The 56,168-nt window shown below is 31.9% G+C and carries 68 protein-coding genes (1 of these 68 cut by a window edge); 30 read left to right on the top strand and 38 right to left on the bottom strand.

Annotated features, from left to right (window positions below):
• The first annotated feature begins 10 nt into the window (after positions 1-10).
• The 12 genes from Q0770_RS11190 (at position 11) to hisIE (ending at position 11,227) form a co-directional block, all read left to right on the top strand.
• Positions 11-592 carry a hypothetical protein gene (locus tag Q0770_RS11190; protein ID WP_299116963.1) on the top strand — a complete coding sequence of 194 codons (582 nt, stop codon included), beginning with the start codon at positions 11-13 and terminating at the stop codon, positions 590-592.
• Between the two features lie 23 nt (positions 593-615).
• Positions 616-1,155 carry a hypothetical protein gene (locus Q0770_RS11185; protein WP_299116961.1) on the top strand — a complete coding sequence of 180 codons (540 nt, stop codon included), beginning with the start codon at positions 616-618 and terminating at the stop codon, positions 1,153-1,155.
• Positions 1,156-1,158: 3 nt separating this feature from the next.
• Positions 1,159-3,189 carry a VWA domain-containing protein gene (locus Q0770_RS11180; RefSeq protein WP_299116959.1) on the top strand — a complete coding sequence of 677 codons (2,031 nt, stop codon included), beginning with the start codon at positions 1,159-1,161 and terminating at the stop codon, positions 3,187-3,189.
• A gap of 12 nt (positions 3,190-3,201) precedes the next feature.
• A complete protein-coding gene (locus Q0770_RS11175; RefSeq protein WP_299116957.1) occupies positions 3,202-4,014 on the top strand; it encodes a prohibitin family protein in 813 nt (270 codons plus the stop codon).
• A gap of 225 nt (positions 4,015-4,239) precedes the next feature.
• The gene (gene hisG / locus Q0770_RS11170; protein WP_299116955.1) at positions 4,240-5,097 is read left to right on the top strand and encodes an ATP phosphoribosyltransferase; all 858 of its coding nucleotides are present in this window, start codon (positions 4,240-4,242) and stop codon (positions 5,095-5,097) included.
• Positions 5,097-6,383 (top strand): histidinol dehydrogenase, encoded by a 1,287-nt coding sequence (hisD, locus tag Q0770_RS11165; protein WP_299116953.1) that lies wholly within the window; start codon positions 5,097-5,099, stop codon positions 6,381-6,383. The genes hisG and hisD overlap by 1 nt, the downstream gene beginning before the upstream one ends.
• Positions 6,380-7,414 carry a histidinol-phosphate transaminase gene (gene hisC, locus Q0770_RS11160; protein ID WP_299116951.1) on the top strand — a complete coding sequence of 345 codons (1,035 nt, stop codon included), beginning with the start codon at positions 6,380-6,382 and terminating at the stop codon, positions 7,412-7,414. Before hisD ends, hisC begins: the two co-directional genes overlap by 4 nt.
• The gene (hisB, locus tag Q0770_RS11155) at positions 7,414-8,547 is read left to right on the top strand and encodes a bifunctional histidinol-phosphatase/imidazoleglycerol-phosphate dehydratase HisB (RefSeq protein WP_299116949.1); all 1,134 of its coding nucleotides are present in this window, start codon (positions 7,414-7,416) and stop codon (positions 8,545-8,547) included. The genes hisC and hisB overlap by 1 nt, the downstream gene beginning before the upstream one ends.
• Positions 8,547-9,128 carry an imidazole glycerol phosphate synthase subunit HisH gene (gene hisH / locus Q0770_RS11150; RefSeq protein WP_299116947.1) on the top strand — a complete coding sequence of 194 codons (582 nt, stop codon included), beginning with the start codon at positions 8,547-8,549 and terminating at the stop codon, positions 9,126-9,128. The genes hisB and hisH overlap by 1 nt, the downstream gene beginning before the upstream one ends.
• Position 9,129: 1 nt before the next feature.
• Positions 9,130-9,873: a 1-(5-phosphoribosyl)-5-[(5-phosphoribosylamino)methylideneamino]imidazole-4-carboxamide isomerase gene (gene hisA, locus Q0770_RS11145; protein ID WP_299116945.1), complete on the top strand. Its 744-nt coding sequence runs from the start codon at positions 9,130-9,132 to the stop codon at positions 9,871-9,873.
• A 2-nt stretch (positions 9,874-9,875) separates the two neighbouring features.
• A complete protein-coding gene (hisF, locus tag Q0770_RS11140; protein WP_299116943.1) occupies positions 9,876-10,631 on the top strand; it encodes an imidazole glycerol phosphate synthase subunit HisF in 756 nt (251 codons plus the stop codon).
• Positions 10,628-11,227 (top strand): bifunctional phosphoribosyl-AMP cyclohydrolase/phosphoribosyl-ATP diphosphatase HisIE, encoded by a 600-nt coding sequence (hisIE, locus tag Q0770_RS11135; RefSeq protein ID WP_299116941.1) that lies wholly within the window; start codon positions 10,628-10,630, stop codon positions 11,225-11,227. Before hisF ends, hisIE begins: the two co-directional genes overlap by 4 nt.
• 47 nt (positions 11,228-11,274) lie before the next feature.
• Here the strand turns inward: hisIE and Q0770_RS11130 are convergent, their stop codons facing one another.
• Positions 11,275-11,694: a hypothetical protein gene (locus tag Q0770_RS11130; RefSeq protein WP_299116939.1), complete on the bottom strand. Its 420-nt coding sequence runs from the start codon at positions 11,692-11,694 to the stop codon at positions 11,275-11,277.
• Between the two features lie 85 nt (positions 11,695-11,779).
• On the opposite strand from Q0770_RS11130, the gene Q0770_RS11125 reads away from it, so the two are divergent.
• Positions 11,780-12,568 (top strand): tRNA pseudouridine(38-40) synthase TruA, encoded by a 789-nt coding sequence (locus tag Q0770_RS11125; RefSeq protein WP_299116937.1) that lies wholly within the window; start codon positions 11,780-11,782, stop codon positions 12,566-12,568.
• A 60-nt stretch (positions 12,569-12,628) separates the two neighbouring features.
• On the opposite strand, the gene Q0770_RS11120 is transcribed toward Q0770_RS11125, so the two are convergent.
• Entirely contained in the window at positions 12,629-12,850 is a 222-nt protein-coding gene (locus Q0770_RS11120; protein WP_299116935.1) for a hypothetical protein, read from the bottom strand.
• A gap of 266 nt (positions 12,851-13,116) precedes the next feature.
• Here Q0770_RS11120 and Q0770_RS11115 point away from each other — a divergent pair, with 266 nt between their 5' ends.
• Positions 13,117-13,791, top strand: a complete 675-nt coding sequence (locus tag Q0770_RS11115; protein ID WP_299116933.1) for a DUF2461 domain-containing protein — start codon at positions 13,117-13,119, stop codon at positions 13,789-13,791.
• A gap of 46 nt (positions 13,792-13,837) precedes the next feature.
• On the opposite strand, the gene Q0770_RS11110 is transcribed toward Q0770_RS11115, so the two are convergent.
• The 3 genes from Q0770_RS11110 to Q0770_RS11100 all read right to left on the bottom strand — a co-directional run bounded on the left by Q0770_RS11110 (position 13,838) and on the right by Q0770_RS11100 (position 15,711).
• Positions 13,838-14,587, bottom strand: coding sequence for an SDR family NAD(P)-dependent oxidoreductase (locus tag Q0770_RS11110; protein WP_299116931.1), 750 nt, complete (start codon positions 14,585-14,587; stop codon positions 13,838-13,840).
• Positions 14,588-14,634: 47 nt separating this feature from the next.
• Complete coding sequence (locus Q0770_RS11105; protein WP_299116929.1) at positions 14,635-15,216, bottom strand: TetR/AcrR family transcriptional regulator; 582 nt, start codon at positions 15,214-15,216, stop codon at positions 14,635-14,637.
• A gap of 78 nt (positions 15,217-15,294) precedes the next feature.
• Complete coding sequence (locus Q0770_RS11100; protein ID WP_299116927.1) at positions 15,295-15,711, bottom strand: glyoxalase; 417 nt, start codon at positions 15,709-15,711, stop codon at positions 15,295-15,297.
• 153 nt (positions 15,712-15,864) lie between these two features.
• Between Q0770_RS11100 and Q0770_RS11095 the strand changes: the two genes are divergently transcribed.
• From Q0770_RS11095 to Q0770_RS11085, 3 genes are all read left to right on the top strand, one after another.
• Positions 15,865-16,758 carry a DUF72 domain-containing protein gene (locus Q0770_RS11095; protein ID WP_299116926.1) on the top strand — a complete coding sequence of 298 codons (894 nt, stop codon included), beginning with the start codon at positions 15,865-15,867 and terminating at the stop codon, positions 16,756-16,758.
• Positions 16,759-17,145 carry an acyl-CoA thioesterase gene (locus Q0770_RS11090; protein WP_299116924.1) on the top strand — a complete coding sequence of 129 codons (387 nt, stop codon included), beginning with the start codon at positions 16,759-16,761 and terminating at the stop codon, positions 17,143-17,145. It abuts the gene before it with no gap.
• 531 nt (positions 17,146-17,676) lie between these two features.
• Positions 17,677-18,696, top strand: a complete 1,020-nt coding sequence (locus tag Q0770_RS11085; protein WP_299116922.1) for a T9SS type A sorting domain-containing protein — start codon at positions 17,677-17,679, stop codon at positions 18,694-18,696.
• Here the strand turns inward: Q0770_RS11085 and Q0770_RS11080 are convergent.
• Both Q0770_RS11080 and Q0770_RS11075 read right to left on the bottom strand, forming a co-directional pair.
• Positions 18,689-19,927 (bottom strand): mechanosensitive ion channel family protein, encoded by a 1,239-nt coding sequence (locus Q0770_RS11080; protein WP_299116920.1) that lies wholly within the window; start codon positions 19,925-19,927, stop codon positions 18,689-18,691. The genes Q0770_RS11085 and Q0770_RS11080 overlap by 8 nt on opposite strands.
• A gap of 40 nt (positions 19,928-19,967) precedes the next feature.
• A complete protein-coding gene (locus tag Q0770_RS11075; protein ID WP_299116917.1) occupies positions 19,968-20,252 on the bottom strand; it encodes a DUF3817 domain-containing protein in 285 nt (94 codons plus the stop codon).
• Between the two features lie 144 nt (positions 20,253-20,396).
• Between Q0770_RS11075 and Q0770_RS11070 the strand changes: the two genes are divergently transcribed.
• The 3 genes from Q0770_RS11070 (at position 20,397) to Q0770_RS11060 (ending at position 23,872) form a co-directional block, all read left to right on the top strand.
• Positions 20,397-22,883: a zinc-dependent metalloprotease gene (locus Q0770_RS11070; RefSeq protein WP_299116916.1), complete on the top strand. Its 2,487-nt coding sequence runs from the start codon at positions 20,397-20,399 to the stop codon at positions 22,881-22,883.
• A gap of 9 nt (positions 22,884-22,892) precedes the next feature.
• On the top strand, positions 22,893-23,324 hold the full coding sequence (locus Q0770_RS11065; RefSeq protein ID WP_299116914.1) for a DUF2452 domain-containing protein: 432 nt from the start codon (positions 22,893-22,895) through the stop codon (positions 23,322-23,324).
• Between the two features lie 86 nt (positions 23,325-23,410).
• A complete protein-coding gene (locus Q0770_RS11060; protein ID WP_299116913.1) occupies positions 23,411-23,872 on the top strand; it encodes a cold-shock protein in 462 nt (153 codons plus the stop codon).
• A 163-nt stretch (positions 23,873-24,035) separates the two neighbouring features.
• Here Q0770_RS11060 and Q0770_RS11055 read toward each other — a convergent pair whose 3' ends face one another.
• Positions 24,036-26,324 (bottom strand): DNA topoisomerase 3, encoded by a 2,289-nt coding sequence (locus Q0770_RS11055; protein ID WP_299116911.1) that lies wholly within the window; start codon positions 26,322-26,324, stop codon positions 24,036-24,038.
• Between the two features lie 327 nt (positions 26,325-26,651).
• Between Q0770_RS11055 and Q0770_RS11050 the strand changes: the two genes are divergently transcribed.
• Genes Q0770_RS11050 through Q0770_RS11035 form a run of 4 tightly spaced genes read left to right on the top strand, consistent with a single transcriptional unit; the run spans position 26,652 to position 29,976 of the window.
• Positions 26,652-27,152 carry a hypothetical protein gene (locus Q0770_RS11050; protein WP_299116909.1) on the top strand — a complete coding sequence of 167 codons (501 nt, stop codon included), beginning with the start codon at positions 26,652-26,654 and terminating at the stop codon, positions 27,150-27,152.
• Between the two features lie 44 nt (positions 27,153-27,196).
• A complete protein-coding gene (locus Q0770_RS11045) occupies positions 27,197-27,631 on the top strand; it encodes a hypothetical protein (protein ID WP_299116907.1) in 435 nt (144 codons plus the stop codon).
• A 1-nt stretch (position 27,632) separates the two neighbouring features.
• The gene (locus tag Q0770_RS11040; RefSeq protein ID WP_299116905.1) at positions 27,633-29,453 is read left to right on the top strand and encodes an adenylate/guanylate cyclase domain-containing protein; all 1,821 of its coding nucleotides are present in this window, start codon (positions 27,633-27,635) and stop codon (positions 29,451-29,453) included.
• Between the two features lie 13 nt (positions 29,454-29,466).
• Positions 29,467-29,976: a Pycsar system effector family protein gene (locus Q0770_RS11035; RefSeq protein ID WP_299116903.1), complete on the top strand. Its 510-nt coding sequence runs from the start codon at positions 29,467-29,469 to the stop codon at positions 29,974-29,976.
• Between the two features lie 3 nt (positions 29,977-29,979).
• Here the strand turns inward: Q0770_RS11035 and Q0770_RS11030 are convergent, their stop codons facing one another.
• From Q0770_RS11030 to Q0770_RS11015, 4 genes are all read right to left on the bottom strand, one after another.
• Entirely contained in the window at positions 29,980-30,249 is a 270-nt protein-coding gene (locus Q0770_RS11030; RefSeq protein ID WP_299116902.1) for a hypothetical protein, read from the bottom strand.
• Positions 30,250-30,451: 202 nt separating this feature from the next.
• On the bottom strand, positions 30,452-30,610 hold the full coding sequence (locus tag Q0770_RS11025; RefSeq protein ID WP_299116900.1) for a hypothetical protein: 159 nt from the start codon (positions 30,608-30,610) through the stop codon (positions 30,452-30,454).
• On the bottom strand, positions 30,610-30,942 hold the full coding sequence (locus Q0770_RS11020) for a single-stranded DNA-binding protein (protein WP_299116898.1): 333 nt from the start codon (positions 30,940-30,942) through the stop codon (positions 30,610-30,612). Before Q0770_RS11020 ends, Q0770_RS11025 begins: the two co-directional genes overlap by 1 nt.
• Positions 30,943-31,072: 130 nt before the next feature.
• Positions 31,073-31,429, bottom strand: coding sequence for a hypothetical protein (locus tag Q0770_RS11015; RefSeq protein WP_299116896.1), 357 nt, complete (start codon positions 31,427-31,429; stop codon positions 31,073-31,075).
• A gap of 468 nt (positions 31,430-31,897) precedes the next feature.
• Between Q0770_RS11015 and Q0770_RS11010 the strand changes: the two genes are divergently transcribed.
• From Q0770_RS11010 to Q0770_RS10995, 4 genes are read left to right on the top strand one after another with little or no spacing between them, the layout of a single operon-like run.
• Positions 31,898-32,038: a hypothetical protein gene (locus Q0770_RS11010; RefSeq protein WP_299116894.1), complete on the top strand. Its 141-nt coding sequence runs from the start codon at positions 31,898-31,900 to the stop codon at positions 32,036-32,038.
• A gap of 2 nt (positions 32,039-32,040) precedes the next feature.
• Positions 32,041-32,166: a hypothetical protein gene (locus tag Q0770_RS11005; RefSeq protein ID WP_299116892.1), complete on the top strand. Its 126-nt coding sequence runs from the start codon at positions 32,041-32,043 to the stop codon at positions 32,164-32,166.
• Positions 32,163-32,669: a hypothetical protein gene (locus Q0770_RS11000; protein ID WP_299116890.1), complete on the top strand. Its 507-nt coding sequence runs from the start codon at positions 32,163-32,165 to the stop codon at positions 32,667-32,669. The genes Q0770_RS11005 and Q0770_RS11000 overlap by 4 nt, the downstream gene beginning before the upstream one ends.
• Positions 32,666-33,376, top strand: a complete 711-nt coding sequence (locus Q0770_RS10995; protein ID WP_299116888.1) for a hypothetical protein — start codon at positions 32,666-32,668, stop codon at positions 33,374-33,376. The genes Q0770_RS11000 and Q0770_RS10995 overlap by 4 nt, the downstream gene beginning before the upstream one ends.
• Positions 33,377-33,435: 59 nt before the next feature.
• Here Q0770_RS10995 and Q0770_RS10990 read toward each other — a convergent pair whose 3' ends face one another.
• From Q0770_RS10990 to Q0770_RS10960, 7 genes are all read right to left on the bottom strand, one after another.
• Complete coding sequence (locus tag Q0770_RS10990) at positions 33,436-33,768, bottom strand: hypothetical protein (RefSeq protein ID WP_299116886.1); 333 nt, start codon at positions 33,766-33,768, stop codon at positions 33,436-33,438.
• Between the two features lie 4 nt (positions 33,769-33,772).
• Positions 33,773-34,573 (bottom strand): hypothetical protein, encoded by an 801-nt coding sequence (locus Q0770_RS10985; protein ID WP_299116884.1) that lies wholly within the window; start codon positions 34,571-34,573, stop codon positions 33,773-33,775.
• Positions 34,573-34,935 carry a hypothetical protein gene (locus tag Q0770_RS10980; RefSeq protein ID WP_299116882.1) on the bottom strand — a complete coding sequence of 121 codons (363 nt, stop codon included), beginning with the start codon at positions 34,933-34,935 and terminating at the stop codon, positions 34,573-34,575. Before Q0770_RS10980 ends, Q0770_RS10985 begins: the two co-directional genes overlap by 1 nt.
• Positions 34,935-35,420: a hypothetical protein gene (locus Q0770_RS10975; RefSeq protein WP_299116880.1), complete on the bottom strand. Its 486-nt coding sequence runs from the start codon at positions 35,418-35,420 to the stop codon at positions 34,935-34,937. Before Q0770_RS10975 ends, Q0770_RS10980 begins: the two co-directional genes overlap by 1 nt.
• A 95-nt stretch (positions 35,421-35,515) precedes the next feature.
• Complete coding sequence (locus Q0770_RS10970) at positions 35,516-35,728, bottom strand: hypothetical protein (RefSeq protein ID WP_299116878.1); 213 nt, start codon at positions 35,726-35,728, stop codon at positions 35,516-35,518.
• Positions 35,718-36,332 carry a glycoside hydrolase family 108 protein gene (locus Q0770_RS10965; RefSeq protein WP_299116876.1) on the bottom strand — a complete coding sequence of 205 codons (615 nt, stop codon included), beginning with the start codon at positions 36,330-36,332 and terminating at the stop codon, positions 35,718-35,720. The genes Q0770_RS10970 and Q0770_RS10965 overlap by 11 nt, the downstream gene beginning before the upstream one ends.
• Entirely contained in the window at positions 36,332-36,715 is a 384-nt protein-coding gene (locus Q0770_RS10960) for a hypothetical protein (RefSeq protein WP_299116874.1), read from the bottom strand. The genes Q0770_RS10965 and Q0770_RS10960 overlap by 1 nt, the downstream gene beginning before the upstream one ends.
• Positions 36,716-36,938: 223 nt before the next feature.
• On the opposite strand from Q0770_RS10960, the gene Q0770_RS10955 reads away from it, so the two are divergent.
• Positions 36,939-37,397, top strand: a complete 459-nt coding sequence (locus Q0770_RS10955) for a hypothetical protein (protein WP_299116872.1) — start codon at positions 36,939-36,941, stop codon at positions 37,395-37,397.
• Here Q0770_RS10955 and Q0770_RS10950 read toward each other — a convergent pair.
• The 18 genes from Q0770_RS10950 to Q0770_RS10865 all read right to left on the bottom strand — a co-directional run bounded on the left by Q0770_RS10950 (position 37,384) and on the right by Q0770_RS10865 (position 52,904).
• On the bottom strand, positions 37,384-37,842 hold the full coding sequence (locus tag Q0770_RS10950) for a hypothetical protein (RefSeq protein ID WP_299116870.1): 459 nt from the start codon (positions 37,840-37,842) through the stop codon (positions 37,384-37,386). The genes Q0770_RS10955 and Q0770_RS10950 overlap by 14 nt on opposite strands.
• Positions 37,839-38,042 (bottom strand): hypothetical protein, encoded by a 204-nt coding sequence (locus Q0770_RS10945; RefSeq protein ID WP_299116868.1) that lies wholly within the window; start codon positions 38,040-38,042, stop codon positions 37,839-37,841. The genes Q0770_RS10950 and Q0770_RS10945 overlap by 4 nt, the downstream gene beginning before the upstream one ends.
• 59 nt (positions 38,043-38,101) lie before the next feature.
• Entirely contained in the window at positions 38,102-38,269 is a 168-nt protein-coding gene (locus tag Q0770_RS10940; protein WP_299116866.1) for a hypothetical protein, read from the bottom strand.
• Positions 38,270-38,280: 11 nt separating this feature from the next.
• Positions 38,281-39,078 carry a hypothetical protein gene (locus Q0770_RS10935; RefSeq protein WP_299116864.1) on the bottom strand — a complete coding sequence of 266 codons (798 nt, stop codon included), beginning with the start codon at positions 39,076-39,078 and terminating at the stop codon, positions 38,281-38,283.
• A gap of 18 nt (positions 39,079-39,096) precedes the next feature.
• Positions 39,097-39,360 (bottom strand): hypothetical protein, encoded by a 264-nt coding sequence (locus tag Q0770_RS10930; protein ID WP_299116862.1) that lies wholly within the window; start codon positions 39,358-39,360, stop codon positions 39,097-39,099.
• 80 nt (positions 39,361-39,440) lie between these two features.
• A complete protein-coding gene (locus Q0770_RS10925; protein WP_299116860.1) occupies positions 39,441-40,235 on the bottom strand; it encodes a hypothetical protein in 795 nt (264 codons plus the stop codon).
• 7 nt (positions 40,236-40,242) lie between these two features.
• Entirely contained in the window at positions 40,243-40,383 is a 141-nt protein-coding gene (locus tag Q0770_RS10920) for a hypothetical protein (protein WP_299116858.1), read from the bottom strand.
• Positions 40,384-40,645: 262 nt separating this feature from the next.
• Positions 40,646-42,631 carry a phage/plasmid replication protein gene (locus Q0770_RS10915; RefSeq protein WP_299116856.1) on the bottom strand — a complete coding sequence of 662 codons (1,986 nt, stop codon included), beginning with the start codon at positions 42,629-42,631 and terminating at the stop codon, positions 40,646-40,648.
• Entirely contained in the window at positions 42,624-42,827 is a 204-nt protein-coding gene (locus tag Q0770_RS10910; protein ID WP_299116854.1) for a hypothetical protein, read from the bottom strand. The genes Q0770_RS10915 and Q0770_RS10910 overlap by 8 nt, the downstream gene beginning before the upstream one ends.
• Positions 42,824-43,195, bottom strand: coding sequence for a hypothetical protein (locus Q0770_RS10905; protein WP_299116852.1), 372 nt, complete (start codon positions 43,193-43,195; stop codon positions 42,824-42,826). Before Q0770_RS10905 ends, Q0770_RS10910 begins: the two co-directional genes overlap by 4 nt.
• Positions 43,167-43,718, bottom strand: coding sequence for a hypothetical protein (locus tag Q0770_RS10900; protein WP_299116850.1), 552 nt, complete (start codon positions 43,716-43,718; stop codon positions 43,167-43,169). Before Q0770_RS10900 ends, Q0770_RS10905 begins: the two co-directional genes overlap by 29 nt.
• Before the next feature lie 213 nt (positions 43,719-43,931).
• Entirely contained in the window at positions 43,932-44,849 is a 918-nt protein-coding gene (locus tag Q0770_RS10895; RefSeq protein ID WP_299116848.1) for a DNA adenine methylase, read from the bottom strand.
• Positions 44,850-44,859: 10 nt separating this feature from the next.
• Positions 44,860-46,740, bottom strand: a complete 1,881-nt coding sequence (locus Q0770_RS10890; RefSeq protein ID WP_299116845.1) for a DEAD/DEAH box helicase — start codon at positions 46,738-46,740, stop codon at positions 44,860-44,862.
• Positions 46,741-46,747: 7 nt separating this feature from the next.
• Positions 46,748-48,121: a hypothetical protein gene (locus Q0770_RS10885; protein WP_299116843.1), complete on the bottom strand. Its 1,374-nt coding sequence runs from the start codon at positions 48,119-48,121 to the stop codon at positions 46,748-46,750.
• A gap of 17 nt (positions 48,122-48,138) precedes the next feature.
• On the bottom strand, positions 48,139-48,912 hold the full coding sequence (locus Q0770_RS10880; RefSeq protein ID WP_299116841.1) for a 5'-methylthioadenosine/S-adenosylhomocysteine nucleosidase: 774 nt from the start codon (positions 48,910-48,912) through the stop codon (positions 48,139-48,141).
• Positions 48,913-49,368: 456 nt separating this feature from the next.
• The gene (locus Q0770_RS10875; RefSeq protein ID WP_299116839.1) at positions 49,369-50,016 is read right to left on the bottom strand and encodes a class I SAM-dependent methyltransferase; all 648 of its coding nucleotides are present in this window, start codon (positions 50,014-50,016) and stop codon (positions 49,369-49,371) included.
• Positions 50,017-50,081: 65 nt separating this feature from the next.
• On the bottom strand, positions 50,082-51,707 hold the full coding sequence (locus Q0770_RS10870) for a nuclear transport factor 2 family protein (RefSeq protein WP_299116837.1): 1,626 nt from the start codon (positions 51,705-51,707) through the stop codon (positions 50,082-50,084).
• Positions 51,708-51,857: 150 nt separating this feature from the next.
• Positions 51,858-52,904 carry an AraC family transcriptional regulator gene (locus Q0770_RS10865; protein WP_299116835.1) on the bottom strand — a complete coding sequence of 349 codons (1,047 nt, stop codon included), beginning with the start codon at positions 52,902-52,904 and terminating at the stop codon, positions 51,858-51,860.
• A 97-nt stretch (positions 52,905-53,001) separates the two neighbouring features.
• Here Q0770_RS10865 and Q0770_RS10860 point away from each other — a divergent pair, with 97 nt between their 5' ends.
• Positions 53,002-53,454, top strand: coding sequence for a hypothetical protein (locus Q0770_RS10860; RefSeq protein ID WP_299116833.1), 453 nt, complete (start codon positions 53,002-53,004; stop codon positions 53,452-53,454).
• 12 nt (positions 53,455-53,466) lie between these two features.
• On the opposite strand, the gene Q0770_RS10855 is transcribed toward Q0770_RS10860, so the two are convergent.
• On the bottom strand, positions 53,467-56,168 hold the 3' portion of the coding sequence (locus Q0770_RS10855) for a T9SS type B sorting domain-containing protein (protein WP_299116831.1). The gene runs 1,102 nt beyond the window's last position; 2,702 of the gene's 3,804 nt are visible here — the last part of the coding sequence; its start codon lies beyond the right edge, outside the window — the gene reads right to left on this strand; it ends in the stop codon at positions 53,467-53,469.

Below are 56,168 nucleotides of genomic sequence, written 5' to 3'. Positions count from 1 at the left end.
TTGTATTTATATGAAAAGGACACTATTAATATTACTTTTTACGGTAAGCTCTTTAAGCTTAATAGCTCAAGATAAAACTGATTTAAAATCAGCCTTGACTGGCATTAATGATTGGCATAAAGTTAAAGATGCCTATGCTGCATATATTATTAATTTTCCTAATCAGCCAGAAAAAGGATTAACCGATGTACCTACGGAAAAAGGCACCGTCAAAATGCATACATACACTCTGCAAAGTAGTAATGATGCTAATCTAGTATATATGTCGTCCTATACAAAGTATCCAAATTCATTTTTTCCAAATAAACTAGAATCTTCTGAAAAGCAAAATGAGGTTCTTGATAACAGCGTGGATGGTGCAGTAACCAATACTAATGGTTCCTTAGTATCAGAAAAGAAAATAGTCTTTAATGGATATAGAGGAAGAATGATTAAGATAGCTCTTGAGGGTGATTATATAATACAAATGAAAGTAGTTTTAGTCGGTATTAAATTATACCTAGCACAAGTTATTTATCAGAAAGAAGATGAAGGGAATAAAAATGCAAACCGTTTTTTTGATTCTTTTGAGTTGATAAATGTTAAGCAATAGTGACTTTCTTTAAATTAATAAGTATGAAAAAAAGTATTCTAATATTAGCTATTGGATTAATCACATTCAATATGAGTTTTGCTCAAGATTGGGATAGATATAAATCTGAAGATTTGGCATTTATTGCAAACTTCCCTAGTGAACCAGAGCGCTCTCAGCAAAAGATTAATACTGCATTAGGCGACTTAGATATGCATATGGTCATGTATTCACCAACAGTTTTGGCGGATTATAATGCTGTGTATTCTGTAATTAGATCTGATTATCCAGAAGAGCAATTTAAAGATGTAGATTCTGATTATACGGATAGTATTTTGGACGGTGCTGTAGAAGGTGCGGTAAGTAATGTAAAAGGTACGTTGCTTTATGATAAAAGAATAGTTCTTAATGGTTATCCGGGAAGAGAGATAAAGATTGAAATCTCTGTGGGTTATATTTATGTAAACGCATATCTTGTTGATAATGTTATGTTTATAACTCAAGTGGTATGTTTAATAGATAATGATAATAACGAGAGCATCAAGCGCTTTCTAAATTCCTTTGATATTTTAAAAGTAAAATAAATATTGGCAAGCAGCACAATTATATATCTTATACTATCTGGAATATTAGCGCTATTATTAGCGCTTTTTCAGTATGTCTATAAAACAAAATACAACAAGCTTAAATGGGTACTATCAGCTCTAAGATTCATAGCGATTTTTAGTATATTAATACTACTTATAAATCCAAAATTTGAGGCTGTTACTTATTATGAAGAAAAACCAAACCTTGTAATAGCTCTGGATAATTCTGAGTCTATTGCTTATTTAAAGCAAGATGAAATTGCTACGCAGATTTATAATAACTTATCTAAAAATACGCGTTTACTAGATAGATTTGATATTAAGACCTACAAGTTTGGTAACTCTACATCTTCAATAGATTCTTTGGATTTTAAAGACAATCAGTCTAATTTTTCAAGTTTCTTTAAAAACTATAATGAACTTTATAAAGGACAAATAGCTCCAGTCCTAATTGTTTCAGATGGAAATCAGACTCTAGGTAATGATTATCTATATTCTGCAAAAAAGAACAAACAAGCCATATTCCCAGTTATATTAGGAGATACAACTAATTTTTCAGATTTAAGACTACAGCAGGTCAATGTAAATAGGTTCGCATATCTTAAAAATCGTTTTCCAGTAGAAGTAATTGTTAATTATTCAGGAGAAGAGAGTGTTAGTAGTCAGCTTAAAATTAGCTCAGGAAATACGGTTTTATTCTCTAAAAATATAACTCTAGATAATTCTAACTCTTCAGAGATTATAAACACAACATTAAATGCAAGTCAAGTTGGTGTCAAAACTTATAAGGTAGAAATATCGCCACTTGAAAATGAAAAAAATACAGTTAATAATTATAAAAATTTTGGTGTAGAAATTATTGATCAAAAGACAAATATTGCACTTGTTGCAGATGGTTTACATCCAGATATAGGAGCCTTAAAAAAATCAATAGAAAGTAATGAACAGCGAAGTGTTTCAATTTTAAAACCAAGGAATGTTATTTCTAAAATAAATGATTTTCAATTAGTTATATTGTATCAGCCAAATAATAACTTTAAAGATTTATTAGATGAGATTTCTAGAATAAAACTTAATACATTTACAATAACAGGGAACACTACTGACTTTGATGTTGTTAATAATAGTCAAGTATTTTTCTCTCAAGAAATAACAAATCAGTCTGAAGATTTTCAACCAGCAGTAAATACAAATTATGGCACATTTATAGTAGATAATATTTCGTTTGATAATTATCCGCCATTGCAATCTGAGTTTGGTTCGGTAACCTTTAAAGTCCCAGAAGAAACATTATTATTTAAAACAGTAAATGGTGTTAATATTGATGCGCCACTTTTAAGTAGCTTTGAAGCCAATGGGCAAAAATATGCATTATTAAGTGGAGAAGGTATTTGGAGATGGCGCGCTCAAAGCTATCTTGATACTGATAGTTTTTCAGATTTCGATAATTTTATAGGTAAATTGGTACAATATCTTAGCTCCAACAAAAAACGAAACCGATTAAACCTAGACCACAAATCGTTTTATAACCAGAACGAAACCATTGTTTTAAGCGCTCAGTTCTTTAATAAAAACTATGAATTTGATAGTAATGCTAATCTACAAGTAACGTATAAGAACAATGAGACTAACGAAACCAAAACACTACCGCTATTACTGAAAAATGCATCATACAGAATTGATTTAAGCGGAATTGCACCTGGAGATTATAGTTTTACAGTTAAAAATCAAGATGAGCCCGTTTCTGCTTCAGGAGGGTTTAAAGTTTTAGCATACAATGTAGAACAGCAATTCTTAAATGCAGATGTAACAAAGCTTAATAGTTTAGCGACTAGTACAAATGGTAAATCGTTTTATAGTAATCAAACTAATAACCTTGTAGAAAGTTTGCTTAATGATACGCGCTATGCAACAATCCAAAAAAGCAAACGTAGCACAATACCAATAATAGATTGGAAATACTTACTCGGATTAATTGCTTTAGCCTTATCTTTGGAGTGGTTTATCAGAAAATATAACGGACTAATTTAAAAAAATAAAGAAATGGAAAAATTACCAAAGATTGGATTGCCTATTTTAATAGCAGTAGTCGTATTAATAATATTAGTTGCAAAATCAGCAGTTACAATAGGGCCTGGAGAAGGTGGTGTTATTTTTGAACGATTAGGAGATGGTATCAACACAGAAAAAACATACGGAGAAGGCTTTCATGTTGTAGCACCATGGAATGATATGATAATTCGTAAAGTAAGACAGCAATCAATTTCAGATAATATGAATGTACTTTCTGTTAATGGACTTGAAGTAAAGGTAAATGGAACTATCTGGTATGAACCAGAATACAGTAATCTAGGTAAGTTGATAAAAACTAAAGGTGAGGATTATGAAAACGAACTTTTAGATCCAGCTATTAACGCAGCTGCAAGAAGTGTAGTAGGGCGTTATACACCTGAACAATTATATTCTAGTAAGCGTGATGTCATTGAGCAAGAAATATTAGATGAAGTTACTAAACTATTAGAAGGACAATATTTAATTGTGAAGCGTGTTTTAGTAGAAGATGTACAATTACCACCAACAATTAAAGATGCCATTGAGCGTAAGCTAAAACAAGAGCAAGAGTCTTTAGAATACGAGTTCAGATTAGTTACAGCAGATAAAGAAGCACAAAAACAACGTATAGAAGCACAAGGTAAAGCAGATGCTAACCGTATATTAAGTGCGTCTTTAACAGATAAAATCCTTCAGGATAAGGGTATTGAAGCGACTATAAAATTATCAGAATCACCTAATAGTAAGGTTATTGTAATTGGTTCCGGTGATAGTGGAATGCCAATAATATTGGGAAATCAATAAAAGTTTGTTAAACACTTGGAATTGTAATTTATTTTTCTGAAAATTTGTTTCAACAAAATAAGACATGACTATTACTCAATTACATCATCATTTTCATTTAATCGTTCAAGCGAGGTGAAGATGTATTGAATAATTTCAAAATATATTTAAAAACCCGTTTGATAAATTCAGATGGGTTTTTTGTTTGTAAACGCATCTATTTTTTCAAACTATTCAAATTTAAAAATGAATAAATTAAAAATTGCAGTTCAAAAATCGGGTCGCCTTAATGAAGACTCAATGAAAATCTTAAAAGCCATTGGTATTTCTGTAGATAACGGTAAGGACCAGCTCAAAGCTTCAGCCAGAAACTTCCCTTTAGAGGTCTTTTATCTAAGAAATGGAGATATCCCTCAGTATCTAAGAGATGGTGTGGTAGATGCAGCTATTATTGGTGAAAATGTCTTGATTGAAAAAGGAAATGACTTAACTATTGTTGAGCGCTTAGGTTTTTCAAAATGCAAGGTGTCTATTGCAGTGCCAAAATCTTCTACAGCAAAAAACCTGAAAGATTTAGAAGGCAAGCGTATTGCAACATCGTATCCGAATACAGTAAATCAATTTTTAGATAAAGCCAGTATAAAAGCAAATCTTCATATCATTAATGGTTCAGTTGAGATTGCTCCAAATATTGGTTTAGCAGATGGTATTTGCGATATTGTTTCTAGTGGTAGTACTTTGTTTAAAAATGGGTTAAAAGAGATTGAAGTACTCTTAAAATCTGAAGCTGTATTGGCTACTTCTCCAAAGATTTCAAAAGAAAATCAAACAATTATAGATAAAATTCAATTTCGTTTAAAGTCGGTATTGCGGGGACGAGAAAACAAATATGTATTACTTAATGCACCTAATGATAGACTTGACAAAATTGTTCAAATTCTACCGGGTATGAATAGTCCAACGATATTACCTCTTGCAAAAGAGGGTTGGAGCTCATTGCACTCAGTAATTAATAAAAACGATTTCTGGGATGTCATTGACGAATTAAAAGTTAATGGAGCAGAAGGCATATTGGTTTGTCCGATAGAAAATATGGTATTGTAATGAGAATTATTAATAACCCTAAAAGAGATGATTGGAAAATCATCCTTAAACGCCCAACAAAAACTGTTGATGATATTGAAGCTACTGTAGTAGAGGTGTTTAAGAATGTTGAAACTAATGGTGATACTGCAATAAATCTTTATGCTGAGAAATTCGATAAAGTAAAATTAGATTCAATTAGAGTTAGAGGAAATGAAATAGAATTGGCTTCAAATTTGGTTTCAAATGAATTGAAAGATGCAATCCGATTAGCTAAATCTAATATAGAAAAGTTTCACAAAGCCCAAAAAACAGATAAAGTCTTCATAGAAACTATGGATGGTGTTGAATGTTGGCAAGAAAAACGCCCTATTCAAAAAGTCGGATTATACATTCCGGGTGGAACTGCACCTTTGTTTTCAACAGTTTTAATGTTAGCGGTGCCAGCAAATATTGCTGGTTGTAAAGAGATAGTTTTATGTTCTCCGCCAAATAAGGAAGGTAATATTGCTAATGAAATACTATATACAGCACAGCTTTGCGGTGTCACTAAGATATTTAAAGTAGGTGGCATACAAGCTATTGCTGGATTAACTTTTGGAACAGCGTCCATTCCTCAAGTATATAAAATATTTGGCCCAGGAAATCAATATGTAACTGTGGCAAAACAGTTAGCCACAAAGTATGGTGTAGCCATTGATATGCCAGCTGGCCCAAGCGAACTACTAGTAATGGCAGATGAATCAGCAAATGCGGCATTCGTCGCTTCAGATTTATTAAGCCAAGCAGAACATGGTTTAGATAGTCAAGTGATTTTGGTAACTACATCAAAAGATTTTGCAGAAGAGGTTAATACTGAAGTCTATAAACAGCTAGACAATCTTCCTCGTAAAGAAATAGCTACTGTTGTCATAAATAATTCAAAAACTATCGTAGTTGATAATTTTGAAACAGCATTAGAATTAATTGATGCTTATGGTCCGGAACACTTTATTGTTTCAACCTCAAACAACGATTTTTTTGTAAAAAATATAGCAAATGCCGGTTCAGTTTTTATTGGTGATTACACACCTGAAAGTGCTGGTGATTATGCATCTGGCACAAACCACACATTGCCTACTAATGGTTTTTCTAAAGCATATTCTGGTGTGAATTTAGACAGTTTTCTAAAGAGTATGACGTTTCAGAGAATTTCCAAAAAAGGTATCGCTACTGTTGGTCCAGCAATTGAACTTATGGCAGAAGCAGAAGGATTGCAAGCACATAAAAATGCAGTAACAATAAGATTAAAAGATTTAGAATCATGAATATAGAAAATCTTTTAAGAGATAATATTAAGACTATAAAGGCCTATTCTTCTGCACGAGATGAGTATAAAGATGCTTCTGCAGATATGATATTTATTGATGCTAACGAAAATCCATTTAAAACTAATGTCAATAGGTATCCAGACCCACAACAGTCTAAACTAAAAGAACGTCTAGCAAGCATTAAAGGTGTAAAAACATCACAAATATTGTTTGGAAATGGTAGTGATGAAGTTTTGGATTTGTTATTTAGAGTCTTTTGCGAGCCTAATCGAGATAATGTCATCACATTACCACCAACGTATGGAATGTATTCCGTTTTAGCTGATTTGAACGCTGTGCAAATACAAAGCGTATTGCTGGATGATAATTTTGAGCCAAGGGTTAATGAAATACTTAAAACTCAGAATGAATATTCAAAACTATTGTTCTTGTGTTCTCCAAATAATCCCACAGCTAACAGTTTTAACGCTCATAAAATTGAAGAATTAATAGAAGGTTTCAAAGGTATCGTAGTTATAGATGAAGCGTATATAGATTTTTCTAACTGCGACAGTTGGATAAGTCGATTGAATGAATTTCCTAATCTAGTTATTACACAAACGTTCTCTAAAGCTTATGGTTTAGCAGGCATTAGGTTAGGTATATGCTATGCCTCAGAATATATTATTTCAATTCTTAACAAAATTAAACCGCCATATAATGTTAATCAATTAACTCAAGATAAAGCATTAGAACGATTGGATGAATTGGAACAAGTTAAACAAGAAGTTGATTCAATTTTAGAACAGAGAATAGTATTGGCGAATGAGTTATCTAATATTTCTTTTGTTCAAAAAGTGTACCCTTCAGATGCAAATTTTTTATTAGTTAAGGTAGATGATGCGCATCAGCGATATTCACAACTTATTGAAAGAGGTGTGGTTGTCAGAAATAGAACAACGCAACCTTTGTGTGAAAACTGCCTGAGATTTACTATCGGTACAGAAGAGGAAAATAAAACATTAATTAAGATTTTAAACCAACTATAATGAAGCCTGTATTATTTATAGATAGAGACGGAACATTAATAAGAGAACCAGCAGACGAGCAAATAGACTCTTTTGAGAAGCTAGACTTCTATCCAAAGGTGTTTCAATACTTAAGTAAAATTGCTAAAGAATTGAATTTTGAAATCGTAATGATAACCAATCAAGATGGCTTAGGGACAGATATTTACCCAGAAGACACCTTTTGGCCAGTTCATAATTTTGTGCTAAAGTCATTTGAAGCAGAAGGAGTACTGTTTAAAGAACAATTTATAGATAGAACTTTTGCCAAAGACAATGCATCAACCAGAAAACCTAATACTGGTTTATTAACTAAATATTTCTCTGATGAATATGATTTAGAAAATTCATTTGTAATTGGTGATAGATTAACAGATGTAGAATTAGCTAAGAATCTTGGTGCAAAAGGCATATTTATTAATGATAACACCAACCTTGGAACTAGCGAAGTTACAGTTAGTAACAACGAATTAGAACAGTATATTGCTTTAGAGACAAACGATTGGGGTGACATCTACAGATTTCTAAAAACAACAGAACGTGTTGGTTCTATCGAAAGAAATACTAATGAAACTAAAATAAAAATTGACCTTAATCTAGATGGAACAGGAAAAAGCTCAATAGATACAGGTATTGCCTTTTTTGACCATATGTTAGACCAGATTGCACGTCATGGTCAAATGGACTTGAATATTAAAGTAGATGGCGATTTAGAAGTCGATGAACATCATACCATCGAAGATACGGCTATTGCCCTAGGAGAAGTTTTTGCAAAAACACTTGGTAACAAATTGGGTATTGAACGTTATGGATTTTCATTACCTATGGATGATTGTTTAGCACAAGTGGCGGTTGACTTTGGTGGTCGTAACTGGTTAGTTTGGGATGCGGAATTTAATCGCGAAATGATTGGGAAGATGCCCACAGAAATGTTTTATCATTTCTTTAAATCCTTCACAGATGGTGCAAAATGTAATTTAAATATTAAAGTTGAAGGTAATAATGAACACCATAAAATTGAAGCCATATTCAAAGCTTTTGCAAAAGCTATTAAAATGGCTGTAAAGCAAGATATAGAAAAAATGATTTTGCCATCAACAAAAGGAATGCTGTAATGGATTTAAAAATAGTTAATTACGGCGCAGGTAATATCAAGAGTATTCAATTTGCATTTCACCGTTTGGGATATGATGCGGTATTATCTGATAATCCAGATGAGATATTTAAGGCAGATAAAGTGATTTTTCCAGGTGTAGGTGAGGCTAGTTCAGCGATGAAAATGTTAAAAGAGAGTGGGTTAGATACGCTTATTCCAAAATTGAAACAACCAGTCTTAGGAATTTGTTTAGGAATGCAATTAATGTGTAATCATACAGAAGAAGGAGACACCAAAGGATTGGGAATTTTTAATGTTGATGTAAAGCGATTTTCTAATGCCGTAAAAGTACCTCAGATGGGATGGAATACCATTAATAATTTAAAATCCTATTTATTTAAAGACATAAGAGAAGAAGAATACATGTACCTTGTACATAGTTATTATGCCGAGAATTGTGATGAAGCCATTGCAACTTCAAATTACGAATTAGAATATGCTTCGGCTTTAGAAAACAATAACTTTTTTGGTGTGCAATTCCATCCTGAAAAAAGCAGTAAAGTAGGAGCTCAGTTATTACAAAACTTTTTAGACTTATAAAATGAGAATAATCCCAGCCATAGATATCATAGATGGAAAGTGCGTAAGACTAACCAAAGGAGATTATGATACAAAAAAGATATATAACGAAAATCCTTTGGAAGTCGCTAAAGAATTTGAAGCGTCTGGTATAGAATATTTACATCTTGTAGATTTAGATGGCGCTAAGGCCAAGCATATTGTAAACTATAGGGTTTTAGAAACTATAGCCGCAAAGACAAATTTAAAGATTGATTTTGGAGGAGGTTTAAAATCTAATGAAGACTTAAATATTGCTTTTAATTGTGGAGCCAAACAGATAACAGGCGGGAGTATAGCTGTAAGTGATAGAGAAACTTTTGAAGGCTGGTTGTCTAAATATGGGTCGCAAAAAATAATATTAGGCGCCGATAGTAATGACGGTAAAATTGCTATAAACGGTTGGCAAGACAATAGCAAAGAAGAAGTTATTTCGTTTATAAAAGCTTATCAAAGAAAGCATGTTAAGTATGTTATTTGTACAGATATTTCAAGGGATGGAATGTTAGAAGGCCCCTCTATAGAACTCTATAAAACTATTATTAATACCTGTAGTAGCAGTAGCGGAACTCAGTCTATTAATCTTATTGCCTCAGGAGGTGTCTCTAGTATTGTTGATTTGGAATCTTTAAAAGCTATTGGTTGTGAGGGAGCTATAGTTGGAAAAGCCATTTATGAGAATAAAATAAGTTTAAGAGCTTTAGAAAAATTTATAGTCAATAATTAGTTATGCTAACAAAACGAATTGTTCCCTGCTTGGATATTAAAAATGGACGTACGGTGAAAGGTGTCAACTTTGTTGATTTACGTGATGCTGGTGACCCAGTAGTTTTAGCCAAACAATATGCAGAATTAGGAGCAGATGAACTGGTCTTTTTAGATATAGCTGCAACTCTTGAGAATAGAAAAACTATGCACGATATGGTTTTAAAAGTGGCAGAACAGGTTAATATCCCATTCACTGTAGGTGGAGGAATTTCATCTGTTGATGATGTTGATGATTTGTTGCAATGTGGTGCGGATAAAGTGTCTATCAATTCTTCTGCAGTTAAGCGACCGGAACTAATCAATGAATTATCAGAAAAATTTGGGAGTCAGTGTGTCGTCGTCGCTATTGATGCAAAACAAATAGATGACGAATGGTTTGTACATTTAGCAGGAGGAACTATTCCAACAGATATTAAATTATTTGACTGGGCAAAAGAAGTTGAAGAAAGAGGAGCTGGAGAAATTCTATTTACCTCTATGAATCACGATGGGACTAAGGCTGGTTTTGCCAATGTGGCTTTAGCTAAATTATCAGATTTGGTAAATATTCCAATTATTGCTTCTGGAGGTGCTGGAACCATTAAGCATTTTGTTGACACATTCAAAGAAGGAAAAGTAGATGCGGCTTTAGCTGCTAGTGTATTTCATTTTGGAGAAATCCCGATACAAGAATTAAAAAAAGAATTAAAGCAACAAAATATAGAAGTAAGATTATGAACATCAACTTTAATAAAAATCCGGACGGTTTAGTGCCAGCAATTATTCAAGATGTACAAACTAAGAATGTTTTGATGTTAGGCTATATGAATGAAGAAGCCCTAGGAAAAACTAAATCATCTGGCTTAGTAACGTTTTTTAGTAGAACAAAAAATAGACTTTGGACTAAGGGCGAAGAAAGTGGTAATGTTCTAAATTTAGTTGATTTAAAGTTAGATTGTGATAATGATACACTTTTAGTGTCTGTAAACCCAGAAGGTCCAACATGCCATAAAGGTTCTGACACTTGTTGGGATGATACTAATAATCAATCATTTGGTTTTATTTCAAAACTAGAGGATACTATTGCTTCAAGGATTGATAATGCTGATTCTAAAAAATCTTATGTTGCATCATTATTTGCTAAAGGCATTAATAAAGTTGCTCAAAAAGTAGGTGAGGAAGCTGTAGAAGTAGTCATTGAAGCAAAAGATAATAATGATGAATTGTTCTTGGAGGAAAGTGCAGATTTATTGTTTCATTATTTAATGCTATTGCAAGCTAAAGGTTTTAAACTTATAGATGTAGTTAATGTGCTTCAGAAGAGAGAAAAATAAAAAGCATCGGGATTACTGATGCTTTTTGTTTAATTATATTTTTATAATTATTTAAGCCAACCCTTTGCTGCAGAGTTTCTTGCAAAGTATATCAGGAATACACAAACTACAATTACCAATACAGGCATTACCATTTGAGCGCCAGTCATTTCAACATTTTTAAAAAGGTAAAAATGCTGAACAATTGCTCCGATTGCTGATAACACAAAGAGTATATGCGCCCATTTTTTACGAATTAATAAGCACAAAGCACCTAAAACACCAGCAAATACTGCTGTTGCAAATGCTGCTGTATACCAAGTAGGATATTCTACTAAAAATTCGGCTTGCTGCTCTGGCGGTAAAGCCGCAATCATTTCGTCTGTAGCAAATGCTCTACCTAGATAGGCCATTACGCCTAAGCCGTTCCAAATAAGTGCCAAAACACTTACAATCCAGAACCAAACTGGTGGTTTTGTTGTTGTCATAGTTAAATTGATTTAGTTAGATTTCTGTTTCAAGTTAAAAAAAATTTTGATTAGGTGCTTTTCAAGCATTACTTTCGACCTCAATATGGCTTTTGATAAAAGATATTATTACCTCATAAAATTGCAGTATCTAGGATACCGTTTTCATGGTTGGCAAAAACAACCAGATGTTAAAACAATTCACTTAATGATTGATAGAACACTTAAGTTTATTCTAAAGGATATTAAATTTAAAACATTAGGCGCTGGACGTACTGACGCAATGGTTTCTGCAAATGAAGCTGCGTTGGAGTTGTTTATTTATAACGCCCCAATTAAAGACTTTGATGAATTTTTGGCACTTTTTAATCATAATTTACCCCAAGACATTAGAGCTTTAAGCATTAAGGAAGTTGATAAAAATTTCAATATCATTCAAGATTCAAAAATCAAAGAATACCACTATGTGTTTTCCGAAGGTCAAAAAAATCACCCATTTTGTGCCCCAATATTAACAACGATTCTAGAGCCTTTAGATGTAGAACTTATGAAAAAAGGTGCTCTTTTATTTAAGGGCACACATTATTTTAAATCGTATTGTTATAAGGCAACAGCTACTGGGGAATTTGTGAGAACAATTGAAGATTGCGAGCTAACTGAAAACACAGATTACACTGCAAATTTCTTCCCAGAAAAGTCATATGTACTTAAAGTAAAAGGCAAAGGTTTTATGCGTAACCAAATACGTTTAATGTTTGGTGTTTTAATTAAGTTGGGTAGAGGAGAAGTCGATTTAGATTATATAAAAACGTCTTTATCTAATGACAGTACCGAAGTTATGGATTATATAGCACCAGCTTCCGGATTAATTTTGCATGCGATAGATTTTGAATAAAAAAAATCACCTTAATAAATTAAGATGATTTTTTCTAATAAAGTTAAGTAAGAAAAATCTCTACTTTACTACATGTAACTTAGGTTCTTTTGTTACGAACTTACCATTGACACATTCACCAAGAATGATAACTTCTTTAGATCGCTCGTACATTTTTATTGAACGCTCCATCTGCATTTCTGTTGCATTGTATAGTTTAACACCAGATCTAGAACCTTTGTTTCTAATCTCTATATAATAGCCATCTTTTAATTTAGTTGGCTTAGTTGCTGGTCTACCCATATATTATATCTGTAATTATTAATTTTTGCATTATAGTGAAAATTCTTTCACTGTACAAGTTAATTTTGAATTATTCTAAATTATACAGGTTAATCGTTAAAAAAAATAAAGATTGAATGATAAAACTGTTAAAATATTAAAAAATATGTAGCGATGTTTAGGCTTCTTTTTAATTAAAATTTGAAAAGAAAAGTCTAAATAGATGCTTTACTTCGTTAAATTAAAATTTCAATTATATATTTTTGATACCTACAAATACCAAAATCATGAGTTCAATATCAAAAGACACGTTTACTTTTCTTAAAAAGCTAGAAAAGAATAATAACCGCGAATGGTTTAATGAGAATAAACCAGAATTTAAGCGTATTGAATCTCAAGTAAAAGCATCCTATAATTACTTAGGTGAGTTAATGAATGTGCATGATCAAATTGATAAGGTTAAAATCTTTAGAATTTATAGAGACGTACGATTTTCAAAAAATAAACTACCTTATAAGACGCATTTTGGAGGCTCTTTTCATAGAAAAAAACCAGAGTTAAGAGGTGGTTATTACTTACATATACAACCAAATAACGAATCATTTATAGCCTTAGGCTTTTGGGAACCTAATAAGGAAGACTTATTACGCATCCGTAAAGAGTTTGAAATGGATGACCAAGACATGCGTGATATTCTTAATAATAAATCTTTTAACTCTATTTGGGGTGGATTTGTTGGAGATGAGTTAAAAACTGCTCCTAAAGGCTTTGATAAAACGCACCCTGCAATTGATTTGATTCGTCGTAAACAATATATCTTCACAAAAAAATATTCTGATAAAGAGGTGATATCATCTAACTTTATAAAAGATGTAGATACGGCTTTTAATTCGGCTAAACCGTTTGTGGATTATATGAGTGATGTACTGACGACTAACCTTAACGGAGAGTCATTATTATAAAACTAAAAAGCCAAGTATAACACTTGGCTTTTTAAATATCTACGTTTTAGATTTGACTTAACCCACCATCAATTTCAAGTTCTACACCATTAATGTATGATGCATCATCAGATGCTAAGAATAATGCTGCATTTGCAATTTCTTCAGAAGTACCAAAACGACCTAAAGGCACTGAAGCTGCAAATCCTTTTCCCATTTCTTCAACTACATCTTGAGGCAGTCCCATTTTGCCATAAAGCGGTGTTGCAATCGGACCCGGAGCAATAGAGTTTACTCTAATTCCTCTAGACTTTACTTCAGAAGTTAATACGCGAGAATACGCTCTTAATGCACCTTTACTTGCAGAGTATACACCTAAACCATCAAACCCTTTTTGATGTACTATAGAATTTGTGAACAGAATAGTACCACCATCATTAATTTTTGGTAATGCTTCTTTTGTAGCTAGTATTGGTCCTTTAACATTTATATTAAAGATTTCATCATAATGCTCTGCAGTAATATCTGTTGTTGGTGAAATAGGAGCAATGCCAGCATTTAAGAACAATATATCAATATTACCATACTTATTTGTTACTTCTTTTATTAGATTGATATTATCTTCTGGTTTTGATACATCAGCTAATACAGTTATAAAATCACCTTCTAAATCTTTAGCTACTTCATCTAAAGCGTCTTGTCGTCTTCCAGAAAGCACAACTTTTGCACCTTCTTTTAAGTATAGTTTTGCAGTTGCTAAACCTATACCGCTATTAGCTCCAGTAATTACTGCAACTTTGTTTTTTAATTTACCCATAATGTTTGTTTTATTTGAAACAATCGTTTCAAATTAGATTAAAAAAATTACTTTAAGTTCTGCAAAGTCGTATTAATAAGGCTTTGCAATTGTTGTTTATTATCAATTAAAATACCTGTCATTCTAAACCCTTGTATCGCAGTAAACAAATAAAGCGCATAGTCTTTAGGAGTGCGATTTCTATTGATACTAGAATTTTCTTGCCCTTGGTTAACTAAATCCTCAAATAAAGCTAAAGTGCTTTCCTGATTGTTTATTAAAAAATTATTAATTGTAGAATCTTGATTGGCCATTTCAGATTTACAGTTAGTAATTAGGCAACCTTTATTATCATTATCTTTGACAATCTCTTCTAAATACAATTCAAAGATAGATTCAATAGCTTTCAAAGGACAGTTAGCTTTTAATAAAAGATTAGAAATTGACCTTTGATATTTGTTTTGATACACCTTTAAGCATTCTAGAAATAGATTATGCTTATTGCCAAAAGAATTATAGATACTTGAGCGATTTAAGCCTGTGGCATCCACTAAATCCTGCATAGATGCAGCATTATACCCCTTTGTATGGAATACATGACTTGCTTGATTGAGCACTATTTCTTTATTAAAAACTTCGGTTTTTGGCATTTATTTGAAATGAACGTTCCAAAATTAAAAACAATTTTAATATAGAGATGTTAAAAGAATTATAAAATTAGAAATTGATTATACCGCTTTTAGAAAATCAGGTTTTATAAAAAGCTGAATGCTGCTGAGCAAACGCTCTTTTACGATGTTCATCATGCGCTTGTTTAATGCTGAAGAATTTAGAATATACAGCTCATATTCTTCAACAGTAAACTGCCCAATCACCATACCTTTAAGAGAGTTCCTAAACTTCATGTCTTTATGTATAGCATTTTCTATGTAGGCCAATTGCTTTGGTAGTGTTAAGTCGTAAAACACATTTTTTCGTTTTGAAATATAATTTTTAAACACAGCTACAAACAAATCGTTCTGCATCTTTATAATAGGACGGAGCGTTTTGTTCTGAAAAGCTTCGTCATTAGACATAGAGTCATAGACTTTTGCTGAGGGAATTAGTGGTCTGATGTCAAGTAGATGTTTAGAGCGGGTTTCCATATCAAAGTAGAATTGAATTAATATGGAATTAAATTTAAGTATTAACCAAGGAGAAATATTAATGTGAGAATTATCTTGTCAACGGTGTTATTAACAAATCAATTTCTAGCTAGTACAATTACAAGTTAGTATCTTTATCTTAAAATTATAAATATGAAGTTTGGAAGTGTCGACAATCCTGAAGATATAGATTTTACTTTACCCATAGACCATACCGATACCTTAAGAGTTTTAAAAGACAACCCATCAAACAGAACAAATGTATTTGTAGGTTGTGCTAAATGGAATAGGGCAGATCTAAAGGGGTTTTATCCAAGAGGTACTAAAGATGAGTTAGAATATTACTCTCGTCAATTTAATTCCATTGAGCTTAATGCTACTTTTTATAGGATTTTCCCACCAGAGCAGTTCATAAAATGGTATGACAAGACTCCACCTAATTTTAAGTTTTTTCCTAAGCTTAATCAAGAAATAAGTCATTGGAAACGCTTAAACGATGAAGTAAAACCCGTAGTGGATAACTATTTATACAGTGCCATTAATCTTAAGGAAAAACTAGGCTGCATATTTTTACAAATGCATACTAATTTTGCCCCTAAAGATTTTGATAGAGTCATAAATTTTGCTGAATCTTGGCCAAAAGAGATTCCATTAGCAATGGAGTTTAGACATACAAATTGGTATAATGACAAGGCTGTTGCAGAAGATTTGTACCAGCTATTGGAAGAGAATAATATTTCAAATATCATTGTTGATTCTGCAGGAAGACGAGACATCATGCATATGCGCTTAACAAACTCAAGGGCTTTTATACGCTATGTAGGTGCCAATCATCAGAGCGATTATACACGATTGGATGATTGGGTAGAACGCTTAAAAATATGGAAAGATGCTGGAATTAATGACATCAATTTCTTTGTACATCAGAATATTGAAAAGGAATCACCGTTGCTTTCAGCATATTTAATTAATAAAATGAATTCTGAGTTGGGCACAGATTTAAAAATACCTAATGACGATACTAATGGACAACAAACATTATTATAAATGAGATTTAACACACGTAAATGGGTAAAACCAGAAGATTTAAACCCTAATGGTACTTTATTTGGGGGTCAATTATTGGCATGGATTGATGAAGAAGCCGCTTTGTATACTATAATTCAGCTTGAAAATTCTAAAATAGTCACCAAGTATATGTCAGAAATTAACTTTATGGCTTCTGCTAAAAAAGGTGATATCGTTGAGATTGGTATAGAAGTTATTAAGTTTGGCAGAACATCTATTACTATGAAATGTGAAGCAAGAAATAAGATGACTCGAGAGACTATATTAACCGTTGATAATATGATAATGGTAAATCTAGGTCAGGACGGAAAACCTGCTCCTCATGGCAAAACAAAAGTAGAATTTGTAAAAGACAGAGTTCAATAAAACATTATGACCAGTTCTGGATATAAATGCTATTAGTGCTTTTTTACAGCTTGCAAATGATGCTATCACTATATACTATTTATTTTTTTTTCTCAAAAGCTTCTTTAAAAAATAATAAAATTCAATGGGTTTGTAAGTGTCCATATGGCATACCACACAATAATCACATTGCTGACACCATGCATGAGTTCTGGCAATACTCCTAACCAAATATTTCGGGGAATAATACTTTTGAAGCATATCGAACTTTTTCAGTTGATACATCTATGGTACAAGCGGAAGTTCGGATAGTTTGAATACTGTTTGAATTGAAGTAGGAGAGTAAATCGAATGAAGAAGTGATTATTTCCCTATTATTACATGAAATCTACCACTTATTACCTCTTACTTTTGTTTTCGAATAAAATGACCGTAATTCAGATATTCATAAAATCGCAAAATGGCAGTGCCATTGTCGATTACATTAAAATTTATAAAAAATAACGAATAAAAATAGAATTATATATTTGCTTTAACTAATTCAATCCATGTATGAAATCAACTATATTTAGCTTCTCCCTTTCATTATTTATTTCTTTTAGTGTCAATAGTCAAGCACTTTTTCAAGATAGTTTTAATGGACTAACTTCTGGCCAAGAACTTCATGGACAAGGACTTTGGACAAATGCCACATCATCTGGTGGCTCAGGAGATGTTTTTGGAGGTGTACGGACTAATGTTGTTGCGTTCCCATTATCATATCCAGCTTATGGAAGCTCATCAAATAGCATACAATCTGATAATACAATGAGTTCTGATGGGCCAGGTCACTTATTTCCTTCAGCAATAACTTCAGGCACATTCTATACTAGTTTTGTTATAAATGTTTCTGATGCACCTCCAACTTCTGGTACTGTATATGATGTTATTAGGGTTTTGAATGGCTCGGCGTTTTCGGTTACACTTCGTTTATTTGTACAGGAATCTGGAAGTGGTTATAATTTTGGTATTCAAATTGGAGACCCTTCTAGTCCAAAAGGTATTACCACTCAAGTATATAATTATAACACATCGTATTTGGTGGTATTAAAATACACTATTAATGGTGGTGTAGTTAATGACACTCTAGATCTTTTTGTAAATCCTGATTATGCAAATGGCGAGCCAGCAACACCGACATTAGCAGCTCCTCCAACTTCACTTTCACTAGAGTATGCATCAAATGTTGATCGCTTTACTTTTGTTTGGAATATTCCAAACTCTGGAAGGTTTGCGGGTCATGTTGGTTTAGTGAGTGTTGCAAGCACATGGAGTGATTTAGTACTTTCAAATAATGACATTAACTATAATAATTTGGATGTCAAATACATTAATAACTCAAAGTCTATTCAATTTAATGATTCAGTTACAGGTCAAATGAATATATATAACGTCACTGGTCAAAGCATTAAAAAATTGCAAATGAACAATGAGAGTATTGTTAATTTGAGTGATTTGAAAACAGGAATATATCTATCAAAATTTACTTCAATTAATGGAGAAGCTAAAACATTTAAGTTTGTAGTTAACTAATAGTTTTTTTAGGCTCTAGAACAAACTCATAAACCTCTAAATCAAAGTAAGTCACTGCAGCTAATACATGGTCAAATATATCGCCCATGATATATTCATAATTCACCCAGCGTTGGTCTTTACTAAAGGTATAGATTTCTAAAGGAATTCCTTGAGTGGTTTGTTCTAATTGCCGCACCATCATCGTCATATCCTTATTTAAAGCTGAATGATTTTCAATATAGGCCTGAAGATATTTTCTGAAAACGCCAAAATTGGTAAGATTCCTTCCATTGATAAGTACGGATTTATCTATTTCATTTTCAATATTAGCTGCGCTAATTTCGTTGGAACGTGTGTTTAAATATTCTGAAACTAATTGAATCTTCTTATAGCGTTCAATATCAGTATCAGTTAAAAATTTAATAGTTGAAGCTTTTAAAATCACTGAACGTTTTATACGGCGCCCACCAGAATTAGTCATACCACGCCAGTTCTTAAAGGAATCTGAAATCAGCGCATAAGTGGGTATTGTAGTAATGGTTTTATCCCAGTTTTGGACTTTTACTGTGGCTAATGTGATTTCTATAACATCACCATCGGCACCATATTTTTCGAAAGTAATCCAGTCACCAATACGCACCATATCGTTAACTGTAACTTGTATACTCGCTACAAATCCTAAAATACTATCTCTAAAAACAAGAATGATAATTGCAGAAACTGCACCTATACTAGTTACAAACTCCCAAAAAGAAATTCCTGTAACTATGGCAAACATTGAAAATATAGCCAGTAACCACATGAAAATCATAAAGACTTGTATGTAACTATAAATAGGCTTGTCTTTATAGCGTGGTAAGGTTTTTAGATAATCACGAATTGAGAGCAGTACACTTTGAAGAATTCTAAGTGTCAATAAAATGGCAATGACTTTTAAGGTTTTTTCTATCACATCTTCTACAACAGGAAAATCAGAAAACACCTGTGGCACAAACTCTATTAAGATGATTAATGGAACAATATGCGCTACATTTCTAGGTAGTTTATTGGTGATAAGTATGTTGTCGAAATTTGTTTTAGTGCGTTTAGCTATAGTTGCAGAAAAGCGTCTTAAAAGACGTTTGGTCACAAAATCTATAATAAAAGCAACAATAAGCAATGCTATTAACAACGCTAACATGTTTAAATACTTAGCGGTATCAACAGAAAACCCTTTGTCAATTAATAAGTCGTATAAGTAATGTTTCATTAGGTCGAAGAAATTTCAATATAAACCTAGCAAATATTAGTTAAGCAGAATGCGGTTTTAGATATTTCTTATCAACATAAAAGGTGCCGAAAGGAATAAGCGAAGCTGCTAGAACGATTAAAAATGTTTTTTGATTCCATTTAAAATCGGGTTTTAGCCAAATCGCCAAAACAATATAAGCGACAAACAATAGGCCATGTGGCATTCCTAAGAGTTTCACATATTGAGGGTCACCATTTAAGTATTTAATTGGTACTGCCACAAACAATAGAAGTAAATAAGACACACCCTCTAAAAATGCTATAATTCTGAAAATATTCACCATAAATTAATCAAATTATTACTATCGCAAAAATACTGTAGAATAAGAGATTATGAATTGATTTTAACAGCTTTTAAGAATTAAATAAAAACTAATTTTCTATTAATTACCTTTACGCTGTTTAACCAATTTAATAACCAATTTCTAATGATTTCTCTAAGAAGACACTTAGCTGTAACACTATGTTTATCAATACTTTTAAGCTTTAGTTATGCAGAAGCACAATCTAAGCGTAAACGTAAAAAAGATGCTAAAACTGAACAAGTAAAACCAAAACCGGAAGCAAAAAAGAAAGGAAAAATTAAAGATTATGATAAAGTAATCACAAAAGATGCTATTACGGACGAAGGTTTATTTAAAGTGCATCAAGTAGGAGAGAAGTACTTTTTCGAAATTCCTAATGATTATCTCGACACAGATATGTTGTTAGTGAGTCGTTTTGCAAAGTTACCGTCAGGTCTTGGTGGTGGCTATGTCAATGCTGGTACAAAAACCAATACACGATTAGTAAGATGGCAACGTTTCAAGAATAAGATTTTAATAAAAGAGAAATCATATAGTGCAGTAGCACAAGACAGCTTACCAATTAACATATCTGTTCAGAATAACAACTATGAACCTACATTGTATGCGTTTGATATTCAAGCCATTTCAAAAGACTCTTCGGCTGTGGTTGTCGATGTAAGTTCTTTTTATGGTACTGACGTAAAAGCCTTAAGTGGTTTGCCGTCAAGATTCAGAAAACAATACAAGGTTAGAAATTTAGACAAATCTAGAAGTTTTATCAATTCGATGAAAAGCTTCCCGGAGAATATTGAAGTGATTCAGGATTTTACATATAATGCTTCTGAGCCACCTGTAAATACAGGAGATGAATCTATTAGCATTCAAATGAATCAGTCAATGATTCTGTTACCTAAAGATAAAATGCAACCACGTTATTTTGATGAGCGTGTCGGTTGGTTTACATTAAGTAAATACGATTATAGTAGTGAAAAACTAAAAGCTGATCGTAAAACATATATTCGTCGTTGGAGATTAGTCCCAAAAGATATTGAAGCATACAGACGAGGAGAATTAGTTGAACCTATAAAACCCATTGTTTATTATTTAGACCCAGCAACACCAGAGAAATTCCGTTCGTATATGAAAGAAGGTGTGGAGTTATGGCAAAAAGCTTTTGAAGTCGCTGGTTTTAAAAATGCCATTATCGCTAAAGACCCACCAACGAAAGAAGAAGACCCAGACTTTAGTCCAGAAGATATACGTTATTCGGTGATTCGTTATGTAGCAAGTACAACACGTAATGCAACTGGACCAAGTGTATCTGACCCAAGAACTGGAGAAATTATAGAAAGTGATATCATTTGGTATCATAACCATTTACGCTCTTATCGTAACCGTTACTTATTAGAAACGGGAGCAGCAAATCCTTCAGCACGTACTTTAGATACGCCAGAGCCTGAAATTGGAGAAATGATGAAAATGGTCATTGCGCACGAAGTGGGCCATACCTTAGGGTTACCTCATAATATGGCAGCTAGTTATGCGTATGATGTAGAGAATTATAGAGATGGTGCGTTTACTCAAAAAAATGGTATTGCAGCCACTATAATGGATTATGCGAGATATAATTATATAGCGCAACCTGGTGACCAGAACATTCGTTTTATAAGACAGCTAGGTCCTTATGATGATTATGCTATTAATTTTGGTTACCGTTATTATCCAGGTGTAAATTCAGCGGATGCAGAACGTTCAGTTTTAGATCAGTTGGTATCTTCAAAGGCTGGTGACCCTAAGTATATGTTTGGTAGTCAAGGCAGTCGTTTTGACCCAAGGTCGCAAACAGAAGATATAGGGAACAATAGTATTAAAGCGAGTACCTATGGGTTAAGCAATCTAAAAATTGTTGCTGCTAATTTACCACAATGGACAAGTGACCAAACTAATAATTATGACGATTTAGGAGAACTATATGGAGAAATGCTAGGTGTTTGGAATAGATATATTGGTCATGTAACGTCACATATAGGAGGCGTTTATGAGGATACTCAAAACCCATCACAAGGTGGAAATGTATACTCTATGGTTCCTAAAGCAGAGCAAAAAACAGCCATGCAATGGTTGCACAAAAATGCATTTGTTAGCCCTACATGGTTGGTAGATAAAAACATTCTCAATAAAATTGATTATGCGGGTTATACGGAGCGTTTAAGAGGTTTGCAAACAAGACACCTTAATCGTTTATTAAGCTTTGAGACTTTAGGGAGATTGATAGATTATAAAGCCTTAGATGCTAGTAATTATTCAGCTTTAGAGATGCTACGTGATTTACGTAAAGGTGTTTGGTCAGAAGCAAATTCAGGTCAAAATGTAACAGTTTACAGACGTAATTTACAACGTGCGCATATTGATCAATTGGGTAATTTAATGACAGGAGAGATGAATAGACGTTTTTCTCGTAAGTATTACAACGTTAACCAATCTGATGTTAGAGCCATAGTTAGAGGTGAGTTGAATGTATTAAAGCAACGCTTAAGAACAGCTTCAAATGCAGCAGTAAATACTGAGACGAAGTACCATTATAGAGATTGTTTAGAGCGTGTTAATTCAATTTTAGATCCTAAATAGAATTTATAAATGAAAGAGAAAAAACCAGATATGGTGGTTTATGATGAAGAAAAAGAACAGTATAATGCTGCCTTTTTACCCTATGCTACAAGTTTTAGTGCGCCACAAATCAAAGCACCAAATAACGGTAGTTGGAAAAACTCTCAGATATATAAGGCTAACAAACATCTAAAAACAAAATATGAAGCTTTAAAAGCTGAGTATGAAGCATTGATGAAGATTCTAGAATATAATGAACTTATCACTGCTTCAAAATTTAGTTTTGAGCCTTTAATAGGAGAGATTTATCATTTATATAATAATGCAAAGGACCAACCCTTCTTATCTATTATTAATCCAGATACTTGTGATTTTGAACATTTAGGAAGTTTTCGCTTGACATCAGACTATTTATGGGAAAAGGTGGACTCTAAAACCCAATCAATAGCATTAAATCATTAATTTATATAGATATTCTTGAAATTATATAGCATAATCCATCTTTAATATTATATTTAGGCACACAAAAAAACAGTATCAAATAGTACATGGGTAGATCACAACAGACATTTAGTAAAAGTGAAAAAGAAAAAAAGCGTTTAAAAAAACGTGAGGATAAGCGTAAGAAAATGGAGGCTCGTAAAGCCGAAAAGGAGGCGAATGGAGGTTCTGACGGTATCCCGATTGCTTATGTCGATTATAACGGTAATCTTACGGACACACCGCCAGACCCTGAGAATAAGATAGAAATTGAAGCAGAAACTATTGAGGTAAGCATACCAAAAACCTTGCCTGGAGAAAAGGAAGAAATTGACCCAATTAGAAAAGGAAAAGTTAACTTCTTTGACTCATCAAAAGGATTTGGATTTATTATTGATGAAGAAAATAACGAAAAATACTTCTGTCATGTTAGCGGCTTAATTGACGAAATTGCCGAAAATGATAAAGTAGAATTCGAGCTCGAAAAAGGACAACGTGGTATGAATGCTGTAAGAGTAAAACGCATTTAAGTTGCGTTAATAATCATATTAAAAAAGCCATTATCATTGATAGTGGCTTTTTATTTGTGTCATTTCGTTCCGATAGCTATCGGAAGCAGTCGAGATCTCATCTGCTTTTCTTTAATTATAGATTCTTCGACAAGCTCAGAATGACATCTATTTATAAATAGGCTTATGCATTCAGTATTTTATATACCAACGTTTTTGTAAGAGTTTTACCATTAGCTTTTTGACGCAATAGCTCGTAAGAAAATCTAAAATCGCAACCCGATTTATAATCAGAACAACCATAGGCGGTTTTCCCTTTGATTATGGTGCCTTTTTTACATTTTGGACAAGCATTTTCTGGTGTTTGAGTTTGAGAATTTGCTTCTTTTTTGGGTTCTAATTTTAATTTGAAATCGTCATCAAATTGCAATAGACCTTCTGTAGTTACATTGTTGATTTTAAACCCTTTAAGATTTAATGTCGAACCTTTACTTAAAAGTCTGACTAACTGATTTTCTGATATTTTTTTATTCTCAAATTTAAACGGTAACGTGAAATCACAAGACGTTCCATAGCGGTTACAGCCAAAAGCCGTTTTGCCTTTAATCAATTGTCCTGATTTGCATTTTGGGCAAGCTTTTCCAACGACACCTTTAGATGTTTTTGATGTTGCCTTTACTGTTTTTGCAGATTTGTTATTTACTGCCGAAATACGTGTCGTGACTTTCTCCGTCCGAACTTCATAAACCAAGGCATCCACCATACGTTTCATACTTTTTATAAACGCAGATGCAGAATACTCGCCTTTTTCAATATCTTTTAGCTGTTTTTCCCAGGTTCCTGTTAATTCAGCTGACTTTAATAATTCATTCTGAATCGTATCAATGAGTTGAATACCAGTAACCGTAGGCAAGATTTGCTTCTTATTACGCTTAATGTATTTACGTTTAAAAAGCGTTTCAATAATATTAGCACGTGTCGATGGACGTCCGATACCGTTTTCTTTCATGATATCTCGCAACTCTTCGTCATCCACTTGTTTCCCAGCAGTTTCCATAGCACGTAGGAGAGAGGCTTCGGTATATTGATTAGGTGGTTTGGTCTGTTTTTCTATAAACGACGGCTCATGTGGGCCTTTTTCGCGGTCTTCAAAAGTAGGCAAGAGGCTTTCTTTTTTATCATTAGTTTGGCTAGACTCAAACACTACGCGCCAACCTTTAGAAAGTATCTCTTTTCCGGTAGTTCTAAATTTTACATCTGCCGCTTGTCCAATAACTATAGTATTAGACACTTTACAATCCTCATAAAACACAGCGATAAAACGTTTTACAATCGCATCGTAAACCTTTTGGTCACCATGTTGCGTACTAATTTGCATTCCGGTAGGAATAATAGCATGGTGATCTGTGACTTTTTTATCATTAAAGACTTTCGCAGATTTCTTTATTTTTTTATCGAGTAGAGGAGACGTCAATGCTGAATAGTTAGTCAGCTTGCTTAAAATCCCTTTTACCTTAGGATAGACATCATTTGGTAAAAACGTGGTATCTACTCTAGGATATGAGATGGCTTTTTGCTCGTACAAACGCTGCGCAGCTTTTAAAGTCTCATCTGCAGACATACCAAACTTGGTATTGCAATAGACCTGTAAACCCGTTAAATCAAAGAGTTTTGGCGCGTATTCTGTACCTTTCTTTTTGGTGACGGATACAATTTCAAATTGGTCTTTCTTGACTTTATTGGCCAATACTTCACCATCTTCCATTTTAAGGAAACGACCTTCTTCATAATTAAAAAGTGTGTCTCTGTATGTCGTTTGCAATTCCCAATAGGGTTGAGGCTTAAAATTTTCTATTTCCTTAAAACGTTTGACTAACATGGCCAAGGTTGGTGTTTGTACACGACCAACGGATAAGACTTGCTTGTAACCGCCATGTTTTACGGTATATAAACGTGTCGCATTAATACCTAATAACCAATCACCAATAGAGCGCGAAAAGCCCGCATAATAGAGATTGTCATAGTCTTCAGAAGGTTTTAAGTTTTCAAAACCTTCTTTTATAGCTTCAGTGGTTAAAGACGAAATCCAAAGGCGTTTTACCTGACCTTTATAATTGGCTTCGTTTAACACCCAACGCTGAATGAGTTCACCTTCTTGTCCCGCATCACCGCAATTAATGACCACTTCAGCTTTATCAAACAAGCTTTTTACAATGTTGAATTGCTTTTTTATGCCATCATTATCCGATACTTTGACTTCAAATTTCTCAGGAAGCATGGGCAAGTTGTTTAAATCCCAACTTTTCCAATAAGGTTTATAATCACTAGGTTCTTTAAGCGTGCAGAGATGTCCAAACGTGTAAGTCACAGCATAACCATTACCTTCAAAATAGCCATCACGCTTGGTTGAGGCACCAAGAACAGCGGCAATTTCGCGAGCAACACTAGGTTTTTCGGCAATACAGACTTTCATTTAATATGTAATTATTTACAAGCAAAATAAAGAAATTTATAATGTTAGAGCAGCAGAAATCTACTTTATAGCTTATTAATATTTGTATTGTTATATACATTTTATTCTATACTGCACATTTGTAATACAATAGATGTTTAACATTTTAGGTTATCAGATAAATTTTACCTAATTTTAACAGTACCTTATCTAACATCGACTACATAAATTATTGTTATCCCTAATTTACTACCACCTATTAGAAGAGTAGCTCAGTACAGCTTTACTAAGCTATGTTTTATGTAATGATTATTTAATATGTCTAATATTTTTGATATGATAAGTTAGATGGAATTATGTTTATCTAGAGTTCAAGATGAGATTACTAAAAAAGATCTTTCCTATGTTTTAAAAAATCCATGGAAATTTTCGACTTATGAGTGGAAGCTCTACAATATCCACAATGAAAAAACAGCATTTGACACTTTAATGGAACAGTTTGAATTATCTCGTAAAGACGGATTTAGCAAGATATTTTCGACGCCAGATAATTTGCCCTTACTTATCTTAATGGCAGTTAAGGTTAGTGACACCAAACTAGATTGCTATTTAGTTGCTAGTAAGCATATGGAAGAGAATAACCAAGCCTTAAAAGTAACTTTTGAAATGCGGAAGATTTTAGAAGAACAATCTACTAATTATAAAGGTTGCACGCTTGTAGTCTATTCCCAATCTAAAGAGACTGAGAAACAAATGTCTTGGTTGCGATTTATTGGATTAAAATATAAGCCAGAAGGTAATGTTGGAAATCATCGATATTTTGAATATGAATCAAGAGCAAAACTTTAAATGTATATCTAATTAATATAATTTTAACTTAAACCACACAAATTATGGGACAACCACCAGGAAATACAGTAATTACATTGACTGTAGATACAGATAACATTGAACCGAACAGACAAAGCATAAATGACAATGTTGTTTTTACGGACAATCAAGGTGATCCGGGAGAAAATTCGGGCAGACCGGATTTGTATGTATCAACTGTAAATAAAGGCAAAAATTGCACTTGGCAAGGCGTTGCAAAAAATGGAAGAGATAGCATAAATATTACTGACGTAGCTAAAAAGGCTGTTGGTGGTGGTGCAGATATTTTAGAAGAAATTACTTTAGGAGATCCAATTAACGAACCCAAAGTAACCTCAACTGTAAAAAGCTCAATTATTAACGGGACTGAGTCTTATAACGTCACTTTCATAATAAATAAAAATGCGAATCAGGTTTATACAGTAGACCCAAAATTAAAAATGAAAGGATCTAACTAAAATGCTAGCCCTATCAAATAAACTTACCTGTTATTTTTTTATAACAGGTATTTTCTTTTTTATTAGACCTATTTATTGTCAAGATCAAAAGCTTGCTGACAGTTTAATTTCAGTATATAACTCAGGTGATTTTAGCAATGAGTTAGAAATTCTTTTGAATATTTCAGATAATGAAACAAATCCAAATATAGCTCTTGATTTTTCTGAAAAGTTAATTATAGCCTCCAGAGGAGAATCAAATACAGAATATTTGCACTATGGCTTTTTAGCCAAAGGAAATCATCAACTAAATATGGGAAGTAATTCTGAGGCACTAAGTTCATATTTAGAGAGTATAAAATATGCTGAACAATTTGATTTTGCTAGAGGAATTGGAGAAGTAACTATATCTATAGCTGATGTTTATTCAACAATGGGGAATTCAATAACATCACATACCTACTACGAAAAAGGTATAGATATTTTAAGAAATCTAAAAAAACCTAGTCTTGCAGATTCTATTTCTCTTGGAACAGCTTTATTTAATCAAGGAGATGAATATTTTAGAACTATTAATTATGACAGAGCATTAAGGTGCTTTATAGAAGCAAAGAAGATTTTTAAAGATGTAGATTATCTAATAGGTTCAGCTTACAATATTGGTAATATAGGCATGATTTATGCCGAGCAAGGCAAAGATGATTTGGCCTTAAAAAATATCAATCAAGCCATGGATATTTTAGAAGAATATGAAGACTATTATGCTATTTCAGAGTATCTAACAACAATGTCTGATATTTATGTAAAACAAAATGACATGGAAAAAGCATTGCACTACGACAAAAGAAGTCTAGATATAGCCAAAAAATATGGACTAAAAAAGCAGATTAGCGATTCAAACTTAAGTTTGTCAGAACTTTTTAGAGAACTTGGCGATTGGGAGGCAACTTACATCCATTTTAATGAGCATATTATATACAGAGATAGTGTACGTAATTTAGAGGTCATTGAAAAAATGGCAGATCAAAGAACTATCCATGAAGTATCACAAGAACAAGCTAAAACATCATTATCAGAACAAAAAAGAAAGAACCAGCGTATTGTGATTTGGTCAACAGTTGGTCTTACTTTTCTAATTGGGTTATTAGCCTACGGCTTGTTTAGACGTAATATATTTGTGCAAAAAACCAATAAGATTATTGCGAAAGAAAAAGAACGTTCAGATAATCTCTTGCTCAATATTCTGCCTGAGGATACAGCAGAGGAATTAAAAGAAAAGGGTAGAGTAGCGGCTAAAAAATATGATATTGTTACGGTGTTATTTTCAGACTTTAAAGGCTTTACCAGTTATGCTGAAAATTTATCTCCAGAAGAGTTAGTACAAACTATAGACTACTATTTCACCCATTTTGATAACATTATGGAGAAATATGGCTTAGAAAAAATTAAAACCATAGGTGATGCGTATATGGCAGTAGGTGGATTAAGTTTTGATGATAATGATACTCAAGCAAAGCAAATGCTTTTGGCAGCAAAAGACATGAATGACTTTGTAAAGAAGGCTAAGAACGACACACACACTTCAGCTACCTTTGATATAAGAATTGGTATTAATACAGGGCCAGTTGTAGCAGGAGTTGTGGGCACCAAGAAGTTTGCTTACGATATTTGGGGTGATACAGTTAATATTGCAGCACGAATGGAAAGTAATTCTGAGGCTGGAAAAGTTAATATTTCGGAGAATACCTACGAAATTATAAAATCAGATTTTGATTGTGAATATCGCGGAGAACTCGCAGTTAAAAATCATGGAAAGATGAAAATGTATTTTGTAAATTGCTGAAAAATAACAGTATATGTCTCGTCAAGATCCAAATAATTATTGGGAACAATTAGAACGTTTAGAGAAATTAATTCGTGCATCAGAACTTAAGGCTGGAGTACTTTTTTCCTTTCATAGTTTAATCTTGGGGCTTTTTGCTGATAGATTAGATACTTTTAAGGATGTTTTTGTTAGCCATACATTTATGATTATTCTACTAGTCTGCTGGCTACTTTTGGTTGGGATATCTATTTTTTATTGTTTTAGATGTTTTCGGCCTTCAATGGACCTGTCCTATAAGAAAAATGTGTTTTTCTTCAGGGATGCTGCCAATATGTATACAAATACAGAAGACTATACAGAAGAGCTTATACGCATCTGCGGTTCTGAAAAAGAATTATACCAAAAATTAGCTGAGCAAATCCATGCTGAGAGTAAAATTATTGATAGAAAGTTTTTAAATGTAAGACGTTCTATTGCAACTTTTGCGTTTAGCTTTTTAGTCTTGGTAATTATGGGGATGTTTTGGGGATTAACCTCATAATAACTAAGAGGCTTGTCTGTGGTCTTGTATAGAGCGCTTAATTTGCAATAAGTGCGATACAATAGAAGAGAGCTCAATTCTGAGGAAACGGCGGTCTTTTTTGCTAAAATCCTCAATATGGTGCTTGTAAATAGATTCTATACCATCTTTAATAGAAATAAAGAAACTATCGTCGCTAGCATCTAAGTTTACAGAACTTTTAAAATTGCTTTCTTGAAGTAACCAATACGATAAACTATTGATTTGCGTGAATAAGGCTAAGTTTTTATCCATAATACATAAGTTTTAAATCGAGGGATTATGCAATTTAAAAACGGATGCTTATAGTTTGGCTATATCATAGCTGACTAACTTAATTTTTCGCTAAGTGTTTGTAAATGGATGATACAGTAGAGAAGAGTATTGATAGTTTGCAATAATTTATATTTTACATAATATAAATTATAGTACATAATTGTATTTTAAAAAAAGCCTTTTAGGGCTGATTATTTTGAATGGTTTTAATCATCTTTAATGCAGATGCATAACCATGCCAATAATTGAAAAGCATGTCATCAGATGTAAAACATTCATTCATGTTTTGTTCTGATTGAGTAATCTCGCCATCTAATAAATCATCTTTAATAGTTGCCATTAGTTTTGAGATGTTTCGGGAAAAGTTAAAATATCAAAATGCTGAATATTAATATTAAGATTTTGATAAACTTCACTTTCAGTTTTTGAAATTGAAAAAGTTGGTTTTCCTTGAATAAGAATTTTGATTCCTTTTTTAAGGTGTTTTGTTAAACTTTCTGGAGGTGATTTAAAATTTTTAAAGCACGTAAACCAATCGGTTTGTTCGACTTCATTTCCATTTACCTCATATTTTTCTGAGACTGCTACATTTAGCATTAATGAAAATTTGTCTTTTTTCTTATTTATAGTGGCATCTTTACCAAGATGGCCCACAATAGTTATTTGTTTCATATTGAATTAGATTAATTTAAAACCTAATTTTCTCCACTACGTCAAAGAACAATTACAGGTATAAAATTAACTAAAAAAATTGAATAAGGAGCAATAATTTGCCAATGAGTATAAAATCATTAGCAAAACATTAGCAAATTTGATTTTTTAAAAAAGCATTTTTAGGTGTTATTATTATTACAAATTCAAAAAGAAGTTTTTTTATATATGAATTATTAAATAATGTTGTTGATGTTGTTGTTACAAATGAAAAGCGTTTTTTTATATATGGACTGTTGTTGTCCTGTACCTTTAATGAGGAAAGTTTTTTTTCGAAGCTGTTATTATATAGGAATACAATAATTTTTTTTATATAAATTAAGATATACAAAAATGTATCTTTAAGATTTTTTTTAAAAAATGACAGGATAGTTATTGCATCTATTCTAAAAAATGCAACAACTCCTAATAATGAAGAAATAAATCCAAGAATTTCCAAAAAATCCATATTTCAAATTTAACTATTTGTTAGTAAATAAGCAAAAAGTTAAAATACTGATAATCAATAAGATAACTTTTTAAGAATTGTTTTTTTATTAAATAATTGATTATGAATGTTTTAAGGGGTTAAAAGGTTGCACTATTGCAACCTAGTACGAGATGTTATTTGGGGCTCGTACATCGTCTTTCATTTCCGCTTAAAGCGGGTCTTTTGATTCGTTTCTTTTTTTTTTCGAGTACAAAAATCGGGTTACACTTTGACAAGGAAGCGTTTTTATGCGCCTTAAAAAGCTTTTCTGGCGATCTGAATACAGATACGCCGTAAAGCTAGATTTACACGCTTAAAACGTTCACAGATGTCAAAGCCTCCACCCAGTACTCGAAGTATCGAAAAAAAATAAAAAACTAAAAAAATGTTTTTTTTCACAGGTTTGCGGTGTTGCCTGTATTAAGCCGTAGAGTTAATAAAATCACAATGAAAAATGTTATTAAAGACCTAAGAACTGGTAAGATTTATTTCGATGATGGAATCATTAGAAATTTTGAAGAATTATTAGAAGAGAACATCAGTTTTGATGATGCGAAAAAGAAGTACCCTAACATAATAAAAGTTTAAAAATGAAAGATTGGAACAATTATTTAAAAACTCAGTTTTGGGGTGGATTTGTAGCAGGTGGGCTTTTTGTTACTGCGATATGGATTGGAGCGTATTGTGTAATGCTTTTTAATGAAATGCCATTATGAAAAAGTTAATGATAATAATTGCGTTTTTTACGCTTAATATTTCAAACTCACAGGACAAAGTTTCCTTAGAAGTTTTTCAAGACGCTAAACTAATGTTTATCGGTGATGGTGAACGTTACGAAAAAGGTACTATCAATATCATAGGACGTTTAAAAATGGAAGGTTTACAATCAAAATACGGTTTTTTAACTGTATTTCCAGAATATGAATATGCAGAAATACAAGGTATTTATAAAAGATATTCAGCAGGGATAGGATATAATTTCAACAGACTAATTATAAATAATTGGTCCGTTGAAGCATTTATTACCTACGGCTGGATTGATAGAGATAATGCATCCTCATTCTCCTACTCTTTTGGACTAGGAAGCTACTATAAATTAAATAAATCATTTAGCATCGCTTTGCTAGGCCAAATGACTGAAAGAAAAGATTTGAAAGTGCTTTGGAATGATAACGCCTTACGTTTTAGTGGATTTTTTGGATTAAAAATTGGACTATGAGTAAATACATAGGAAATAAAAACTTCTCAAATGTATTCCCCACGCTTTGCAACATGATTCCTAAAGCTGAAAGGTATTTTTCTTTATTTCTTGGTGGTGGTGGTGTTGAATTTTCTAAAGAGTTTATTAATTGTAATTGGATTGCATCAGATAAAAACCTGCAGGTGCAGAAGAATTCTTCTTCTATGGCCCTTAGATTTTATTCTGATTATAAAGAGTTGTTAGAAAAGGAAAAAATAACTCAGAATGATTTCATATTTGCAGACCCACCTTATTTATTTGATTGTAGAAAAAGTAAATCAAAATTATATAAAGATGAATTCAACTACGAGGACCATGTAGAATTTTTAAACTACATGATATCTCTGCAGTGTAGAATTTTAATAACACATCCATCTCATTTACTTTATGAAAATAAATTAGTAGAATGGGAAAGAAAAGAATTAAAATACATGACACGTGGTGGATGGTATCAAGATAATATTTATACAAATTATTTTCCGGACCACGTAGAGTTATTTTGCTACAATTATCTTGGAAAAGACAGAACAGACAGACAGAGAATAAAAAGAAAAAGAAAAAATGTCTTAAAGAAAATAAATTCTCTATCATTTCATGAAAAGAAAGCGATACTATCTGAGCTGTCGAAGTTGAATTCAACTACAATACCAGGGAACGAAGAACAAAACAACTACACTGGAGTGTAGAAAAAACGCTTAAGACAAAATAAGACTTAAGCGTTTTAAAACAAATTGAAAGTTCGGAGTTACTCAATTCGTAATTCAAATCCTCTAAACTGCCCTTTAATGGCTGTTACCTCATTATCATCAGAATCAAAAGACTTGATATTGTTAAATAAAAGTATAATTTGGTTATGTTGTGTAACCTCAATTATTTTTTCAGTACTTGAATCATAAAAAATAATATTGTTGGCGTTTGTTCCAATGGTTGTAATACCAAAGTAATAAACCTTTTCTTCTGATTCAGTTAAATTTGAAAGGTCAATTTCTAATAAAGGTGTAACGTTAATTTTTTCACCTTTATATTTTTCTTTTAAAACAGCTTTTGCATGTTTTACACTATCTAATGTGAATTGCATAATATTATATTTTTAATTGATACTGGTGTATTGTTTGATTTTTCAAAGCATACAAATAGGATTCGTCAGCTGTTATTGAAAATGTATATAAATCATCTATAATTGGTAATTCTTTATAGTTAGAATTATTATAGGATGAAAGAACATATTTAGTTGATAGATTAAATAAAAACAATTTACCTGTTCCGGTAGCTAGCAAAATTGCGTCACCATTTTTTACAAAAGAAAAAGCAACAACAGTAGCACCAATTTCAGCAGGAAAATTATAGGTAGTAGATAAAACCATGTTTTGAATATCAACAGCATTTGGCATAGTATAAACATGCAGTTGATTTAAGGGCTGTATAGGTAATATATACATGGTTCTATTGTCTGTAGACCATTCAAAACATCTATGATATAAAGCAGCATCAGAAAACTTTACGGCAGGTGTATAAGTAACATGATTTGTAGCATTTTTAAAATCATAGTTAGCGCCTAATGTTTTTAAATGAATTGTTCTACCTAAATCGAAATTAATACCATAAACACCGTCCTTTGTAGCACCAACAGTATAAGGAGTATTATTCCATTTTCCATCATCAACAAAAGTAAAATTGGAATTTAAATCATTTGGAGTATCAAAAACGAATCTGTTAAATTGCTCTAAACCTGCATAACTTTGTGCTATTAAAATATTTCCAGATGGTGAAACCATAAGACCTCGATAATTTTGAATCGCACCGGTATTAGCTTCTAAATCAAAAGTATTTAATTCAGCTAAAGAGAAGTTATTTGCAGTTTTATTTAAAAGTCTTTTTTTCATTAATCTATTACCTCAATAGTTACGATATTGAAAACTCCTTTTACAAATCCGTAATCAGTACTCTCAACAGTAATACGATTCATTTTGGTGTTATCTGATGAATATGCACCTATAATTTTATCTGCATTTGAAAATGCTAAAGTTTCAGAAGTTTCACTTTGAACTAAGTAAGTTCGAGTTATTGTTTTTAATAAAGGTGGTTCATTAGTAAAAGTGAAAACAGCGTTAGCGTTTAAAAAGTAACCCTGTGTTGTATAAGCTTTTAAATCAACATTAATGTTACCCCCTACTCCTATATTGTCTTTTACGCTTCCGTAGATTTCTTCCTCTAATGGTGCGGTATTTGAATTATATACTTGCATTATTGACGTTTTTTAGTTTTTTCGTATGTTCTACCACCGAAATAAGCAAAGTAAACTGTTAATAATAAGGATTGAAGCAAGTCAATCCAGTTATCTTTAACGAATAATGCTTGAGAAGAATCTAAGATTATTATTAATGTTGTAGAAAAAGTCAAATACGCCAAAGATAATGGACGTATATTTTTTGAAAGCCATGAATCAGATTCCATATCCGAAGCCCAACGAGATGAAATTTCTTTTTGCTCATCTAAATCTAATTTAAGAAGATTTAATGCGTGTTGCATTTCTTCTTTAGTTAAATCTTTATCAGTAGTTAAGATAGTTTTTAATGCTTCCTTTGGGCTTCCTGTAGCTAATTCCATACCCGCATCAACTAACTTTCCTAGAAGTTTAGATTTACCTATAGAACGCAAAAAATCGCCTACTCTAGTAGTGCCATTTAATTCTTTGTATGACTTCTTTTTAGGGTCACCTTTTTCAAACATAATTAATTGTTTTTTGGTTTGTTAAACCAGATATATAGAGTTAAAATACTAACCGCTATGCTTAAATACCATGTTAATTTTTGTAAGTCCATAAATCAATTATTTTCAGAAATTTGATTTTTTAAAGAATAATAATTTTCCTTTAAATCGTCTATATTCTTTTCGTTTTTACCTATCTGCTTGGCATTATGCTTTATTTCTGAATCGTTATTAACCTGTCCTTTCCCTAAACTCATGACTTCGCTTAAAGTCCAAGCACTTATGCCTAAAATCGCTGTTAATGTGATATTTATAAATTTATCTCGCATTCTTTTTAATAATTGCTATAAGCAGTATAATAAATAGCATACCAGTGCTAATTAGAGTTTTTTTTTCAAATACAAATTTCTCCAAGCGTTTTAACCAACCACTTAAAAACTTAGCTTGAGAACCCACAGCAATATTTTTATAAAACTGTTTTCTAACCTCTTTAAACTCATTGAAAAGAGTTTTAGAGTCTACGGAATTAATGGCATTTAAACTTAAAGGCCCTATAATTCCATCAACAGCTAAATTTTTAGAAAATTTATAATTCAATAAATCTTGTAATTTTTTAACAGCAGTTGGAACACCAGAATTAACAGCAAAATCAACAAGTAAATTTGCCACAGGCTGGCTTAAAATTTGAGAAGCTTTTACCTTATCCCAATAAAGACTTTTATAGATACTGTCGGCTGTTGATTTCTTCATATTACGCATATCTGATTCTGTTGGGTATCTATTAAGATAATCCTCATAAACAGGAGCAGAAATACCATAATTTGTGCCAACTAATTGACCTAATGAATTATAGTTACCCGAATCGTCTGGGTCTTTCTGATAACCACCCTCAACAGCTGTTAATAATGGTAAAAATGAAAGGAAATTTGACATTAGTAACGTTTTTTACAAGTGGCTCTACCCTTTAAAAAAGATTTCTTTTGGGCCGAAATAATACTTAGTTGTTTTATCGCTATTGAACTACCTCTACCGCCTGACCTTTTTAGGCTTTTCATTTTTTTCCCAATACGAGACAAAGAACCTTTTCCTTTTTGTCTCCATGCCCAACGATATAAAGCCTTTCTCTTGGCTTTTGTAGAAACTCTGTTTTTTGAACCTGAATTAATTCTCATAGAATATGGATTTATGTCAGATTTAATATAAAAAGTATCTCTTGGATATTTTCTGCGTGCAGAAGAAAGCTTTTTTAAAGCATCCTTTTTATACTTAAACCAACCTATTGATATATTATTTTCTTTGTTATAGACTGAATACATTTTTAGTCTTTAATTTATACTCTAATTTTAACTTCATTTTTAGCCTAGTTTCTCTGTAATCAAAATAAATTTTGAAGACATAACCAATAAGTAATATTGGAGAAATTAGGACTAAACAAAATAGAAGAATTAAAAACACAGGTAATCCAAAAAGAACGATTAAAATCATTATTAATGGTGATGTTTTTTTTCTTTTATTATTTTCGTTATTCATTTTATTGTTATGAAAAAAATTAGAAATATTATCGATGGGGAATTATTTGAAGAATTTATCTTAGAAAATGTATTCAATCCAAAAGATTATGACATTTTAGAAAAATCGCATCCTTATAATGACAAATACTATGTTTTGTCAAATAATAATCCAGACTATAAATTCAAGTGCAAAAAGACTAATAGAATATTTTGGATAGAATGTAAATTCAAAAACGAGTACAATATGTACGATGATTTTTTAGAATTTAAAGAAAGCCAATTCAAAAGATATAAAAAGCTAAAAGAACCTGTTTTTTATATTATAGGAACTGGAGTTTATGTTCAATGCGTTGAAGAATTAAGTATAATTCCCTACGATGAAATGTATCCAAAATTATTTTTAAGTCAATTTGATAAATTTAAAATACCTATCGACTATATTTCTGATTTCAATGAACTATTAGAACTTACTACTAAAAAACCTTAATCTGAGGGAATGTTTGTCTTATGTAGTCTTGTTCTTCTTGATTAAATTCGTTAGACATAATTTTTATTAAATCATGTTTAGAACTTGTTAAAGGGTCGCCCTCGTTACCCCAAAATTTCGAATACTGTCTTAAACCAAATTTGTTATAAACTTTATTAAAGTCGTCTTGATTATTAAGCTTAGCTAATTGAGCATAAACCAAATCTTCATTAGTACCACCTAAGTACGTAACAAGAGCGGTATAAAGAGTTTCAGCAATTGTTTTTGCCTCAACATCTGTTATAGTTGCACTAGATTGAGGAAATAAATCATCATTATCTAACTCCTCATCGTCTGAATTAAAAGTTTGAAAAAGACTTTTAAGATTTGAACTGAAAATAACTAGACCCACAATAATTAATATTGGGGTAAAGTTTTTCTGGAGTGTAGTTACAATTGAATTCATCTATTTAAATCTTCATCATTTAATCTTTCGTATTCCTCAGCATCTTTTTCAGTTTTCAGAATAGGATTAGGAACATTAATATCATCTAGTCCATCAGCGATTTTTATATCTGATAAATCATTAGCTAATTGAGAGTCTAAATCTAAATCACTCTCAGAACTCGCCTCACCGTCTTTATTCGGTAATAACTTTTGTAACAAACCTTTTTTATAACAAAAAAAAAGTATGACAGCAATTGCTATTGTTTTTAGATTAATTTTCATCTACGACGTCTTTTTCTTCTTTTAGTAACTCTTTTCCTTTTTGGATAAGAGTAATTTTTACGTCTCTTAGACGTTGTTCTACGACGACGTTTTTTCCTTTTTGGTTTACCTACACTAGAAATAGTGTAAATAACATCATCACATATTTGTTTTAAGTTTATCATAGTTGATTCAATTAAATTAATCCAAATAATTTTGCAGCTGCATAAGCAATTCCACCATATACTAAAGTATTAGAACGACTTCCATTGTTTGGTTCATTTGGTGGTGTTGCACCCCCAGAAGAACCCACAGAAGCACCTGTATTAATGCCTGATGCCACACCAGTTAAAGGTGGTACAACTTTAAATATTCTAATAGAAGTGGATTCAAGACTTTTTGTACCAAAATCTCCACCGTTATGCCATTGGAAAACCTCATCAAGTTCTTTATGATTTCTCACTTCAGAACTATTTGTAACGGTGTAACCTGCGGACTGAAGACTATTAACTAAACCATCAACAACGTCTTTTCGCATTTTTGTAACTACGTCCATTGCTTTTTCATGTGCCGCCTTGGTTGAGCCTGCATTTGCATGATGCTTTCTTAAATACTTATAAGCTAAGTAAACAAAGGCATGAAATGCATCTATGTAGGAAAGTGTTTCACCTATATTAGAGTCATTCATTTTAGAAACTGAATCCTCTATGATTGGGTTCATATAGTTACTAAGCGTTTGCATTTCCTGTTCTGGATTAGTGCCAGCACCCCAAGAAGATAAGCCGTATTGAAAAACGTTACTTAAATTTTGCCCTAAGTCAAAATCCAAGATTCCGCCTAAAATGTTGGTAATATTACCAATGCCTCCGAAACCTCCTAAAAGTCCGCCTAGACCTCCTCCAGAGGCAGTACCACCGACTGCACCTCCTAAAGCACCGCCTAAAGCACCACCTCCAACTGCACCGCCACCTAATAAACTATTTGATAATCTCATATTATGTGTTTTTATTGTTTATTCAAACATTTCTTCAGAATCTTCATTCGAGAAAATTCTTTTAACTTCTTTCATCAAAAGGACATACAAAAAGGGGATTAAAAGACGAGCTAAAACTCCCTCATGAACCTTATAGTAAAACCTACCAATAGGGTCTTCACTATCTTCTGTTGCTTTTTCAAGTTCCCATTTCTTTACATCATTATGTAGGATTTGATACTCTTGACTATCAGTCAATCCCATCTGCTCCATTAACTTAAGTGGTACTCCGAATAATTTCATTTTTTTTTATGATTTAAAGAAAAAAGCCATGCCGTTTAAGGCACAGCTTTTTAGAGTTAATTAATCAATACAAAACCGCCTTAAACAGCCATTTTTTTAAGAACCATTATCTTAGCGTCTGCATCCACACCTGTATTTAAAGATGCTCGCAACTTAGCATTTGATATAGGCTTTCCGTCGTAAATACATAAGTGCTTTACGTTTGAGCTTGGACTATATTGAATAGCCATGTTATTTTCCAATACAACTTGATTTTCTGAAACATCTTTATTGAAGCCTGTTGCAGTCAAGTTGATACCACTAACTGGTTTCGCTTTACTTGAATTGTCATAATGAGTTGTAAAATCATGACATAAAACTATTTTAGTAATATTATTACCTAAGTTTTCATCAACGTTTGTTGTTCCAACTTCATAAGGGATCATTTCAACAATGTTCAAAACAGATGGCATACCGTTTGAAGGAACTGTTTCAAACTCAACTTCAGAATGAGTAGTACTCAAACTTGTAAAAGAAGTGTTCTGAACCTTACATTTTACTTGTAGCTTATCGCCGACACCGAGCCTAAGAACACCCCCTAACGATATGGCTATTGTATAGCCATCAGAACGCGCCTCCCTGAAAACTTCATCTCTAGTCGAGTTAGCTGTTTGAACAGCTAAAATATCGTCTAGAAAACCATTAAAAATGAATTGAGGCACTGTCCTTCCTCTTCGGATAACTTTAGCCTCAACAGAAATTTTGTTCAAATCAGCGATTGCGCAGACAGTTGAGCCGTCAGACTGCAATGCCTTAAAGTGGAATAATAAAGCATCGATTGTTTCACCAGTGATAGTGATAGTTTTATTTGAATTAATTTTTAAAACGTCGTTCATAGCTTAATTATTTATTAAAGATTTTACCAATGAATGGTAGTTTTTCACTTACGAATGCTGTAATCTTAGAAGCATTAAAAGCCGCTAAAATTGTAACAACACCCAATACTAATAAGGTGGTTAACATTCCTCTTTTTTTTCTAGTCATTGCCATAAGATGGTAATTTTGTTGTTTTTAAATACAGGACTAAATTATTGTGAGATTAAAGGGAATGTTATTTTGTCGACAAATAAAAATTCAAATTTTAGACTGAAAATGTATATTTTTTATAGTGTTTTCAAGTATTTGAGCCCTTTTAGCTTTTTTTAATAAAAAAGTCAAAGTTTCTGTTATTGTCGACAAATCATTTGAATTTTTAAATTCAATTATAGTATTGTAATCATTAATTGAAGCACGAATCTGTTTAGTATCAGCCATATCTTTTCATATTAGGTTTTAAATAAAATTTGTTTTGATATTCTAATCCTTTAGTATTAAAATAATATTGTCTATAAGACAATTCTACATTTGTATTAACTTTAGTCTGGAGTGTAGTTTCAAAAATCTCAAACATTTCTAAGTCTGCTTTTAATCTTGAATAAGTACTTTTACCCATTCCTGTCTCCTTCCTTATTTCATGAAGTGATTTTCCTTTTTCCATTTCCTTAAGAATGCTCAAAAGTCTCAATACATTTACTCTCTTTAATTTCTTTTCCCTTTTTTGTTTTGCTGTTAATAATTCAGTAGCATTTACTATTATTTTGTTACCCTTTATAATTGGTTTTCCTGTTATTGAATTAACAGTTAAAAACTTATAATCTTTGTTATAAGAAGATACTCGTTTATCTACTTTAGAATTGTATTCCTTAATTTTTGAATTTATTGTTTCAAATGCATCTAATTGCTTAATTTGAAACTGCTTTACTATTTGAATAAACTTATCGACGCATAGGGTTAAAAAATCTTCGCAAAAAATACCAACGTCCTTTTCAGCTAGTAGACTGTGTTTATATCTGAGATGGGATAATTTATATTTATCAGTTTTAACTGAATAATCTTTATTATTTTCAGACACATAGTCGCGTATAACTTTACTATCTGAAAGAGTTAATGAAATAGTCCTATTATAAAACTTATTTAAAGCTTTATGTATTTTAACTTCTTCTTTAGTTAATGAATTATTATCCATTTGAGGACTATGATAAACAGCATGCACCTTTTTATATATGTGTTGCATTTCTTGATAATGTTTATCATATTTTCTAAATACTTTTCTTTTATAATTGTATTTAAAAAAGTCGCCTCTCAAAGATATTTCATATCTCAAAACCTTATCCATTTCTTCTTTTAAAAAAAACGTCTTAAATGGAACAATTTTTTTAAAATGAGACGCAGTTTTATTTAATTCTTTTTTAGTGTCCTGTCTAATGAATGAAGATTTATCTTTTAATTTATCCTCAAACAAAGACATCATATATTTAGCAGAGAAATTGTTTTCATAAACGTATTTCTTTATGACGGGATTTGAACGCAAATAATTATCAATGAATTTTTGGTTAAAATCTAGATGCTTTTTCAAATCTCCATGTTTGGAGGAAATGTATTCAGTTCCTTTGTGATATATTTTAAAATATGCTCCACTAGAAGTATGATAGGTTAATGATGTTTCAAAAGTTTCATGCTTTTGACCATTTGCTCTATGCTTTCTTTTCAGTATTTTTTTTTGATGTTCTAAGTAATTTAAAGCATGATTTTTTGATTGATGATATTGGTTGTAACAAATATCAACTCTCTCAATTGTGATATAGTTCTTGTTAGGTAAAACATCTATCTCAAACATTTTACACATATCGTCAAAAAAATAATCTATAAACTTTAATAGTCTTTTGTGAAGTATTTTTTTTTGCTCTACAAGCTTAAATAAATTAATATTATCGTTAAAATCCCTACTTAAAGCCTGCGGTATAAATTCGGCAAGCGAATGTTGATATAAATACTTAGGAATGGAGACGTTTAAATCAATATATCCAGCACTTTCGTTAATAGAAAATGTTACGGCGGAAACGGAACTTGGTCGAGAATATTTTCCGTTAACGCGTAAATTGGTTTCTTTAACTCTTGTTTCATCTTCAAAACGCATGATTGATTTAATTAACATACGTTTATTAGGACGGGTTTCACTTTCAAGTTTGAGGAAATCGTCCTCAGATATTAATTCTGTAGACTCTATTTCTTTAGATACTAAAGTGTATTTGTCAAAATATTTTCCTTGGTACTTTAGAAAAGCTTTATAAAGCTGATAATGTTCATCAACAGCATAATGAGTGGTATTATTATTATATGCTTTAATTTCTTCTAAAGTACTCAACTTCATAGATAAAATTCCATGAAGTCTTAATACTAAAGTATCAATCACTATAAAGTTCTTTTTTAGTAGTTAAATAAAATTCAAAAGCATCTACTGTATTTGAGTCATAATCTGCTAAATTTATTGTATTATTTTGAAGCTTATTATGCATTTGCTCCATAACAGTCTTTGAATCAGAAACACAAAGTTTTAATTTCTGAGAGATGGAAAACCATGCTTGTTTTTTTAAGAAATCTAATATCATTTTTTATAGAAGTATGGTTCAACAATATTTAAATCTTTGATATTTGATTTGACAGTAAAAAGCAGAAAATCGAAATAGATAACTTTTTTTTCTCCCGTTGATGTAGTCATCCATTTTTTGAAATTTTGATTGATTATAGTTTTATAAATATCAAGACCACAATTTTTATCTAAAAAAGAATGAAATTCGTTTAACTCAGAAATTAATAAAGTATCTTTTTTTACTAAGTATGCGTTGCATACATATTCATCACTTCCAAAGTCTACAAACTCGAATTTTTCTCCAAGCTTGTAGATTGGATTGGATGGTAATAACTCAACAAATGTTTGGTGCTGATGTTTAGGCTGTCCGTTTATTTTTATCCTCATCTTTTAGAATTCTGATTTTAGTTGAAACAGACTTTTTCAAGTCCAAAGACCTACGTTCTTCATTGTATTTATCGTAGAGGTAATTGACTTGCTTTTTTAATGGATAGATTTGATTTTTTAAAGAATAGTTTTTATTACGTTTTGAAGCTTCGTATAAAAGCTCAATCATTTCAAATAATGCATTAAAAGAATTAGATATTTTAAAAAAATGTGTATAGTTTTCATTTGCATATGGATTATGCAAAATCAAATCAAATTCTTTAGTAAATGAAGAATTAACTTCATTTATTCTATGTATGGTTATTGAATTGAAATCAAAATAAAAACTTCTATAAATTGAATTGACTTGCTGATGCAAGGAGTTTAATATTTTGATATTATCAGTTAAAACTTTCTTATAGATTCTAATGTAGTTCTTCAAAAAGGTCTTTGAAGAATGTTTAAGAAACTCGCCTCTCCCTATATGAATCGTATGCTTTTCGTGAAAATCCGAAAGCTTAAAATCGATTGATATCTGCTTCATTGATTAATTAATTTACTATTAAGGTAAATTGTAATCTTTGAGGTAGAGAGAAAAATAGGTGTATTTAACGTTTCGTTTAGTTAAACCCTGTTAACAGGGAGTTTAACATAGTATAGAATATAAATTATAGGGCATTTTGATTTAAATTAATCTGATGAAGATTATGACAAAACTATTCAGTAATAGTAATCTAACTACAAATGAATAATACTGTTATCGTTTGGGATTAACCTTTCTATTCTTAAACTCTTTTTCATTCAATTCTACTGGAACTTGTCCAGAATTTAGTGCTTCACAAAAATTCCTATTCATCCACAAAACTTCAGTTCTTTTTTTTACAGAACCATTGGAGCCTTGAGTTGTTGTTTCTATTTCTCTCTGAGACCAACCTTTTTCAGGAGTCAATAGATCACTATACAATTCATTTTGATAGCCGCTTATAAAAATCATAGAATTGGATTTACAAATGGAATTAAGCAAATCCAAATGAAAATTATAATCATTTGCTTCATTTTCATATCCATTTAACCTATCTCCTAAATAAGGAGGGTCTAAATATATTAGCGTAGCTGGTCTATTTGAAAACCGCTGAATTAGCTTTTTGGCATCTTTATTTTCAATTCTAACATTTTTTAAACGTTCAACCACCTTTTCTAGCCTTTCAGGTAAATTATTCCACCTATTTACTCTTGCTTCTTTATCATTTCTTGTATAAGAATCAGAATAAGAAAAACCACCTTTTGCTTCTCCAAAAGATCCATTTATTGCCATCATAGATTTTACTAAAAATTGTCTTGCTTTTTCTAAATCATTTACCTCTTCTATTGTTTCTCTAGCCAAAATCAACTCCATTTCTGCATATGGTGTTAATTTCACTTGCTCTTTAAGATTTTTAGAATTACTTCTCAATTGTCTAAATAGATTCACTATTTCTCCATTAATATCATTTATAATTTCAATTTGAGCAGGTGGTTTTGCTAAAGTAACAGCAGATGAACCACAGAAGGCATCTACCCAACAATTATGGGGTGGCAAATCTTTACATAATTCAAAGGCTAATTTATTCTTTGAACCAAAATATCCGAATGGTGGAGAGATTTTTTTATATGTTTTTTTTGTTCTAGTGTTCAAACTCTAATTTTTAAAATAATCTGTTATATGCTTCTAAATCATCACTATCAGAATTCATATCTAAAGAGTAAATACCGAAATCTTCTTCAATAATACTATACATTTTTTCTGCTTTTCGATTTAGATTTTCAAGAATATCTAAATCTATTGTATCGTAATATTGTAAAAAATAATAGTTTGATGACTTTAATTCTGAGCCGCCAACCCTGTGTATCCTATCTAAGGATTGTAAATATTGTGCACAATTATATGATAAATCATAATAAATCGCATCTTGACAAGTTTTGTGCAAAGATATTGATTCTGCACAAGCTGCAGGATTAGCAATCAAAATATCCAACCCACTGTTAATATCGACAAATTCATTCCTTATTTGCTCTCTGCTATCCACAATGTTTTTGGATTCTTTTTCAATTGGTGTTCCTCCATAAATTATTTTGCATCTCATTGAATTTGTTATGAAGTGTTTTTCAATAAGTCTTAAAGTTCCAATAAAATTTGACCAAATAACAACTTTTTTATTACGTTTCTGTAATTTCATCACTAATTCAATAAGTTTTGTGATTTTAGCAGGTGTTTCGATATTCTCATACTGATAAACAATTTGCTTTAATTCCGAGTTATCTTTTAAAACATCTTCATAATAATCCTCTATGCTTGAGGCTATCAAAGATGTATTAGAAGCTGCTTGTCTTAATCTTATCATTCTACCCTTATAAAGTTTAGTTATAAACTCTATATTGTTTATATAATCACCTTTTGCATAATCTTCAATCCTGTTTTTTATAGCATCATAAATCTTTCTTTCATATGGGTTCATTTCAATTATTATGGGAGGCATGAAAATTTGTTTTTTTAAGCCTAACTCGGATTTTCTCACGCGATAAAAAAGTGAATTGATTTTTTCCTTTAAAATCAAACTAGCTTCATCGTGCATACTATTATTTTCTAAGTTTCGAATCCTAATTTTTGAATCTTCATCAATGGGATTATTAAAAGGCCATAAAAAATCAAAAAGATTAAAAGAATCTGTAAAACTTTTTGGCATTGGTGTACCTGTTAAAATACAGCGATATTTTGCTAAAGTACTTAAACTTAAGACAGCACTTGCCCATTGGCCTTCTACTCTTTTAATGTAATGAGCCTCATCAATCACCAAAAAAATATTCATTTCCTTCTGTACAAAAAGATGTTTTACATTTTCAATATCAAACAATAAAGTTTGAAAAGATGTCAAATACAATTCAGAGCTGTTTTCTTCTGTATCATAGTAGTTTAACTTTCGCTTTTCCTGAGAACCTCCAGCTAATACTTTTGAATCTGGAATTTTACCCAAAACCAATTCAAACTCAGATTTCCAAGGGCCAAAACTTGCTAATGGCCCAACTACAAACAGAGTATTTACTTTACCTTCTGTCTTTAATTTTGCATAAACGCTAAGTATAACTGAAGTTTTCCCACTTCCTGGAACTGAAAAATTAGCACCATTTTGAATTTTATACAGATGAAATGCGGCTTTACTTTGATGTTCTTTAAGAGGTCTAATTATTATATCAGATAAGGATTTACAGAAAGCATTATATTCACTAAAATTAAATATACCATTTTTAAAATCTAAAGCTTCCTCTTTTAATTCTTCAAAATTAGAATCAAATAATTTCTGCTTTTCGATTATCCTTAAACATACGGAACACAAATCATAATCTATATTTTCATCATTTAAATAATCTGTTATTTCAATAAGTAAATCATGAATGGCATTACCCTCGAAGACATAATTCCCATTTTTATGTCTCTTAAAATTCATATACTCAATATTACCAATTTGATGACCTTTTAATTCATCATAATCACTAAGGGTTAAAATATCTGAACTAATGAAAATTTTCAAGATGCTATTATAGATTTTTAATCATTTTGTATATTTCTTTTTTTATTTCATCTGCTTTATTGACCACTTGCTCCGCCATGCGCAGACTAGGTTTTAATTTTGATTTCTCTATAGCTTTCAAGTTCATGTTTTCATGGTTGAGTTTGCCTAATGCTGCTTTTAGTAACTCTAAGGGTGTTTCACTTTCTTTAGTGCCTAAGAATATATTATAAGATTTCCTTACCCTATGCACAATATCTTCTTCGTTCTTTCTATACCATTGTAAATCTTTTATCTCAGCATCTTTTGCATCAGTGGTGGTTTCACCATAAGACTTTAATTTTATTTCTTTTAACTCTAATAATTCTTCCTTAGACTTTGGGTTGTTTAAAAGTTTTGGCAAGAGCCTCATTAGTTCATGCGATTTCTTATCTACCCCTTGGATTTTCCTTGAACGAATCAATTTAAATGCAACGTCTTCTATATCTCCTCTTTCTTTTTTAGTTATTCCAAGTTTATGAATTCTTTTTGGGTCTCTTAAGAATTTGTCAATACTCTTATAATAATCTATGAATGCTTGCCATTGACCTTTATTTGAACCTTTTGCGGTAGCTATTGTATTGTATAGACCATTTCTACCTAGCCTATCAAGATATTTATCAATGCATTCTAATGGCTTTAGAAAATCTTCTTCTATTTGCCTTACTTTTTTCTTTTTTTCTGCTACCGATAACATATTGAAAGTTGCATCATAAGACAACTGTTCTTCTATTGACATTTCGTTATCCAGTTTTCTTCTGATGGAAATTGCTTTATCAAAATTTGAATATTCAGACTTACCATGTGTGTGAAATTGATAAGCACTTTCTATTTGTTCTATTTCATAGTATGTAGGTGGAGTTTCATCGTCATCACTTTGTTTTTTATTAGGTAAGATTACAACTTCCAAATTTTTATAACTCGTTTCAGATGGGTACTCTAATGACAATAATTCAAGTGCCATTTTTCTTCTGTTGCCGTTTATGAGAAATCCATCGCAAGTAATTACTGCAGGTTCATCTTGACCCCTATCTACAATTGTTCTTTTTAATTCTTTAGTTCTTTCGATATCTTTTTTCCTTAAAAAACCCCTAATAATCTCCTGACCATAGTCAGTAGCTTCCATTAATTTTCCATGCTTCTGTTCGTACGAATAAATATCAGATGCTATTCTTCCGTTGTCTTTTCTGTATTTCAGATAGATTGTAGGTATAGAATATACTTGGCGTTCAATATTTTTTCGCCTATCGTCCCTAAAATATATTGGTCTGGTTTTATTTTTAACCTTAGACTTATTCTCTTCGACTTCTTTAACTAAAGAGTCAATTATGACTCTTGGTCTATTTGCATCAAATTTCTCCATAATCTACTATTCTAGATTTATATTTTTAGTTTTGATAGTACTTCAAAAGCAAAAGCGCTAGCATTGACTGATGCTAATTCTTGAAATCTATCTTCCTTATTATCTAACATATCTGAAATGCCCCTTACTATTAAGCCTAAGACACCTTCATTGTCCTCAATTGCTTTGTAAAATCCATAACCCTCCATTTCAATAGCTGCAGTATCATTATAATGTGTTCGAAGCAGTTCAGCTACTTCTGATTGAGAGTCTGCAATAACTTTTTCACCTGCAGCAATCGGCTTGACTATCGCAGATGGGTTTGGATATTCTTTATTAGTTTTTTTTATTCGATATTTCCAATCATCTCTTCTTGCCACAGCCATTGCTCTTTGAAGCATTGCATAAGATGATTTACCAGATTCAGGTCTAGTTAACATTTTTCCATTTTTTATTTTTCCATGTTCATAAGCATATGCTCTTTCTGCGACCACAATATCACCAAAAGTGATATCGTCTTTGAAACCACCAGCTATGCCTACAAAAATTACAACTCTAGGATTAAAGTAATCAATAGCCCTTTCGGTTTCTAATCCACATTGAATGTTACCCGCTCCAACTTGTGCAACTCCAACTTCCCAATTCCTTTCTTCTCCTTCAAAAATCCCTTTTTCATAAACCGTACCTTTTGGATGTGTAATTTCTATTACGTCTCTAAGATGTTCACAAGTAGAAGTGAATTCTATTGGAATGGCAGTGATAATTACCGCTTTCAGAAGTGATTCTTCTTGTGTGTCTATACTTTCTGGCATAATTATTTATTCCGAAATCATTTACTTTTGTAAGTAAATATTCAGAGTTTTATGGTAAATCAAAATATGATTTTAACACACAAAATATTACATATCCTATGAAATATTATTAAGGTGCATATATTATTCAATAACAATCTATAAATAGTTTAAACTAGTATAAATTATTAATAATGGGAGAGCTTAAATATAATAAATTTTGTAAGAGTACGAGTACGGAAAAACCATAAATATTTGAAAATTATTTATTTATGTAATGCATAATGAAGTTTACCTCCTACACTTCGACTACGCTCAGTGAGCACATCGTCGCATAAACAGTGTTTACTCGCACACACTTATTTGATAAATAGGTGCTCGTGAATCTCGTAAACTCGATGTCATTAACTAAGTATAGACGTATTTGAGAAGAAAAAAATAAAATGAAGTATTGACTTTTGAGCGATATCACACTAATTAGTTCTGTTTATGTGCGACCAACATCCATATGATCTTATCAGGGTCGTTCTCCCAATGGCCCAGATTATTATTTTCATAACGCAGTATAAATCCTGAGCTTCGCAATTCTTGCTTTACATATTTGGTGCTCAAACTATGTGCATTGGTTTGTTCCTGTCTTGATTTTCCAATAATACGTGATTTTAGCTTTTCTATAATTACTATTTGACCACCAGGTTTTAAGGCTTTTTTGACATGACCCAGAATGCTCCTGTAATCTTCCATTTCATGGTAGGTATCCATAATAATAACAGTATCTAATAGCCCTCTAGGAAGGTTTGGATTGTCATAATCACCTACAATGGTAGTAATGTTGTCAAGGCCTCGATCTTTAACAATCTCATTTAATGTTTCTAAACGGTCCGTTCTAAGATCGACAGCAAACACCTTCCCGCTTTCTCCAATCTGTTTTGATAAACGTACACTCAAGTAGCCTTCATGACAACCAATATCTGCAACATAATCACCTTCTTCTATCCCAATAGCGTTAAATATGGTATTTAGTGCCATCCATGTATCACGTTCTTTCCAATCGTTTTCTTCATATTGAGAAAACCCTAATGATGGCAAACAAATAAGTGCTAAGACTACTAGAATTACTTTCATAGCAACAAGTTAAAAAACAGATGTAATTTGTAGATGTTAATTAACACTAATTTATTGAATAGACCTTAATCGGCCTGTGGGTGGTCTATCAATTCTATAATTTTTAAAGACACGGGTTTAGACGATTGAAAATTTTGCCCAGTCACCAAACGCCCGTCTACTTCTAAAGTATATTTCCCGCGTTCTGAGAATTTAAAATCACCGCCTCTTTCTTCAATCGTTTTTTTGATTAAAAACGGAAATGTTTTAAAATATGGCGCCTCTTTATTTTCGTAATCATCAGGATAGCCACTGACACTTTTGCCATCCACTAAATAGTTGCCATCTTTAGTTTTTAAATGAACAATACCAGCTGTACCATGACATACCGATGATATAATGCCCTTGTACTTTTCGTAGATTTCCATAGCTATAGTTTGAATGTCTTTATTTTCTGGAACACCAAACATAGCAGCGCCGCCTCCTATATATTGAATGGCCTTATATTCTGAAGCGTCAATTTCTGAAGGGGATTTTGTATGCTTCAGCGCATGCATCAATTGCGGGTCATAGAGATAGTGTTTACTTAGCGCGTCTGATGTATTAATATAGGCCAATGGCACTGCACCGCCATTTGGACTTACAAAATCAACCCGATAATTTGCATTTTTAAAAACGTCATAGGCATTTATAATTTCAGAAAAACTATTTCCTGTAGGTATGTCTGTATTTCCATAATAATGCGCATTAGAGACCACAAATAATACAGCGTTTTTATTCGCTTCATCAATCCTTGTCGCTGTTTTACTAATAATTTTCCAATCAGTGTCAAACTTTTTAAGCAAGAACAAATCCATATAGACCCATGCCCTATTTGGTCCAGCAATTTCCACTTTTGCTGTAGCGATGTCTTTTGTAACGGTGACTTCTAAAATTTTAGCCACTCTCCCATTGAATGTTCCTTGTTCAGCGTTTTTAAAAAAATCGGCATATTCACTCGGAGAGTACCTTTTGAAATCGCCATCTCTGTTAGTGAGATACAATGTCGCATTCTCTGCAAAAGCACTTAATAAGAGTTCTCGCTTGTTATAAGAACTACCTTCCATATACTTTTGAAGTGTGTTGACAACTCCTGGATGGTATGATGCTTCTCCATAAGTTGAAGCGTCACTTATGGGATAAAAATCCTCTGTTATAATAGACGTCCTTTTTTTGTTTCCGCTTTTAATTAAAAAAGAGCCACCCCAAACGACTTGAGGATAGTCTATAATTTGTGCTATCATTTCGCCTAAACAAGGAATGGTCCCTTTAAATTTTTCTATAGCTTCATCTTTTGGAACCCAACGGAATTCTACATTTTTATTTGTGGGCAACGCATTAGTTGTAGATTTAGCCACATAAAATTGTCTTAAGCTTATAGCATTATTAAAGTCAAACTTATACGTAAAAACACCTTTAAGGTTTGGTTTTGTAATGTAGACGCCATATCTAGTTGAGATGCTATCGATAACTTCACTTATCGTTTGTCTTTTCTCATAAAATGCCCCTATGGTGATCCAACCGATAGATGCTTTTTTTATTAAAACATCTCCCTTATCATTAAGAATCACCAAATTAATAGCTGATGTATGGGCATCTTCATCAGCCTTAGATTGGGCTTTTGTAAACTGAATTGTAAGTAGCATCGTTACGAGTAGGATGTAATTTTTCATAGTGACTGTTTTTTATTATTAAGATGTTTCAAAAGTCTTAGATATAGACCTATTTGCCTACTTAAATCACGATGTTGGCATACAAAATGGACACATTAATGACATTTGGGATATAAAATATCAAGGCCTAACAGATATGTTACATTAGTTTTATTTTGAAGCATTGCGATACGCTATCGCTGTAGTTGACGTGATGCTCTTAAAAGCTGCATTAAAAGAGGATAAGCTGTTGAAACCGCTATCATAAGCAATAGCCGAAATTTTTAAGTGGCGATACTCGTCTGCAACTAATCGTTTCTTAGCTTCGGACACTCTGTAATTTGTTATAAATTTTGAGTAATTGATATTTTCAGATTGATTGATGACCTGTGATAGACGTTTGGAAGAGATTCCCATTTTCTTGCTCAATTTCCCTAAGGTCAAATCCGGGTCGAGATAGAGCTGTTCTGAAGTCATTAATTGCTTTAACCTCCCTGATAATTGGACAATTTCATCTGTCTCTAATGTGGACTGACCGTATTTTTGGGTTTCAATTTTAAACAAAAATGGGGTTTGCAACCACCAAATCGAAAAGGCAATAATGACAGCCGAAAATAAGAACGCCATTCCCATATAATATGGGATAATATTTTGCATAATCAGTACATAGATAATTACAACCGTCAAAGTAGCAGTTACAAAAAACCGTAACCAACTATCAATTTTACGTTCTCTGTAAGATGTTGATTTTTTGTCATTTTTATGTAACCAATAATACGCATATCCTGCATAAAGAATAATATGAGCGATGAGCGCATAATGTAATAGTCTTGCGAAAGAACTTCTGTCGTTAGGAATTATCCAACACAAGGCAATAAACATAAGCATGGGGACGTAATGCCATAAATATGCTTTGCTAGCAAGTTGATGTTGTGGATGTTTCCGAAGAAAAACATACAACCATAAAGAAGGTCCGATGGCTAAGAGTATTCCTAAAAATATATTACGAATCACTGGATCTATTGGAAAATAGTTATAAAACAAAGATTTCCCGATGCGCAAACTAAAGGCCAATAAATATAGGGATAAGAAGAAATTGGCTTTGTGTTGTTCTGTTCTGGAAACTAATAAGAATAGACCAAATAACAGGCTAATTATAACACCAATACTGCCTACCAGTAATTCGATATGTTTTAAGATATCTGCATTTACTCCCATCTCGTAAAGAAAGTAAAATATTTTCAACTATTGTGTCAAACAAATTTGATAAATAAGAGCTCGCGAATGTTTTTCGAAATCAGTATTTTTATAACATATGTCATCTATACATAAATATCCAGAAGTCATTGCTTTAAAAGGCTTTATTAAAGACAAAAACTGTACTGCAAAACAGTTGGATGTGTCTTATAAGATTCATGAGTTTTTAACGCCTATACAATTACACATCGGTACTATTGAGATTATAATACAAGTACAAGATGAGTATAATGACTTAAGCATTAATAACCCATTATTAACTATAGTGCTTTCCTTGCAAGAATTAGAACTCATAGAAGATTCTACCGATTATTTAAATTGGTTGCAATTCTTATGTATTAAAAAGAGTACCGAAAAACTACGCTCCTATTTTCAGCACATGGTTAGTATAATACCAAGTTTACGGTCTAAGTTTGCAAATAGCACCATTAGCTCTTTTATACCTGGACTAGATTATGAGCTTAACTCCAATAGTATATATTATTTAAGAAAAACAAGATTGCATAAATAGATAAATTATTTGCTAACGTTTTAATGTAAAATGTCCGCTTTTGATAAGCCCAAAACTAAACTCCAATTGAAACCAATAATCACTTGACGGCATTAAGTATCCATTGTAGTTACCATCCCAACTAGGATTACTGTTACTAAGTACAGTCAATAACTTACCATACCGGTTAAATACTTTTACCACATATTGTTCATTATCAATGCCTTTTAACCCCCAAACATCGTTATTATTATCATTATTTGGCGTAAAGAATAACGGGTAATCAATTAAAAATACGGTTTCTTCTAACGCCCCACATCCATTTAGTTCTCTTGCATAAATGGTGTACATGCCACCACTTAAATTTTCAAACACATTACTTGTTTGAAAAAATACACCATCAATAGAGTATTCATAAACTAAATTAGTATTGATTATAATTTTAATACTATTATTGCTTGATAATTCATTAATATTAATGGTAAAATCTGTTATTGGAAACACATCTATAACATCTATAATAACTTCACTTGAAACGTTGCCGCATGCATCATTTTCAATAGTGTAAGTGTATGTTCCAGGACCATCTAAAATAGGATTGTAAACATTTGTACCACTAGCTAATGTTGGAGTCCAAAATCCACCTATATCTGGATTACCATCTATTTGCTCAAATACATCGAATTCTAACTCATTTATACAAACAGATAATTGTGTGTCTAATCCTGCATTTGGTAGTTCTGTAATTGATACGTTCACAGTTGATGAAACATCACCACAGTCTTCATTGCTTATCATATATGTATATAGACCTGAGCTATCTAATTGTGGGTCAAAAACCCCTGTAGTACTAGCTAATTCTGGAAACCATGTTCCGCCTAGTTGTGGATTTCCGTTTAGATAATTAAATAAGTCTATTGCTGCTGCATTTTCGCATATAACCATTTCTCCATCTTGACCAGCATTTGATGCTGATGTAATGCTTATATCAATCTCAGTAGTGCTCACACCACATGCATTAGTAACAGTATATATATAGTTGTCAGCTACATCAATGCTTGGATTAAAAAGTGTACTGCCAGAAGCAAATGATGGTGTCCATGTCCCATTTGCATCAGGACTGCCTTGTAATAATGCAAATACATCTACAGGAGTATCATCTTCGCATATGCTAAATTGTAAAGGATTACCTGAGCTTGGTAAGTCCAGAACATTTATTAATATCACTGATTCGTCACTACCACAAATGGCATTTGTAACTGTATATGTATACGTTCCTGATATGTCTACAGCAGGATTAAAAATAGTGTTATTACTTTGCAATGGAGGCGAAATTACTCCACTAGTATCTGGGTTTCCTTGGATATAATCTAAAAGATTAATAGGACTATCATTTACACAAATATCAATTGTTGAATCATCACCAGCTAATGGAATATTATTATCAATAAGCACATTTACATTTGCTGCAATACTACCACAGCTATTTGTCACAGTATATTGGTAAACACCTGACGCATCTAATGATGGGTTAAAGGCATTTGTGCCACTAGCTAATACTGGAGACCATGTTCCACCAGTATCTGGTGTTCCATTAATGAGTTGAAATAGATCAAATGCAGTATCAGTTGCACACAAATCAATATCCGTATCCTCACCTGCATTTGGTGCTCCGAATATTGTTACAGTCACTATTGAGAAATCTGAAAAACATGATCCATTTGTTATAGTATATCTGTAACTACCTGCATTGTCTATAGATGGATCAAACATATTTGTGCCACTATTTAATGCTGGTTGCCATAAACCACCAACAATAGCATTATTGCCTAGTAAACTGAATAAATCAATTGGACTATCGTTTTCGCATACTTCTAATGTGTTATCAGTTCCTGCGTTTGGAGCATTAAAAAATACACTAAGTGAAGAGGATTCTGTATATGCTAATGTATTGCATGGTGCAGATGAATTAGAGTATCCCAAGCGGAATTTGTCATTATTATTAGATGTATCCAGAATTGTTATCGTCAAAATCAAGGTATTTACACCAGAAAATATGGCATCATCTATGAGATTGTTCCAAGTCTGTCCTTCATCAGTACTTATTTGCCATTGAAACACATCAGCATTGATAATATCTGTTGTTACCTGAATGATATCAGATACATTTGCAATTTGAGACAAAGGTGGTTGATTTTGAATTATAGGAGAAAGTGCATAGTCCTGAAAATCTAGGATAGAATTTAAATCCTGGTCCAATGGTGTTGTATAACCATCTGGTTCGTCTGAAATAGTTCCATCTGGATTTACATTGTCTGGAAACGCACCTAATGTACCGTTAGAATCTGGGTCACTAAAACCTGCCTCCATGACATCACTACAGCCATCATTATCACTGTTTAAATCCAGATGATCTGGCAATAAGTCTAAATCAGAATCTAAGTTTGGATTTCCATTTTGCTCAACAGCATCTAATATGCCATCGTTATCATCATCTACATCAATGCTATCTAAAATACCGTCATTATCATTGTCTCCATTATCAATAACAGCAGATATTGAGTTACAGTCAGAACCATTATTAGAAATTTCTACATCGTTTGGAAGATGCCCATAATTTAGAAGATTACTTATTCCTGAACAATCCACTAAATCTATATTAAATCTTATATCAAGTTCATTAAAATTTTCATTTTCTCCAACAAACATTACTTTACTAAGAAAATCTAAATTAA

Source organism: uncultured Winogradskyella sp., assembly GCF_947501905.1.
GTDB lineage: Bacteria > Bacteroidota > Bacteroidia > Flavobacteriales > Flavobacteriaceae > Winogradskyella.
Note: the sequence above shows the minus strand (reverse complement) of the source record. Positions and strands in the feature narration are given on the sequence as shown.

Bases quoted from the DNA above. Each gene is read 5' to 3' on its own strand.
- Q0770_RS11190 (WP_299116963.1), top strand. From the start codon at position 11: ATGAAAAGGACACTATTAATATTACTTTTTACGGTAAGCTCTTTAAGC.
- Q0770_RS11185 (WP_299116961.1), top strand. From the start codon at position 616: ATGAAAAAAAGTATTCTAATATTAGCTATTGGATTAATCACATTCAAT.
- Q0770_RS11175 (WP_299116957.1), top strand. From the start codon at position 3,202: ATGGAAAAATTACCAAAGATTGGATTGCCTATTTTAATAGCAGTAGTC.
- hisG (WP_299116955.1), top strand. From the start codon at position 4,240: ATGAATAAATTAAAAATTGCAGTTCAAAAATCGGGTCGCCTTAATGAA.
- hisD (WP_299116953.1), top strand. From the start codon at position 5,097: ATGAGAATTATTAATAACCCTAAAAGAGATGATTGGAAAATCATCCTT.
- hisC (WP_299116951.1), top strand. From the start codon at position 6,380: ATGAATATAGAAAATCTTTTAAGAGATAATATTAAGACTATAAAGGCC.
- hisB (WP_299116949.1), top strand. From the start codon at position 7,414: ATGAAGCCTGTATTATTTATAGATAGAGACGGAACATTAATAAGAGAA.
- hisH (WP_299116947.1), top strand. From the start codon at position 8,547: ATGGATTTAAAAATAGTTAATTACGGCGCAGGTAATATCAAGAGTATT.
- hisA (WP_299116945.1), top strand. From the start codon at position 9,130: ATGAGAATAATCCCAGCCATAGATATCATAGATGGAAAGTGCGTAAGA.
- hisF (WP_299116943.1), top strand. From the start codon at position 9,876: ATGCTAACAAAACGAATTGTTCCCTGCTTGGATATTAAAAATGGACGT.
- hisIE (WP_299116941.1), top strand. From the start codon at position 10,628: ATGAACATCAACTTTAATAAAAATCCGGACGGTTTAGTGCCAGCAATT.
- Q0770_RS11130 (WP_299116939.1), bottom strand. From the start codon at position 11,694: ATGACAACAACAAAACCACCAGTTTGGTTCTGGATTGTAAGTGTTTTG.
- Q0770_RS11125 (WP_299116937.1), top strand. From the start codon at position 11,780: ATGGCTTTTGATAAAAGATATTATTACCTCATAAAATTGCAGTATCTA.
- Q0770_RS11120 (WP_299116935.1), bottom strand. From the start codon at position 12,850: ATGGGTAGACCAGCAACTAAGCCAACTAAATTAAAAGATGGCTATTAT.
- Q0770_RS11115 (WP_299116933.1), top strand. From the start codon at position 13,117: ATGAGTTCAATATCAAAAGACACGTTTACTTTTCTTAAAAAGCTAGAA.
- Q0770_RS11110 (WP_299116931.1), bottom strand. From the start codon at position 14,587: ATGGGTAAATTAAAAAACAAAGTTGCAGTAATTACTGGAGCTAATAGC.
- Q0770_RS11105 (WP_299116929.1), bottom strand. From the start codon at position 15,216: ATGCCAAAAACCGAAGTTTTTAATAAAGAAATAGTGCTCAATCAAGCA.
- Q0770_RS11100 (WP_299116927.1), bottom strand. From the start codon at position 15,711: ATGGAAACCCGCTCTAAACATCTACTTGACATCAGACCACTAATTCCC.
- Q0770_RS11095 (WP_299116926.1), top strand. From the start codon at position 15,865: ATGAAGTTTGGAAGTGTCGACAATCCTGAAGATATAGATTTTACTTTA.
- Q0770_RS11090 (WP_299116924.1), top strand. From the start codon at position 16,759: ATGAGATTTAACACACGTAAATGGGTAAAACCAGAAGATTTAAACCCT.
- Q0770_RS11085 (WP_299116922.1), top strand. From the start codon at position 17,677: ATGAAATCAACTATATTTAGCTTCTCCCTTTCATTATTTATTTCTTTT.
- Q0770_RS11080 (WP_299116920.1), bottom strand. From the start codon at position 19,927: ATGAAACATTACTTATACGACTTATTAATTGACAAAGGGTTTTCTGTT.
- Q0770_RS11075 (WP_299116917.1), bottom strand. From the start codon at position 20,252: ATGGTGAATATTTTCAGAATTATAGCATTTTTAGAGGGTGTGTCTTAT.
- Q0770_RS11070 (WP_299116916.1), top strand. From the start codon at position 20,397: ATGATTTCTCTAAGAAGACACTTAGCTGTAACACTATGTTTATCAATA.
- Q0770_RS11065 (WP_299116914.1), top strand. From the start codon at position 22,893: ATGAAAGAGAAAAAACCAGATATGGTGGTTTATGATGAAGAAAAAGAA.
- Q0770_RS11060 (WP_299116913.1), top strand. From the start codon at position 23,411: ATGGGTAGATCACAACAGACATTTAGTAAAAGTGAAAAAGAAAAAAAG.
- Q0770_RS11055 (WP_299116911.1), bottom strand. From the start codon at position 26,324: ATGAAAGTCTGTATTGCCGAAAAACCTAGTGTTGCTCGCGAAATTGCC.
- Q0770_RS11050 (WP_299116909.1), top strand. From the start codon at position 26,652: ATGGAATTATGTTTATCTAGAGTTCAAGATGAGATTACTAAAAAAGAT.
- Q0770_RS11045 (WP_299116907.1), top strand. From the start codon at position 27,197: ATGGGACAACCACCAGGAAATACAGTAATTACATTGACTGTAGATACA.
- Q0770_RS11040 (WP_299116905.1), top strand. From the start codon at position 27,633: ATGCTAGCCCTATCAAATAAACTTACCTGTTATTTTTTTATAACAGGT.
- Q0770_RS11035 (WP_299116903.1), top strand. From the start codon at position 29,467: ATGTCTCGTCAAGATCCAAATAATTATTGGGAACAATTAGAACGTTTA.
- Q0770_RS11030 (WP_299116902.1), bottom strand. From the start codon at position 30,249: ATGGATAAAAACTTAGCCTTATTCACGCAAATCAATAGTTTATCGTAT.
- Q0770_RS11025 (WP_299116900.1), bottom strand. From the start codon at position 30,610: ATGGCAACTATTAAAGATGATTTATTAGATGGCGAGATTACTCAATCA.
- Q0770_RS11020 (WP_299116898.1), bottom strand. From the start codon at position 30,942: ATGAAACAAATAACTATTGTGGGCCATCTTGGTAAAGATGCCACTATA.
- Q0770_RS11015 (WP_299116896.1), bottom strand. From the start codon at position 31,429: ATGGATTTTTTGGAAATTCTTGGATTTATTTCTTCATTATTAGGAGTT.
- Q0770_RS11010 (WP_299116894.1), top strand. From the start codon at position 31,898: ATGAAAAATGTTATTAAAGACCTAAGAACTGGTAAGATTTATTTCGAT.
- Q0770_RS11005 (WP_299116892.1), top strand. From the start codon at position 32,041: ATGAAAGATTGGAACAATTATTTAAAAACTCAGTTTTGGGGTGGATTT.
- Q0770_RS11000 (WP_299116890.1), top strand. From the start codon at position 32,163: ATGAAAAAGTTAATGATAATAATTGCGTTTTTTACGCTTAATATTTCA.
- Q0770_RS10995 (WP_299116888.1), top strand. From the start codon at position 32,666: ATGAGTAAATACATAGGAAATAAAAACTTCTCAAATGTATTCCCCACG.
- Q0770_RS10990 (WP_299116886.1), bottom strand. From the start codon at position 33,768: ATGCAATTCACATTAGATAGTGTAAAACATGCAAAAGCTGTTTTAAAA.
- Q0770_RS10985 (WP_299116884.1), bottom strand. From the start codon at position 34,573: ATGAAAAAAAGACTTTTAAATAAAACTGCAAATAACTTCTCTTTAGCT.
- Q0770_RS10980 (WP_299116882.1), bottom strand. From the start codon at position 34,935: ATGCAAGTATATAATTCAAATACCGCACCATTAGAGGAAGAAATCTAC.
- Q0770_RS10975 (WP_299116880.1), bottom strand. From the start codon at position 35,420: ATGTTTGAAAAAGGTGACCCTAAAAAGAAGTCATACAAAGAATTAAAT.
- Q0770_RS10970 (WP_299116878.1), bottom strand. From the start codon at position 35,728: ATGCGAGATAAATTTATAAATATCACATTAACAGCGATTTTAGGCATA.
- Q0770_RS10965 (WP_299116876.1), bottom strand. From the start codon at position 36,332: ATGTCAAATTTCCTTTCATTTTTACCATTATTAACAGCTGTTGAGGGT.
- Q0770_RS10960 (WP_299116874.1), bottom strand. From the start codon at position 36,715: ATGTATTCAGTCTATAACAAAGAAAATAATATATCAATAGGTTGGTTT.
- Q0770_RS10955 (WP_299116872.1), top strand. From the start codon at position 36,939: ATGAAAAAAATTAGAAATATTATCGATGGGGAATTATTTGAAGAATTT.
- Q0770_RS10950 (WP_299116870.1), bottom strand. From the start codon at position 37,842: ATGAATTCAATTGTAACTACACTCCAGAAAAACTTTACCCCAATATTA.
- Q0770_RS10940 (WP_299116866.1), bottom strand. From the start codon at position 38,269: ATGATAAACTTAAAACAAATATGTGATGATGTTATTTACACTATTTCT.
- Q0770_RS10935 (WP_299116864.1), bottom strand. From the start codon at position 39,078: ATGAGATTATCAAATAGTTTATTAGGTGGCGGTGCAGTTGGAGGTGGT.
- Q0770_RS10930 (WP_299116862.1), bottom strand. From the start codon at position 39,360: ATGAAATTATTCGGAGTACCACTTAAGTTAATGGAGCAGATGGGATTG.
- Q0770_RS10925 (WP_299116860.1), bottom strand. From the start codon at position 40,235: ATGAACGACGTTTTAAAAATTAATTCAAATAAAACTATCACTATCACT.
- Q0770_RS10920 (WP_299116858.1), bottom strand. From the start codon at position 40,383: ATGACTAGAAAAAAAAGAGGAATGTTAACCACCTTATTAGTATTGGGT.
- Q0770_RS10910 (WP_299116854.1), bottom strand. From the start codon at position 42,827: ATGATATTAGATTTCTTAAAAAAACAAGCATGGTTTTCCATCTCTCAG.
- Q0770_RS10905 (WP_299116852.1), bottom strand. From the start codon at position 43,195: ATGAGGATAAAAATAAACGGACAGCCTAAACATCAGCACCAAACATTT.
- Q0770_RS10900 (WP_299116850.1), bottom strand. From the start codon at position 43,718: ATGAAGCAGATATCAATCGATTTTAAGCTTTCGGATTTTCACGAAAAG.
- Q0770_RS10885 (WP_299116843.1), bottom strand. From the start codon at position 48,121: ATGGAGAAATTTGATGCAAATAGACCAAGAGTCATAATTGACTCTTTA.
- Q0770_RS10880 (WP_299116841.1), bottom strand. From the start codon at position 48,912: ATGCCAGAAAGTATAGACACACAAGAAGAATCACTTCTGAAAGCGGTA.
- Q0770_RS10875 (WP_299116839.1), bottom strand. From the start codon at position 50,016: ATGAAAGTAATTCTAGTAGTCTTAGCACTTATTTGTTTGCCATCATTA.
- Q0770_RS10870 (WP_299116837.1), bottom strand. From the start codon at position 51,707: ATGAAAAATTACATCCTACTCGTAACGATGCTACTTACAATTCAGTTT.
- Q0770_RS10865 (WP_299116835.1), bottom strand. From the start codon at position 52,904: ATGGGAGTAAATGCAGATATCTTAAAACATATCGAATTACTGGTAGGC.
- Q0770_RS10860 (WP_299116833.1), top strand. From the start codon at position 53,002: ATGTCATCTATACATAAATATCCAGAAGTCATTGCTTTAAAAGGCTTT.